Genomic DNA, 47,061 nt, shown 5'->3' with positions numbered 1-47,061 from the left:
GCACCGGAAGGTCGAGGTCGTGGTGCGGGCCGGCACCGAGCGCCAGCCCGTGATCGCCGCGGCCCTGGCCGCACTGGCCGAGCCGTAGGCCGGATCCCCTGCCGTGACAAGGGATCCGGCCGTCATCGCGTCAGGATCCGTAGACCTGGAACTCCGAGACCTGGCCGGCGGGCCAGCCGTCGTTGCCGGTGAAGTTGAGCCGCAGGTAACGCTGGCTCGTCGCCGGCACGGTGATCGTCACGGAGTTGCCGGTGGCCGGGTCGAACCGGTAGCCGGCCGAGCCGACGACCGTGCTGAACGAGCCGCCGTCGGCAGAACCCTGCACTGACAAGGTTTCCGTGCGGGCGCCCCACGCGGTGGAGGGCGGCAGGGTCAGCACGATGCGGCGCACCGACGTCGAGGAGCCGAGGTCGACCTGGAGCCACTGCGGGAAGGCGTTGTTGGCGCTTTCCCAGTAGCTGCCGGTGTTGTTGTCGTTGGCGTTGCCCGGGCCGTAGACCTGGGTGTAGCTGCTGGCCGACATCGCCTTGCCCAGCGCCAGGTTGCCGCTCGGCGGAGTGGTGGTCGTGGTCGTCGTTGTTGTCGTGGTGGTGGTTGTGGTGGTCGTCGTGGTCGGGCCGCCGTCGCCGGGGTAGGTGTAGACCGGCGCCGGCCACGGGCCGCAGTACGGAGTGGCGGTGTACCAACCGGAATTGCCGCTGCCCTGGGTGATGGTGAAGCTGCCGCCCAGGCAGCTGTAGATCGGGTTGGACGCTCCGACGTGCGCGGCCGTGACGTTGGCGAAGCTCGCGGAGCCGCCGGCTTGCAGTTGCAGCACAAAGGTTCCGGTGCCGTCGATGGTGATGTTGCTGAAGTGCACGTTGCTGACGGTCGAGCCCTCGACGGTCTGGATCGCCTCGTACGAGCTGTCGATCAGGTTGGAGTCGGTGACGTTGACCGTCCCGTCCAGGGCGCCCTGCTGCGCGTCGAACCAGATGGCGCCGACCCCGAACTGCCAGTTGGGATCGAGCACGCCGGCACGCAGGGTTGTGTTGCGGGCCAAGGTGGTCGTGCCGGCGACGTGCACCGAGTTGAACCGGTTGGCGACGTGGATGCCGCCGCCCTGGGTCTGGGTGTCGGTCACCACGTTGTCGGTGACGCTGTTGTCGTGCCCGCCGTAGATGGCGATGTTGTTGGCCAGCATCGGCAGCTCGACGGTGTTGAAGGAGAAGGTGTTGTCGTGGTCGGCGTTGATCTCCGACCACATGGCCAGCCCGTCGTCACCGAGGTTGCGCAGGAAGTTGTTGGTGACGGTGACGTGGCTGATGCCGTCGTGCAGGTTCAGGCCGTCGGCGGTGGTGTCGAGGATCCGGTTGTTGGACACGGTCAGCCCGTCGAACGGGCCGTCCAGCCAGAGCCCGACCTTCACGTGCTGAAGCCACAGGCCGGAGACCACGGAGCCGCCGCCGAGCGCGCCGCCGATGGCGTTGACCTGGTCGCAGTCGTTGCGCTCGGTGACCTCGCCCATGATCGCGAAGTCGTAGAGCTTGACGTTGCTGCTGACGCCGGAGTTGCCGCCCTGGCCGCAGCTGTTGGGCTCGCCCAGGCCGAACACGCCGACCCGGTTGCCGTGCAGCACGGTGTACCACTGGCCCGCGCCCTGGATCGTCACGTTGTTGACGGTCAGGTGCTGGTTGACCGTGTAGGTGCCCTGCGGCACGTACAGGACCTTGCCCTGCGAGGACGCGGCGGCGATGGCGGTGACGAAGGCGCTGCCGGAGTCGGCCCCGCCGCTGGGGTCGGCGCCGTAGGAGGTGACCGACAGGGAGTTGGCCGGCTGGCCGATCGGCGCGGCGACGTTCTCGAAGTCGGCGGTGTCCAGCGTGACCGCGACCGAGGCGGCGTCGAGCTGGAACTTCACCTTGGTGCCGGCGGCCAGCGTGCTGCCGAACATGGTCCGCACGTCGTCGTACAGGTGGTGCTGGTTGCCCGCGCCCGGGTCGTTGGTGAAGGGGTAGCCGCCGTAGTACCAGCTGTACTTGTTGGTCAGCGTCAGGTCGCGGTTCTTGGCCCCGTTGACGTAGACCGCGATCGGCGTCGTGTACGCGGCGCCGCCGCCGGCGTCGGGCACGGAGTAGTGCAGGGTCACGGCGTTGGCCGCCGCGGTGAGGGTGAACTCGACGTACCGGCCGTTGCCGGACAGGGTGACCGCCTTGCGGCCCGAGGCCTCGCCGGCCAGCGTGCCGGCGGCCCGGTTGGGGCCGATCACGGTGCCGTTGGTGCCGGCCGCTTCGGCCTCGTACTCGGTGAACGGGACGCTCGCCCCTCGGCCGCCGGTCGCGGCCGACGCCGACGGCGCCGCGTGCGGGGCCGCGAGGGCCAGGCCTACGAGCGTGGCGACGCCCAGGCCGGCCGCGCCCAGTCGTAGGAATAAGGAACGCAGGGATCGCTCAGACATCGTCGTCTCCACTTCGGCGGGCAGGGTGCCTTGGTGTGACGGCCACCATAAGAAGACGAGACGATAATCTGCAATATCTGTATCAGAAAGTCGCAAACTTTCCATAGTTTCATGCAAGTATGCGACGAACAACGCAAGCCACCCCCGCGAGTCACGCTCTGGGGCACACCGAAATACGGTTTCGGGCAGAATTGAGACTCAAGGCTCAGTTCTGCCCGAAGCCGTATTTCACCCTGCCGGAGAGCGTGACTCGCGGGGGTTCAGGACCAGGTGGGGTGGCGTTTTTCGAGGAAGGCGGCCATGCCTTCACGGGCGTCGTCGAGCTGGGAGGCGGCGGCCATGACCTCCAGGGCCAGGGCGTAGGCGTCGGCCTCGGGGCGGTCCAGCTGGGCGTACAGGGTCCGCTTGCCCAGGGCCTTCGACGCCCGGCTCCCCCGCGTCGCCCGGGCCAGCAGCTCCTCCACCGCGGCATCGAGCGAGTCGTCCGGCACGACGCGGTTGACCAGACCCCACTCCAACGCAGTGGCGGCGTCGACTGGGGTCGCCGGTGAGGGCCATCTCCATCAGCCGCTTGCGGCCGATGGCCCGAGCCACGGGCACCGACGGCGTGTGGCAGAACCAGCCGCCATGGCCGCCGGGCAGGGCGAAGGCCGCCGAAGAGGCCGCCACGGCCAGGTCGCACGAAGCGACGAGCTGGCAGCCGGCGGCGGTCGCCAAGCCGTGCACACGGGCGATCACGACCTGAGGAGCCGACTGGAGGGCCTGCATCAGCGAGGTGCAGACCGTCAGGAGATCGCGGACGCCGAGGAGGTCACGGGAGGCGACGTCGCCGAAGTCGTGGCCGGCCGAGAAGACGGGCCCGGCGGCGGCCAGCACGAGGCCGGTGGCGTCGGAGGCGGCCACCGACCGGACGGCGTCCAGCAGCTCGCGGAGGTGGTCTTCGGACAGCGAATTGCGCCGAGACGGGCGGTTCATGGTGATCCGTGCCGTCGCCCCGGCACGGTCGAGCAGGATGTGCTGGTAGGAGGCCATGACACCACGCTGCCACAGGCCCGGAAGCATTCACAGGCAGTCACCCGACGCGTGCGCAGCGCATTCCGGCGAAATCGCGCGAGTACCATTGGTGAGCGAATTCCGGAGTTCGTTCCGGGCAATGCGCGCCGTTCGGGGCGTCACGGCGACGGTCGTCACCCTCTGTCGACAAGTTGGACCGAGCACCAAAGCCTGTCCACCCAAATGGCCTAGCATTGCTTAGGCCATTCAGGTTACGTCGGCGGCCTCCTGGCCGCCATTTCAATCACAATCCCGCCACGGACGGGCGATGAATCTGGCGCCGTTCAGCCATAGGTAAGAGAGTCTGCTGAACTCGGGGGAACTGGTGAGTTCCCAACGGGAGCAATTGACGCACGTGCCGCCGAAGGCAGGGGTGAGACGATGACGGCGCCCATGGAAGTTCCGGGCGACGCGGTCCAGGCTGAGCCTGAGGCCGTGCTGGCCGGGATGGGCAAGGCGATCGAGGGCCGTTCGCTGCGGCAGATCGCCTGGTTGCGACTGAAGCGGGACCGAGTCGCGATGGCCGGCGGTGTGGTCGTCGTGATCCTGGTCGTCGCGGCCGCGGTGGCGTTCGTCCTCGACCGGGTCTTCGGCCTCATCCCGACCACCCAGTTCAACCAGCCGCTGATCGACCCCGACCTGCAGATCCCCAAGGGCGTCTTCGGCGGCCTGAGCGTCGACCACCCGCTGGGCGTCGAGCCGGTCAACGGCCGCGACCTGCTGGCCCGCATCTTCGCCGGGTCCTGGGTGTCGCTGCTGATCGCCTTCCTGTCCACGGTGGTGTCGGTGGTCATCGGCACCGTGCTCGGCGTGATCGCCGGCTTCTTCGGCGGCTGGGTCGACACGCTGATCAGCCGGCTGATGGACGTCTTCCTGGCGTTCCCGCTGCTGCTGTTCTCGCTGGCGCTGGCCGGTGTGGTGCCGGACAACGCGTTCGGTCTGTCCGGCGACGCGCTGCGCATCGCCCTGCTGATCTTCATCATCGGCTTCTTCAACTGGTCGTACATCGGCCGGATCATCCGCGGCCAGACGCTGTCGCTGCGCGAGCGTGAGTTCGTCGACGCCGCGCGCAGCCTCGGCGCGCGGGCTCCGCACATCCTGTTCCGGGAGCTGCTGCCCAACCTGGCCGCGCCGATCCTGGTGTACTCCACGCTGTTGATCCCGACCAACGTGCTGTTCGAGTCGGCGCTGTCCTACCTCGGCGTCGGCGTTCGCCCGCCCACCCCGACCTGGGGCGGCATGCTGTCCGACGCCACGCAGTACTACCAGATCGACCCGGAGTTCATGCTCGTGCCGGGTATCGCGATCTTCATCACCGTGTTGGCGTTCAACCTGTTCGGTGACGGTCTGCGCGACGCGCTCGACCCACGTGCCCGCTAGCGGGACACAGCCTTCCCACCAGTCTGGAAGCAGTTCGAGAAGAGGGGTTGACCAGATCATGAAGAGAAAGCGGGTCATGGCGGCGGTTGCCGTCGCCTCCGCGCTCGCCGTGGGCCTGACCGCGTGTGGCGGCGGTGGCGGTTCGAGTTCGAACAACACCGCGGGCGGCGCCTCCGGGTTCAACGCCGGGGCCGACAAGGTGGTCAACCCCTCGGACGCCAAGGGCGGCGTCATCAAGATGGCGAACTCCGGCGACTGGGACTCGCTGGACCCGGGCGACACGTACTACGCCTACTCCTGGAACTTCGTCCGCCTCTACGGCCGGTCCCTGGTGACGTTCCAGTCGGCGCCGGGCGCCGAGGGCGCGAAGCTCGTGCCGGACCTGGCGGAGTCGCTCGGCAAGCCCAGCGATGACAGCAAGACCTGGACCTACAAGCTCCGCAGCGGCGTCAAGTTCGAGGACGGCAAGACCGTCACGTCCAAGGACGTCAAGTACGCCGTCGAGCGCTCGCTGGACAAGACCGTCTTCCCCAACGGTCCGACGTACTTCAACGACTACCTGGACCTGGGCGACTACAAGACGCCCTACAGCGACCCGACGCCGGACAAGCTCGGCCTCAAGGCCATCGAGACGCCGGACGACTCGACCATCGTGTTCCACCTGAAGACGGCGTTCTCCGGCTTCGACTACTTCGCGATGCTGCCCTCGACCATCCCGGTCGAGCAGGCCAAGGACACCGGCTCCAAGTACAAGGAGCACGTGGTCTCCACCGGCCCGTACATGTTCAAGGAAAACAACCTCGGCAAGAACTTCACGCTGGTCCGCAACCCGCAGTGGGACCAGAAGACGGACCCGGTGCGCAAGGCGCTGCCGGACGAGTACGACGTGTCGCTCAACGTCAACGCCGACGACATCGACAACCGCCTGCTCTCGGGCGACCTCGACGTCGACATCGCGGGCTCCGGCGTGCAGGCGGCGGCCCAGGGCAAGATCCTGAGCGACCAGGCCAAGAAGGCCAACGCGGACGACCCGACGGTGGCTCGGCTCTGGTACACCTCGATCAACGGTGACGTGGCCCCGCTGGACAACGTCCACTGCCGCAAGGCGGTCGAGTACGCCGCGGACAAGACCGGCTACCTCGCCGCGTACGGCGGCCAGACCGGCGGCCAGGTCGCGACCAACATGATGCCCCCGATCATTCCGGGCGCCGAGTCGTTCAACACCTACGAGACGCCGAACAACGCCGGCGACCCGGCCAAGGCCAAGCAGGAGCTGCAGGCCTGCGGCAAGGCCGACGGCTTCGAGACCAACATCTCCTACCGGGCCGAGCGCCCGAAGGAGAAGGCGGCGGCCGAGGCGTTGCAGCAGTCGCTGTCCAAGGCCGGCATCAAGCTGACCATCAAGCCGTTCCCGACCGGCGACTACTACAAGCTGTACGCCGGCAAGCCGGACTACGCCAAGAGCAACAACCTCGGTCTGATGATCAACGGCTGGGGCGCCGACTGGCCGGACGGCTTCGGCTTCCTCAGCCAGATCGTCGACAGCCGGGTCATCCGGGCCTCGGGCGGCAACACCAACCTGTCGGTCAAGGACCCCGCCGTGGACGCGCTGATCGACAAGGCGCTGACCACGACCGACACCTCGGCCCGCGAGAAGGTCTGGGTCGACGTGGACAAGAAGGTCATGGACGACGCCTACACGCTGCCCGGCCTCTGGTCGAAGGGCCTGCTCTACCGGCCGCCGCACCTGACCAACGTGTTCGTCAGCAACGGCTACCAGATGTACGACTACCTCGCCCTCGGCGTCAAGAAGTAAGCGGGAAGGTAGGTGAAGGCGTAGGGCACCCGGCCGCCGCCGTCCGTTTCGACGGCGGCGGCCGGGCTGCTGTCAGCCGTCCCCGTGTTCGCATATCTGATTCGTCGCCTGCTCGGGGCGATCGTGATGCTGTTCATCGTCAGCATCGCGGTCTTCCTGATCTTCTTCCTGCTGCCCCGCATCGGTGGCGCGACCGCGGACGACCTGGCCTCGCGCTACGTCGGCAAGACCGCGGACGCGGCGCAGATCCACCTGATGGCGCAGAAGCTCGGGTTCACCGACCCGCTGTACGTCCAGTACGGGCGGTTCCTGGCCGGCATCTTCGCCGGCGCCGACTACAGCACCGGCCCGACGACCGTGCACTGCCCGGCTCCGTGCCTCGGCTACTCGTTCATCACGCAGAACCCGGTGCTGCCGGACCTGCTCGACCGCTTCCCGGTGACGCTGTCGCTGGCCGTCGGCGGCGCGATCGTGTGGCTGTCCTTCGGCGTCTCGGCCGGCGTGGTCTCCGCGCTGCGCAAGGGTTCGCTGTTCGACCGGACCGCGATGGGCATTGCGCTGGCCGGCGTGTCACTGCCGATCTTCTTCACCGGTCTGCTGGCGCTGAACATCTTCAGCTACAACCTCGGCTGGTTCCCGGCGGGCGGCAGCTACACCAACTTCACCGACAACCCGGCGCTGTGGGCCTACGACCTGATCCTGCCGTGGGTGACGCTGGCCTTCCTCAACGCCGCCGCGTACGCCCGGCTGACCCGGGCCGGCATGCTGGAGACGATGGGCGAGGACTTCATCCGCACCGCGCGGGCCAAGGGCCTGCCGGAGCGGACCGTGGTCGTCCGGCACGGCCTGCGGGCCGCCCTGACCCCGATCACCACCATCTTCGGCCTGGACATCGGCATCCTGCTGGGCAGCTCGATCCTGACCGAGCACACGTACTCGCTCAACGGCCTCGGCGCGTACGCGTTGCAGGCGATCACCAGCAACGACCTGCCGAAGGTGCTGGGCGTGACCATCCTGGCCGCCACCTTCGTCATCGTGGCCAACCTGGTGGTGGACATTCTGTACGTGGTCATCGACCCGAGGGTGCGTATCTAGTGACCGATCTGTACGAGGCGCCGACGCAGCGCAGCTTCCTGGAGGTCGACGACCTCCGGGTGCACTTCAACACCGACGACGGCGTGGTCAAGTCGGTGGACGGGCTGTCGTTCAAGCTGGAGCGCGGCAAGACGCTGGGCATCGTCGGCGAGTCCGGCTCCGGCAAGAGCGTGAGCAGCATGGCCCTGATGGGCCTGCAGCGCTACGCCAAGGCCAAGATGTCGGGCGAGATCTGGCTGGACGGCGAGGAACTGCTCTCGGCCGACGACGAGCACGTGCGCTCGTTGCGGGGCAAGAAGATGGCGATGATCTTCCAGGACCCGCTGTCGGCGATGCACCCGTTCTACACGGTCGGCGCGCAGATCATCGAGGCCTACCGGATCCACCACAAGGTGACCAAGGCGGTGGCCCGCAAGCACGCCATCGAGATGCTGGACCGGGTCGGCATCCCGCAGCCGAGCTCGCGCGTGGACGACTACCCGCACCAGTTCTCGGGCGGCATGCGGCAGCGCGCGATGATCGCCATGGCGCTGAGCTGCGACCCGGAGCTCTTGATCGCCGACGAGCCGACGACCGCGCTGGACGTCACCGTGCAGGCCCAGATCCTGGACCTGATCAAGGACCTCCAGCAGGAGTTCGGCTCGGCGGTCATCATCATCACGCACGACCTGGGCGTGGTGGCCGAGCTGGCCGACGACATCATGGTGATGTACGCCGGGCGCTCGGTGGAACAGGGCAGCGCGCGCGAGGTGTTCCACTCGCCGCAGCACCCGTACACCTGGGGCCTGCTGGGCTCGATGCCGCGGCTGGACCGGGACCGCTCCGAGCGGCTGCTGCCGATCAAGGGCACCCCGCCCAGCCTGATCAACGTGCCCAGCGGCTGCGCCTTCCACCCGCGCTGCGCGTTCAAGGACCTGCCCGGCGAGGCCACCACGTCGCAGGTGCCCGAACTGGTCGACATCGGCGGCGGCCACAAGGTGGCCTGCCACATGACCGTCGACCAGCGGCTGCGTATCTGGACCAACGAGATCCAGCCGAAACTCTAGGAATATGGAGACCACTGTGGACAGTCTGTTGTCGGTTTCGGGGCTGCGCAAGCACTTCCCGATCCGCCGGGGACTGCTGCGCCGGCAGGTCGGTGCGGTCAAGGCCGTCGACGGGCTCGAGTTCTCGGTGCGGGCCGGCGAGACGCTGTCCCTGGTCGGCGAGTCGGGCTGCGGCAAGACCACGACCGGCCGGCTGTTGACGCGGCTGCTCGAACCGACCGAGGGCAAGATCGTCTTCGAGGGACGGGACATCACGCACCTGTCCAACGCGGCGATGCGGCCGCTGCGCCGCGACGTGCAGATGATCTTCCAGGACCCGTACTCTTCGCTCAACCCGCGGCACAACGTCGGCACCATCATCGGCGCCCCGTTCCGGTTGCAGAAGGTGTCGACGCCGCAGGGCGTGAAGAAGGCCGTGCAGGAGCTGCTGGAGCTGGTCGGGCTCAACCCCGAGCACTACAACCGCTACCCGCACGAGTTCTCCGGCGGGCAGCGCCAGCGCATCGGCATCGCCCGGACGCTGGCCCTCAAGCCGAAGCTCATCGTGGCCGACGAGCCGGTGTCCGCGCTGGACGTGTCCATCCAGGCCCAGGTGATCAACCTGCTGGAGGACCTGCAGAGCGAGCTGGACCTGACGTACGTGATGATCGCGCACGACCTGTCGGTGGTGCGGCACGTGTCGGACCGGGTGGCGGTGATGTACCTCGGCAAGATCATGGAGATCGCCGACCGCAACGCCCTGTACGAGCGGCCGATGCACCCGTACACGGTGGCGCTGATGTCGGCCGTGCCGGTGCCGGACCCCGACAACAAGGGCAAGCGGGAGCGCATCCGCCTGTTCGGGGACGTGCCCAGCCCGATCAACCCGCCGCCGGCCTGCCGCTTCCACACCCGGTGCTGGAAGGCCCAGGACAAGTGCAAGACGGTCGAGCCCCCGCTGGTGGAGCTCGCCCCCGGCCAGCAGGTCGCCTGCCACTTCCCCGAGAACGTCGCCACCACCCCCGACAAGGCCACCGCCGCCGCCGAGTAGGCCCCGACACCCGCGAGTCCCGCTCTCGGGCAGCCGTACAACCAGTTCCGAACCCCCGCGAGTCCGCTCTCCGTCATACCGAAAGTCCGAATCCGTTTCGTGCTTTCGGTATGACGCTGGGCGGGCCTCGCGGGTTTTTGCTGTCCGGGTTGCCCGTTCGGACAGGGTGCGGGCATCGGCCGCACGATCCCTCTCACTCCCCTGTACCCGACCTGACCTGCGCTTATCGTGTGCCGCAACAGCATGATCCGGAGCTACCGTGACCGCAGTCACATCGTCTACAACTTGATTGTGCACGATGTAATCGCCTACGGTTCCTGACATCGAGAACGACCACGAAGGAGCCCCCGAGATGCGCATCAAGGCCACCATCGCCCGCACCCTGGCCGTCGGCGTCGCTGTCGCGTTGACCGCGACGCTGTCCCTGGCGCCGTCCTCCTCGGCCTCGCAGGCCACCCCGGACGCCGCCGAGCACCACGGCCCCAAGCCGACGGTGATCCTGGTGCACGGCGCCTTCGCGGACGCCTCCAGCTGGAACGGGGAGATCACCGAGCTGGAACGCCGCGGCTACCCGGTGATCGCGGCGGCCAACCCGCTGCGCGGCGTCGCCTCCGACGCGGCCTCCATCCGGGGCCTGATCGAGAGCGTCAAGGGCGACGTCATCGTCGTCGGCCACTCCTACGGCGGCCAGGTCATCACCAACGCCGCGCTCAACGAGCCCAACGTGAAGGCCCTGGTCTACGTGGCCGCGTTCCTGCCCGAGAAGGGCGAGTCCGCGCTCGACCTGACCAACAAGTTCCCCGGCAGCACGCTGGGCGCCACCATCCAGACGGTCGCGCTGCCCGACGGCAACACCGACCTGTACGTGAAGCAGGACCTGTTCCCGAAGCAGTTCGCCGCCGACGTCCCGCTGTCGCAGGCCAAGCTCATGGCCGCCACCCAGCGCCCGGTCACCCAGGCCGCGCTGACCGAGCCCTCGGGCGACGCCGCCTGGCACACCATCCCGTCCTGGTCGATCATCCCCACCGGCGACAAGAACATCCCGGTCAAGGCCCAGGAGTGGATGGCCCAGCGCGCCCACGCCCACACCGTCGAGATCAAGGGCGCCTCGCACGCCGTGCTGGTCTCCCAGCCCCACGCCGTCACCGACCAGATCATCGCCGCCGCCAACGCCACCACCCGCTGACCCCAGTTATGCAGGGAAGGACGCCTTACCCTCGTTCAACGCGGGTAAGGCGTCCTTCCCTGCATTGGGGGGTAGCTCAGAGGCCGTGGGCCTGGCGGATCACGGTGACGATCTCGTCCATGATCTGGGTGAGCTCGTAGTCCTTGGGGGTAAGACGCGCGCCACGCCCTGAGCGGCCAGGGCGGCGGCGTTTTCCTTGATAGGAGGCATATACCATAATACGTCAAATTAGTTATCGACGCCGGGTCGTCGCTCGTGGGCGAACCAGTAACCCAATTCCGGTTGACCGTATGAATCAGCAGGGTGGGCTTAGGTAGCCCACAGGAGTAAACGTTCCCTTAGTGAGGGTATACAGTAATCATGGGCTAGGTGAGCAATTATGACGGATTTATTGGCTCCCAATAGACTAATTGTACCCAAAAATGGCCTGGTTCACGCAGCTCTGGAATAATAATGGATGGCCCTCTCGTTTTATCGTCCAGCAGATCAGTGAAATGTAAGTACTTTGGATGGATCAGGAACTACTTTGTAAGAGGTCACCTAAATCACTCCAAGCTCCCCCCTCTCAACCGCCGCATCCGGTGGCTCGAGTCATGTAGAGAGTCAAGTCTCAGTGTGAGTGCAGATGCCGTCAGTAGCTTAATTTGGCGAAAGCTGACTCTGTTAGTGTGGTGCGCTCGCCTGTACGAGCCCAAAAGTTCCCCTGTAGAGTGCCCCGTCACTCCTCCGAATCCAAAAAGATCGATAGCTTGAGTCGCTACTTTCATCAATATATTTTCCGCTTTGACTTCCTCAACTCCTACGAAGATTCGAACAGCCGCTTAATACGCGGCTACAGCTGGCGGGGCAATCTGCTCCATGGCTCGACAGCGAGGGTTCGCTGGTGTCGAACTTGTTCACGCCGACGATCACGTCCTCGCCGGCCTCCAGCCGCCGACGGCGCTCGGCCAGCGAGCTCACGAGCGAGGACTTCATGTAGCCGCTCTCCACGGCGGCCACCGCGCCGCCCATGGCCTGCACGCGGTCGATCTCCTCGCGGGCCCCGGCCAGCAGCTCGTCCACCTTGGCCTGCACGACGTGCGAGCCGTCGAAGATGTCCTCGTACTCCAGCAGATCCGTCTCGTAGGCCAGCACCTGCTGCATGCGCAGCGCCCACTGCTGGTCCCACGGCCGCGGCAGCCCGAGCGCCTCGTTCCACGCCGGCAGCTGGATGGCCCGGGCGCGGGCGTCGCGGGACAGCGACACCGCCAGCATCTCCAGCACGATGCGCTGCACGTTGTTCTCCGGCTGCGCCTCGGTCAGCCCCAGCGAGTTGACCTGCACGCCGTAGCGGAACCGGCGCTGCTTGGGGTCCTCGATGCCGTAGCGGTCGCGGGTGATCTCGTCCCACAGCGCCGCGAACGCCCGCATCTTGCACATCTCCTCGACGAAACGCACGCCGGCGTTGACGAAGAAGGAGATGCGGGCGACCACGTCGCCCATGCGGTCGGGCGGCACCTGCCCGGAGCCGCGGACCGCGTCCAGCACCGCGATCGCCGTGCACATGGCGTAGGCGATCTCCTGCACGGGCGTGGCGCCGGCCTCCTGCAGGTGGTACGAGCAGACGTTGATCGGGTTCCACTTCGGCACGTTGGCCACGGTCCACGCGACCATGTCGGTGATCAGCCGCAGGCTCGGCCCGGGCGGGAACACGTAGGTGCCGCGGGACAAATACTCCTTGATGATGTCGTTCTGCGTGGTGCCGGCCAGCTTGGCCACATCGGCGCCGTCTTCACGGGCGACGCTCACGTACAGGGCCAGCAGCCACATCGCGGTGGCGTTGATGGTCATGGACGTGTTGGCGTCGGCCATGGGGATCTGGTCGAACAGCTGGCGCATGTCGCCGATGTGGGCGATGGGCACGCCGACCTTGCCGACCTCGCCCCGGGCCAGCTCGTGGTCGGAGTCGTAGCCGGTCTGGGTCGGCAGGTCGAACGCCACCGACAGGCCGGTCTGCCCCTTGGCCAGGTTGCGCCGGTAGAGCGCGTTGGACGCGGCGGCCGAGGAGTGGCCGGCATACGTCCGCATCACCCAGGGGCGATCGCGGTCACGATCGGTCGGGTACGGCACGGCCCACCTCCGGTCACGGCGTCGTGTCGACCCAGCGTACTGGTGAGTAACATCGTTTACCCGGTGGACTTCCTCACACGATCGATGAAGATGGTCACGCCGGCCGTGCAACCGAAACCGGTCACAGCGGGCGCGACAACCGGGCCGAAAACCACGGCGTCTCCCCTCACGTAATGATCATCGATCCGAGGGGGATCACCGTGTTTGTCCGCACTGCCGCCACCGTCGCCGCCGCGTTCGCCCTGCTCACCGTGCCCGCCGCGATGGCGTCGGCCGCGCCGGCCGGCCAGCCGACCTGGGACCAGCTCTACGCCCAGCAGACGCTCAACCGCGAGCACACCGCCGCCGTGTTCCCGAAGCTGGTTCCGGGCGCCCACGACGTCGACCTGTCCGACTTCGGCAACGACCGGGTCAGCCAGTTCGGCGGCCAGAGCTACCTGGGCGGCCAGGTCTGGTTCAGCGACGACAACGGCGGCGAGAACGTCTACATCCAGGTCTCCGGCCCGACCACGATCAGCACGCTCCAGCAGGGCTGCGACAAGGTGACCCGGTGCAGCCAGGTGCACGAGACCAACGGCTCGCACACGTACGTCCTGGAATACGACGAGCAGACCGCCGGCGGCACCGCCACCACCAGGTTCGTGGAGAACCTGCGCGCCGACGGCACGCTCGTCCTGGTGCAGGACCACAACTACCTGCCGTCGCGAGACGGCGGCGAGCCCGTGGGCGCGCTCCACAAGACCTTCCCGCTGACCGTGAACCAGCAGCTGGCCCTGGCCCGTGACAAGGCGTACCAGATCTGACCCGGCAGCCGTCGGCGTCGGGGCTTACTGCTCCGACGCCGCGGCCACCCGCTGCACGTTGCCGCCGAGGCGCTGCATGTTCTCCACGAACTGCGGGTAGCCGCGGTCGATGTGGAAGACGTCCCACACGTCGGTGACGCCGTCGGCGCACAGCGCGCCCAGCACCAGGCCCACGCCGGCGCGGATGTCCGAGGCCCACACCGGGGCGGCCGACAGCCGCTCCAGGCCGCGCACGACGGCGTGGTGGCCGTCGGTGCGGGCGTCCGCGCCCATGCGGACCATCTCCTCGATGAACCGGAACCGGGACTCGAACAGGTTCTCGGTGATCATCGAGGTGCCGTCGGCCACCGCGGCCATGGCGATGGCGAAGGGCTGGAGGTCGGTGGCGAAGCCCGGGTAGGGCAGGGTCACGAAGTCGACCGCCTTGGGCCGCTGGCCCATCACCACGCGGAAGCCGTTGTCGACCAGCGAGACGTCCGCGCCGGCCATGCGCAGCTTCTCCAGCACGAGGTCGAGGTGGTGCGGGTCGACGCCGCGTACGGTGATGTCGCCCCGGGTGACGGCGGCGGCGAACCCCCAGGTGGCGCCGACGATCCGGTCGCCGATGACCCGGTGCTCGGTCGGCTCCAGCTTGGTCACGCCGTGCACGGTCAGCGTCGAGGTGCCGGCGCCCTCGATCTTGGCCCCCATCTGCACCAGCATCGTGCAGAGGTCGATCATCTCCGGCTCGCGGGCGGCGTTGTCGATCACCGTGGTGCCGTTGGCCAGCACCGCCGCCATGAGGATGTTCTCGGTGGCTCCCACGCTCGGGAAGTCCAGCCAGATCTGGGCGCCGCGCAGGTCCTCGGCCTCGGCCACCACGTTGCCGTGCTCGATGGTGCTGGACGCGCCGAGCTGGCGCAGGCCGCTCTGGTGCATGTCCAGCGGCCGCTGGCCGATCGCGTCGCCGCCGGGCAGCGCCACCACCGCGCGCTTGCAGCGGCCCACCAGGGGCCCCAGGACGCACACGGAGGCCCGCAGCTTGCCCACCGACGGGGAGGTGGCCTCGTGGTTGAGCTGGGCCGGCGTGGTGATGGTGACGGTCGCGCCGTCCACCACGACCTCACAGCCCAGGTCCCGCAGCACGTCCGCCATCAGCGGCACGTCGAGGATCTCCGGGCAGTTGGTGAGCGTGGTCGTGCCCTCGGCCAGCAGGGCCGCGGCCATCAGCTTCAACACGCTGTTCTTGGCGCCGACGACGTCGACCGTGCCGACCAGCCGTGCCCCGCCCTGGACCCTGAAGTGCTCGCTCAACCTGTATCTCCTAGCGTCTTCGACCCGGCGAGAGCCGCCGACCATCGTACGGAAACGCGAAAGGGCCTAGGGTCCGGGTATGTCCGTGCACCTGACCCGCATCTACACCCGTGTCGGCGACGACGGCACCACCGCGCTCGGTGACTTCAGCCGCGTGCCGAAGACCTCGCCCCGGCTGGCCGCCTACGCCGATGTCGACGAGACCAACGCGGCCATCGGGGTGGCCATCGCACTCGGTCAGTTGTCCGAGGAGCTCCCCGGGTTGCTCCGCAAGATCCAGAATGACCTTTTCGACGTCGGAGCCGACCTCTGCACGCCCATCGTGCCCGATCCGCCGTACCCGCTGCAGCGCATCACGCAGTCGTACGTGGACCGGCTGGAGGGCTGGTGCGACCACTACAACGCCGACCTGCCCAAGCTGGACTCGTTCATCCTCAACGGCGGCACGCCCGGGGCGGCGCTGCTGCACCAGGCCCGCACCGTCACCCGGCGGGCCGAGCGGGCCACCTGGGCCCTGCTGGAGGACGAGCCGGAGGCGACCAACATCCTGGCCGCCAAGTACCTCAACCGCCTGTCCGACCTGCTCTTCATCCTCGCCCGCTACGCCAACCCCGACGGCGACGTGCTGTGGGTGCGAGGCGAGAACGCCTGACGGGCCTAGGTAAACCCCCGCGAGTCACGCTCTCAGGCAGCGCGAGTTACGCCCTCGGGACGTTGTGCGCGTGGTTGCGTCGCGCGGCGGTGTCCCGAGGACGTAACTCTCAAGCCTGAGAACGTGACTCGCTAGCTGGCCCAGGGGATGGCGCTGCCGGGTGGGCTGGACTCCAGCCAGGACAGGAAGCCGGTCATGGCGTCTATGCCCATGGCTATCTCTATGGTGCCGTCGGGGCCGTGGCAGCTGATCACCATGGAGCCCAGGGGCATCGAGTAGGTCTCCGGGCCGGTGGGCTCGCGGCGGGCGTCGATCTCCAGGCCGTCGCGGCGGATCACCTTGTCCGGGCCGCCGCGCACCGACAACACCCGGTACCAGACGAACTCGTCACCGCGATAGCGGCCGACACCCAGCTGCCATCCCCGGCCGCTGTCGTCCTTGCGGCCCCGCAGGGCCACGTGCACACCGCCGGCGCGCAACAGCCGCAGCCGGCGCCAGGCCAGCAGGCCCAGCCCCCCGGCCGTGACGACGAGGACCACTGCCACGATCCAAGTCATGTCCACGGCCCCGCCCCGTCAGCCCGGCTCAGACCGTCTGGCCTGCGGCGCGCAGCTGGGCGGCTGCTCTGGTCCGCTCCGACTCGTCGTCGCTGTCCAGTCCCGCTCGGGCCGCGTTGACGTCGATCTCGTCGGCCAGCTCCGCGGACTCGGCCAGAATGCTCACGCCGCGGTCGCTGATCGAGATGAAGCCACCGTGCACGGCGGCGCGCACTACCTCGCCCTCCGTGGTGCGGATCTCCACGGCGTGGCCGTCGACCAGCTGGCCCAGCAGCGGAATGTGGCGAGGCAGGATGCCGATCTCGCCCTCGATCGTCCGCGCGAGCACCATCGTGGCCTGGCCCGACCACAGACGACGCTCAACGGCGACCAACTCGACGGACATCTCGGCCACGTTCATCTCCTTCGTCGACCTCGAGGACCGATTCTACTGGTTACAGAATGCGTACGGGCCGCGCCTTCTCAGCGACCGCACGGGGAGCGCGGCGGGGGCGCCGGTCTCGCAACCCGACACCCCCGCCGCGGAAACTCACTTACCCGTGAGCTCCTTGTACTTCTTCTCCAGGTCCTCGAGGCCGCCGCACATGAAGAACGCCTGCTCGGGGTAGTGGTCGAAGTCGCCCTTGGCGATCCGGTCGAACGCCTCGATGCTCTCCTTGAGCGGCACGGTCGAGCCGGGCTGACCGGTGAACTGCTCGGCGGAGTACATGTTCTGCGACAGGAAGCGCTCGATGCGCCGGGCCCGCTGCACCGTCACCTTGTCCTCTTCCGACAGCTCGTCGATGCCGAGGATGGCGATGATGTCCTGCAGGTCCTTGTACTTCTGCAGCAACCGGACGACCTCGCGGGCGACGCGGTAGTGCTCCTCGCCGACGATGGCCGGGTTGAGGATGGTCGAGGTGGACACGAGCGGGTCCACCGCGGGGAAGATGCCCTTGGAGAACACCACACGCGAGAGCTCGGTGGTGGCGTCCAGGTGGGCGAAGGTGGTGGCCGGCGCCGGGTCGGTGTAGTCGTCGGCGGGCACGTAGATCGCCTGCATCGAGGTGATCGACCGGCCACGGGTCGAGGTGATGCGCTCCTGGAGCTCGCCCATCTCGTCGGCCAGCGTGGGCTGGTAACCCACGGCGGACGGCATGCGGCCGAGCAGCGTGGAGACCTCGGAGCCGGCCTGGGTGAACCGGAAGATGTTGTCGATGAACAGCAGCACGTCCTGGTTCTGCACATCGCGGAAGTACTCCGCCATGGTCAGCGCGGACAGGGCGACGCGCAGACGCGTGCCCGGCGGCTCGTCCATCTGGCCGAAGACCAGGGCGGTGTCGTTGATGACGCCGTCCTCGGTCATCTCCAGGATGAGGTCGTTGCCCTCACGGGTGCGCTCGCCGACACCGGCGAACACCGAGGTGCCACCGAAGTTCCGGGCGACACGGATGATCATCTCCTTGATGAGCACCGTCTTGCCCACGCCGGCGCCGCCGAACAGGCCGATCTTGCCGCCCTGCACGTACGGGGTGAGCAGGTCGATCACCTTGAGGCCGGTCTCCAGCATCTCGGTGCGGCCTTCGAGCTTGTCGAACGCCGGCGCCTTGCGGTGGATGCCCCAGTGCTCGGCGTCGTCCGCGTAGCCGGGCTGGTCGAGGCACTGGCCCAGCGCGTTGAAGATGTGGCCCTTGACGACGTCGCCGACCGGCACCGAGATCGGCTTGCCCAGGTCGGTCACGGCGTGGCCGCGGACCAGACCGTCGGTGGGCTGCATCGAGATGGTGCGGACCAGGTTGTCACCCAGGTGCTGGGCGACCTCCAGGGTCAGCAGGCGGTTGATGCCGGCGGTGTCGACCTGCACGGTCAGGGCGTTGAAGAGCTCGGGGACGGCGCCGCGGGGGAACTCGACGTCCACGACGGCGCCGAGGACGCGCGCGATGCGCCCGGTCGAGCTGGCGGTAGCGGTAGTCATCTCACTCATCACTTCCTGCGTCCGCCAGGGCGTTGGCGCCACCGACGATCTCGCTGATCTCCTGGGTGATCTGGGCCTGGCGGGCCGCGTTGGCCTGGCGGCTGTAGTCGCGGAGCAGGTCGTTCGCGTTGTCCGTGGCCGCCTTCATGGCCCGCTGGCGCGACGCCAGCTCGGACGCCGCCGCGTCCAACAGCGCCGAGAACAGGCGCGTGTTGATGTACTTCGGCAGCAACGCGCCGAGCAGCTGCTCGGCCTCCGGCTCGAACTCGTACGAGGTGCGCGACGTGGTCGGCTCCTCGTTGTACTCGACCTCGAGCGGCGCGACCTGCTTGGCCACCGGGGTCTGCGTCAGCATCGACTTGAACTCGGTGTACACCACGTGCACCTCGTCCACGCCCTCCTCGGACATGAACGACTCGACCAGCGCCTGGCCGGCCTCGGCCGCCGCGGCGTAGGTCGGCTGGTCGGACACGCCGTACCAGGACCCGGTCAACTCCCGGTTGCGGAAGTTGTAGTACGTCATGCCCTTGCGGCCGATCACGTACAGCACCGGCGTCTTGCCCTGCTCGCGCAGCAGCGACTGCAGTTCCTCGGCCCGCTTGAGCACCGAGGAGTTGTAGGCGCCGCACATGCCCTTGTCACTGGTCACCACGAGCACCGCGGCCCGCTTCGGCTCCGGCCGGGCCACCAGCAGCGGGTGGTCGAGCGTGGAGGCGGTGGCGAGTTCGGTCAGCGCGCGGGTGATCTCCTCGGCGTACGGCCGCGCCGCGGCCATCCGCTGCTGCGCCTTGGGCAGGCGCGAGGTGGCGATCAGCTCGTAGGCACGAGTGATCTTCTGGGTGGACTTGACCGCCTTGATCTTCTGCCGAAGGATCCGAATCTCAGCTGGCATGGGTCACGTCACTTCTTCGGCGCGGGCCGGTTGACGGTAACGGACTCGTGGCCGACCTCGTCCGCGTCCATGGCGTCCGCCGGGTGCTCGACGACCGAGGAGCCGTCGGAGGCGGTGAAGCCCTTCTTGAACGTGGCGATCGCCTTCACCAGGCGCTCCTCGTTGTCCGAGGAGAGGTCCCTGGTGTCGCGGATCTCGGAGAGGATGCCGGCCTCGTTGTGCCGCAGGTGCTCGAGGAAGTCGGCCTCGAAGCGGCGGACGTCCTCGATCGGCACCGAGTCCAGGTGGCCGCGGGTGCCGAGGAAGATCGACGCGACCTGCTCCTCGACCGGGAACGGGCTGTAGGCGGGCTGCTTGAGCAGCTCGTACAGCCGCGCGCCGCGGGCCAGCTGGGCCTTGGACACGTCGTCCAGGTCGGAGGCGAAGGCGGCGAACGCCTCCAGCTCCCGGTACTGGGACAGGTCCAGCCGCAGCGAGCCGGCCACCTTGCGCATGGCCTTGATCTGGGCCGAACCGCCGACCCGGGAGACCGACACACCGACGTTGACCGCCGGGCGCTGACCCTGGTTGAACAGGTCGGACTCCAGGAAGCACTGGCCGTCGGTGATCGAGATGACGTTGGTCGGGATGTAGGCCGAGATGTCGTTGGCCTTCGTCTCGATGATCGGCAGACCGGTCATCGAGCCCGCGCCCAGCTCGTCGGACAGCTTCGCGCAGCGCTCCAGCAGGCGGGAGTGCAAGTAGAAGACGTCGCCCGGGTAGGCCTCGCGGCCCGGCGGACGGCGCAGCAGCAGCGAGATGGCCCGGTAGGCCTCGGCCTGCTTGGTCAGGTCGTCGAACACGATCAGGACGTGCTTGCCCTGGTACATCCAGTGCTGGCCGATGGCCGAGCCGGTGTACGGGGCCAGCCACTTGAAGCCGGCCGGGTCGGACGCCGGGGCGGCGACGATGGTGGTGTACTCCAGCGCGCCCGCGTCCTCCAGCGCCGTCTTCACGGCGGCGATGGTGGAGCCCTTCTGGCCGATGGCGACGTACACGCAGCGAACCTGCTGCTTGGGGTCGCCCGACTCCCAGGCCTGCTTCTGGTTGATGATCGTGTCGATGCAGACCGTGGTCTTGCCGGTCTTGCGGTCGCCGATGATCAGCTGGCGCTGGCCGCGGCCGATCGGCGTCTGCGAGTCGATCGACTTGATGCCGGTCTGCAGCGGCTCCTTGACGGGCTGGCGCTCCATCACGGTCGCGGCCTGCAGTTCGAGCACGCGCTCGTCGTCGGCGACGATGTCGCCGAGGCCGTCGATCGGCTGGCCTAGCGGGTTCACCACGCGGCCGAGGAAGCCGTCGCCGACCGGCACCGAGAGAACCTTGCCGGTCCGCTTGACCTCCTGACCCTCCTCGATCGACTCGTAGCCGCCGAGGATGACCGTGCCGATCTCGCGCACGTCCAGGTTGAGCGCGACACCGAGGACGCCGCCCGGGAACTCCAGCAGCTCGTTGGTCACAGCGGAAGGCAGGCCCTCGACAAAGGCGATGCCATCACCCGTCGCGGTGACGGTGCCGACCTCTTCCCGGTTGACGTCCGGGGAGTAGCTGGAGACGTAGTTCTCGATCGCACTGCGGATCTCGTCCGACGAGATCGTCAGCTCCGCCATGTCGTTCCTGCTCTCACTTCGCTCTGGGCATCTAACGTTTGGAGCCGACTCAGCCGGCCAGATTGCGTCGCAGCAGGTCGAGCTGGCCGGCGACGCTGCCGTCGATGACCTCGTCCCCGACCCTGACCACCAGTCCGCCGCGCACCGTCGGATCGATCTCGACGTGCGGCATCACCTGGCGGCCGTAGATCCGCTGCAGTGCGGTCGCCAACCGGTCCACCTGCGCGGCGGTCAGCTCGACCGCCGACCGCACGTAGGCGACGGAGCGCTCGCGGCGCCGGGCGGCGACCGCGGTGAGCTCCTCGAGGCCGGCGACGATGTCGCGGCCGCGCGGCGTGGTCACCAGCTGGCGCACCAGGATTTCGGTGACCGGCTCGACCTTGCCGGCCAGCAGTGTGTCGACGAGCGCGGCCTTACCGGCCGAGCTGCCGCCGCTGCCGCCGAGGACCTGCGCCAGCGCCATCTGGCCGGCGATGATCCGGCCCAGCCGGAACAGCTCGTCCTCGACCGCGTCCAGCCGGTCGCCGCGCTCGGCACGCACCAGCAACGCGGTGCGGGCCAGCGACTCCAGGCCGTCCAACAGCTCGCGGGCGCTGGACCAGCGGGCCGTGACGGCCGCCGACAGCACCTTGAGCGCGCCCTCGCCGACCTTGCTGGCCAGCAGGCCGCGGACCAGGCCCTCACGGGCCGCCGGCTCGGACGCGGGGTCCGAGACGGCGCGGCGCAGCGCAGTGCTCGTCGATCAGCAGCCGGACGACCGCGACAGCTCCTCGCCCAGCGCCACCAGGCCCTGGTCGTCGGCGCCGTCGATGACGTCCAGCAGCCGCAGCTCGGCCGCCGCGAGCGCCTCACGACTTGCGGCGTGCATCAGCTCTCTCCCTTGCTCGCGACCAGCGACCGCTCGGCCGCCTCGTCACGGGCGGACATCGCGTCCAGCTCGTCCAGGAACCGGTCGACGGTGGCGCTGCGGGCGCCCGCGTCGGCCAGGTGCTCCCCGACCAGGCGGTCGGCCACCTCGACCGAACGCTGACCGAGGTAGGCGTGCAGCTCGCGCATGAGGTGCTGGCGGCGGTTGGCGAGTTCTTCCTCGCCGCGCACCCGGATGCGCTCGACCTCGCGGTCGGCCTGAACGCGCATCTCCTCGACGATCCGCTGCGCGTCGGCCCGCGCGTTGTCGCGGATCTTCGCCGCCTCCTGGCGGGCCTCGACCACCGCGTCGGCGTACTTCGCCTCGGCGACGGCCAGCCGCTTCTCGGTCTGCTCGGCCCGCTCGATCTGGGCCTTGATGGTCTCCTGCTGAGCCCGCATCGCCTTGCGCGCCGGCGGCACGATGTACCGCACGACGAAGAAGATGATGATCGCGAACGCGACGAGCTCAGCGATGTACGCGAGAACCTCGTCCATCAGCTGTTCCCCTCCAGCTCGCCGAGAATCCGGTCGACGTTGGCGTTGCCGCGCGTCGCGGGGGCGAGTTCGCCGCCGACGACCCGACCGGCCAACGACGTGGACAGCTCACCGACGTGGGTCCGCAACTCGGCGAGGACCTGAGCGCGCTGCGCGGCCAACTGCTCGTCGCCCCGCTGCACGATCTGGTCGGCCTCGGCCTGCGCCCGCTGCCGCATGTCGTCCAGGATGCGCTGGCCCTCGGCCCGCGCGTCGTCCCGGATCGACGCGGACTCGGCACGGGCCTCGGCCAACGCCTCGTTGTACTTCACCTGGGCCTGCTCGAAGCGCTCGGCAGCCGCACGCGACTGCTCCGCCTCCTTGCGGACCATGTCCTCGCGGTCCTTCAGCGCCTTCTGCACCGGCGGCAGCACGAAGCGCCAAATGACCAGCAGGACGATGGCGAAGATGACGAGCTCGCCGATGAAGGTGCCGTTGGGAATGAGGAAGTTGTCCCCAGCCGCGAGAACCTTGTCATGCATGGAGATCAGGCCCCCGGCTGGGAGAACACGATGAGGGCCATGAACGCCAGGTTGATGAAGTACGCGGCCTCGACCAGACCCACGGTGATGAAGAACGGGAGGAACAGGCGGCCCTGGGCCTCCGGCTGGCGGGCAACACCGGCGATGAACTGGCTACCAGCGATACCGTCACCGATACCGGCGCCGATCGCGCCACCACCGAGGATGAGACCGCCACCGATGTAGGCGCCAGCGGTGATGATGGCGCTGTTGAGGTCAGCCATGACTCTCCTAATCGAATATTTCTTTGATGCCTGTGGTGAATGTCGTACTAAGCCAAGCAGAGAGCTGTCGGGGGGATCAGTGGTGGTCCTCCTCCAGCTCCATGGACTGACTGAAGTAGAGAATAGTCAGCAGGGCGAAGATGAATGCCTGGATGAGTCCGACGAACAGGTCGAAGAGCTTCCAGACCACGTTGGGCGCCCACAGGATGTACGCCGGGAACATGCCCATGATCAGGGACACCATGATGGTGCCGCCGAAGACGTTGCCGAAAAGTCGCAGCGAGAGCGAGATCGGCTTGGACAGCTCCTCGACGAGGTTCAACGGGGCGAGCGCGCTGACGTGACCCTTGGCCAGCTGCACCAGGTGCTTGCCGGCGCCGCGGCGCCGGGCGCCGGCGACGTGGTACCAGACGAAGACCAGCAGCGCGAGGGCGTAGGTGAAGTTGGTGTCCGACGCCGGCGGCGGGATGATGTCGTGCCCGCCGATCTGCACCGGCAGCACGGCCAGCCAGTTGGCGATCAGGATGTACAGGAACAGCGCCATCGACAGCGGCAGCACGAAGGGCGCGACCTTCAGCCCGATCAGGTTCTCGACCTGTGTGCGCGCGGCGCCGGTGACGGTCTCGAAGAACAGCTGCACACCACCGGGCACGCCGGAGGTGATCTTCGCCCGCAACACGAACGCGAGCACGATCAGCACCGCGGCGGCGACCGCGCTGGCCAGCAACGTGTCCCCGTTGAACGTCATGCCGAACAGCTCGAAGCGGAACAGGTGCTGTCCGACCTCGATCTGCGACGCGGCCAGATTCTGCGTCGTCATTGCTGGCGAAGCCCCTTCACTGCCGATGCCGAGGTACTGGCGATCATGATGAGCTGGAAGACCGCGAGGCCGAGGAAGATCCCGATGCCGTCCGGCCGCACCAGGAAGTAGATCCCGATGGCGATCGCGGTGATGATGGCGAGCCGGCCCAACGCGGAGAAGGCCAGCGCCTTCTTGTTCGGGTTCTCGGTGACCGTCACCTTGCCGACGGAACGCTGGACAAGGCGGGTGTTGAGCAGGCCGAGCGCGAGGCCGACGACGCCGAAGACACCCATCAGGATGTGGCCCAGCAGGCCCGACGCGACGAGCGCCAGCACCGCCATCGCGGCCGCCATCAACAGCGGACGCTTCAGATCGATGATCCGCTGGACGTGGATGGGAGTGGGCGACGCAGCTTCCCCGGCTGACATGCTTTTCCCCTCGAACCTCATTGTTTCAGGAACTTGCGGAGCTTGGCGTAGGCGAATACCCAGGCACTGACCATGCCGACGGCCAAGCCGATGAACACGAACAGCGGAACGGTGTGAAGGACGGAATCCAGCCACCATCCGAGTCCGACCCCGCCGACGACAAGACCCACGACACCGGAGCCCATTCCGATCAGGCTCCACATGCTCGGCCGTCCGGCTTCCGGTCGGCCGTCACTGGGCTCGTTGGCGGACATGACAGGACGGCTGTCGCTATCCGGCAGAGCGCGCGGAGAGATGACGTGCAGTCAAGGGCAGCTCCTCGTCGTAGCGGCGCCGTCCGAGCTTTGTGTCGGCCGTGACCTCGGAGTTCCGGGCGGTCACTGGGTCGGCAGGTCCCCGTCGTTCGGAGACACGGCGAACGCTACCACAGCGTACGGACGCCACTGCCACGGGCCCTAAGAGACGGGCTCGTGGTGCGTCCAGCGAGTCTGCAACCCCAAGGACTATACGCGCGAGGGCAAGCTCGGGTTCGTTAATTCCCCCGCCAGTATTGACAATTCGCCCGATATGGACCTAGTTGCCGCGTGCGGCGGCGCGGGCCGCCTTGAACCGCGGCACCGCGGAGACCCCGAGCGCGAGCAGCAGACCAGCGGCGACGCCGAAGATCACCACCTCGACCGGGGCGAAGGCCAGCGCCACCGCGCCGAAGGCGATCAGCCCGGCCCACAGGTAGATCAGCAGCACCGCGCGGCGCTGCGAGTGGCCGATCTCCAGGAAACGGTGGTGCAGGTGCATCTTGTCGGCGCTGCCGATGCTCAGGCCCTTACGGGTGCGCCGGATGATGGCCATGATCAGGTCCAGCAGCGGCACGAACAGCACGGCCGCCACCACGATCAGCGGGGTCAGCAGCGCGATCAGGTCGCGCGGGTCGGCCACCGAGTAGTTCAGGTCGCCGGCCTGCGAGGTGCTGGCCGCGGCCAGCATCAGGCCGATCAGCATGGAGCCCGAGTCGCCCATGAATATCTTGGCCGGGTTGAAGTTGTGCGGCAGGAAGCCCAGACAGGCGCCGGCCAGCGCGGCCGAGATGAGCGCCGGCGGGTACAGGTGCGCGTCGCCGTTGCGCTGGCTGAGCAGGCCGAGCGAGAAGGCGCAGGTGGCCGCCGCGGCGATGAAGCCGATGCCGGCGGCAAGGCCGTCCAGGCCGTCGACGAAGTTCATCGCGTTGATCATCGTGACGGTCAGCAGCATGGTCAGCAGCGCGCCCTGGCTGGGGCCGAGCACCAGCACCGAGCCGTAGCTGCCGTTCAACCCGTCCCACGGCACCCAGAACGCCAGCCACTGCACGCCGAACAGCACCAGCACACCGGCCGCGGTCACCTGGCCGGACAGCTTGGTCAGCGAGTCCAGCTCGAAGCGGTCGTCGATGGCGCCGACCAGCGTGATGAGCAGGCCGGCCAGCACCACACCCCACGGCGCCAGCGAATACGTGTAGGCGACGCGCAGCACCGGCAGCTGGTGCGCCAGCAGCATCGCCGCCAGCACACCCGCGTACATCGCCATGCCGCCCAGCTTCGGGATCGGCGTGACGTGGACGTCGCGGGCGCGCGGTGCGTGCGCGGCGCCGACACGGATCGCGATGACGCGAACGAGCCCGGTGAGCAGGAACGTCACCGCCGCGGCGGTGAGCCCGACGAGGAGGTACTCCCGGACGGGCAGCAGGCCGGCGGCCGGGGTCTGCAGCAGGTTGCCCACGGCGTGCTGTCGCTCCTTGTTTGCTCGCGGCGAAAGGAAAAGAGACGACTACAACGCTACCGCCATCCGGGTCGCCCCCGGTCCGGGGGCTAGTTGATCACGCGGTGGTGACGACGTCCTCGCCGAGCACCTCGTTCAGCTCCGCCACCGTGACCGCGCCTTCGCGCAGCACCAGCGGCTTCGCGCCGGTGAGGTCCAGGATCGTCGAGGCGACGCCCTTGTCCGCCACGCCGCCGTCCAGGTACACCGCCACCGAGTCGGCCAGCTGCGCCTGCGCGTCCGCCGCCGTCGTCGCCGGCGCGTGGCCGCTGCGGTTGGCGCTGGACACCGCCATCGGGCCCACCTCGCGCAGCAGCTCGATCGCCACCGGGTGCAGCGGCATGCGCAGCATCACCGTGCCGCGGGTCTCGCCCAGGTCCCAGTTCAGCGAGGGGGCGTGGTTGAGCACGAGCGACAGGCCGCCCGGCCAGAACGCCTCGATCAGCTGCCGGGCCTGGGTCGGGACGGAGAAGACCAGGCCGTCGATCGTCTGCCAGGAGCCGACCAGCACCGGGATCGGCATGTCCGGCCCCCGCCCCTTGGCCTCCAGCAGCGACCGCACCGCCGCCGCGTCGAACGCGTCGCAGCCGATGCCGTACAGCGTGTCCGTGGGCAGCACCACCAGACGGCCCGAGCGGACCGCGCCGGCCGCCGCCGCCAGTCCCGCCTCGCGGCTGTCCTGCCGGGAACAGTCATAAACAGTGCTCACGGTCGAGGATCGTCGCAGAGTCGTTGCCGCCCCCGTCCCGCACCCCCACCCCGACGCCACATGTGCGCCACATTCGACTCCCAGCGCCACATGCGGTCCACATGTGGGCCGGCGGCGCCACATGTGCGCCACATTCGACTCCCAGCGGCACATGTGCGCCACATGTGACAAAAGTGGGGGTGCCCCATCAACAGAGGAGGCGGTGGGGGTGCCTCATCCATGGGGAGGCGGTGGGGGTGTCCGCGATGGGGTCAGCGGCTCAGGGCGCGGAGTTGCCAGCGTTGGCGGCGGTACTGGTACACGGCGTAGAAGACGGCGGCGGCGCCGATGAGCAGGCCGGCCAGCACCAGGGGCCAGCTGTCGAGCAGGCCGCCGGTGATGATGGGGGCCACGCCGAAGACCCCGGCGACGCCGCCGAGGAAGCCGGCGTTGCGGGGGGCGGTCCAGATCCACTCGCGGCCGGACCGGGTCTCGTCCAGCAGGGCCCGGGCGGCGGACAGCAGCTCGGGGTCGTCGGTGCCGGAGAGGGCTACCCGCTGAGCCAGGTCCTCGCACTGCTCCAGCTGCTTGGCGTCGCCGATGAGCAGGCGGCCGTCGCCGGTCTCGGTCCGCACCTCGACGGTGCGGGCCAGCAGGGCCACGGCCAGGTAGTAGCCGATGACGGGATCGCCCTTGCGGGTGCGGGCCAGCACGTCCAGCTCGGCGACGGCGGTCTCGCCCTGGCCGGTGGCCGCGCGGACCAGGGCCAGCCCGAGCACGGCGAGAATGGACAGGGGGGCTACGACCAGGGCCCGCTGGAACTGGGCTTCGGCGGCGGCCCACTGCCGACGGGCCACGTGGACGTCACCGAGGGCGACGTAGTCGTTGCCGTCGCCGCGGACCCGGCACGCCTCCTCGAACAGCGGCTGGGCCCGCTGGAGGTCGCCGGTCTCCAGGGCCAGCCAGCCCTGCGCGAACGGATCTTCCGGACGCGACGAACGCAGCCCCGCCGGCACCAGCCGCCACTTGGTGGAGATGTCCTTCCACTCCCGGCCGGCCTGCCACTCGTTGCCCATCCGCGGCCCTCGCTCAGTAGGCTTTGCTCGGCTCGCATTCTTCCGGACGGGGAGGGCCGTGCGCACTCCACTACAGCTGGCGCTGGTCGCGGCGGTCGGCTACCTGGTCGCGGGCGGCCTGATCGGCGTGACGCTGCTGGCCGCGCACGGCAGCACCGCGGTCGCCGGCACGCCGGCCGCCGCCCCGGTCCCGTCGACCACCGCCCCGGCCGGCCCGCCGGCGGGGTTTCAGCAGGTCAGCGGCCCATCGGGGCTGGTCACGGTGATCCCCGACGGGTGGACGGTCAGCCCCATCCGCAACGGTTTCCAGGCCGACGACCCCCAGCACGGCGGGGCCAGCGGCCGCTTCGTGCGCTACCAGGGCGTGGCCGGCGAGGCCGACCTCTACACCTGGCTGACCGCCTACGAGAAGCAGTCGTGGTCCACCCAACCGGGTTACCAGCGGGTCCAGATGAGCCAGCAGAAGCTCCAGGACAGCCCGGCCGTGCTGTGGGAGTTCACCTACGCCCTCAACGGCCAGCCGCGGCACGTGAAGATCCTGTACTGGAACGCCAAGGGCACCCAGTACGACGTCTACGCCTCGGCCCCGGCGGCCACCTGGGCGCAGACGTCGCCCCTGTTCGACAAGATGGTCGCTAGCTCCGCCGTGCGGTAGCGAACCGGGGCGTGCCCGGCAGATCCAGGTGGTCCACCACGTCGGTCAGCACGCGCCGCTGGGCCAGCAGGGCCGGCACGGATTCGCCCTGGGTGTCGTCGTGCTCGATGGCCACGCCGCCGCCGGGCTTCAAGAGCCGGGCGGCCAGCGCCACGACGTGCCGGATGACGTCGAGACCGTCACCGCCGGAGAACACGGCCTGCACAGGATCGTGGTCGGCGACCTCCGGCGGCACCGCGGTTCCCATTGGCACGTAAGGGGGATTGCACAGCACGAGGTCGACCGCACCGTCCAGTTCGGACAGTACGCCGGGCGTGGTCACGTCGGCGGCGTGCAGCCGGATCGGAGTGTCGCCGGCGGCGACCTGTTTGTCGGCGTTGCGACGGGCCCAGGCCAGCGCCGAGCGGTCCATCTCCACCGCGTGCACGACGGCGTCGGGCCGGGAATGCGCCACGGCCAAAGCCAAAGCGGCCGATCCGGTGCACAGGTCGATCACCACCGGGTTGGACTTTCCTTGCAGCGCAGCCAATCCCCATTCCCACAGCAACTCGGTCTCCGGCCGCGGGATGAACACGCCCGGCCCGACGTCCACTGTGATCGGTCCCAGCGGGGCCCAACCCAGCAGGTGCTGCAAGGGAATCCGCTTGGCCCGCTGGTGCACGAGCTTGCCGATGCCGTCGATCACCTGCGGGTCGACCAGCGGCACCAGCGGCAGCTTCATCCGCTCCACGCCGACCACGTGGGCGGCGATCTCCTCGGCGTCCCAGCGCGCGCTGTCGATGCCGGCCGCGGACAGGATGCGCTCCGCGTCGAGAATGGCCAGCCGCAGGGGCTGGCGGTGGCGCACGTCAGCCATTGCTGCCCACTGAGGCCAGCCGCTCGGCCCGGTCGGCCACGGCCAGCGCGTCCAGCAGCGGGTCAAGCTCGCCGGCGAGCACCAGGTCCAGGTTGTGCGCCTTGTAGTTGATGCGGTGGTCGGAGATCCGGTTCTCCGGGTAGTTGTACGTCCGGATCCGCTCCGAGCGGTCCACCGTGCGGACCTGGCTGCGACGGTTGGCCGACGCGTCCTGCTGGGCCTTCTCCTCGGCCAGCGCCTGCAGCCGGGACATCAATACCTCCATGGCCCGGGCCTTGTTCTGCAGCTGCGACCGCTCGTTCTGGCAGGACACCACGATGCCGGTCGGGATGTGGGTGATGCGGACCGCCGAGTCGGTGGTGTTGACGCTCTGGCCGCCGTGCCCGGACGAGCGGAACACGTCCACCCGCAGGTCCTTCTCGTCGATCTCGATCTCGACGTCCTCGACCTCCGGGTACACCAGCACGCCGGCCGCCGAGGTGTGGATGCGGCCCTGCGACTCGGTCACCGGCACGCGCTGCACGCGGTGCACGCCGCCCTCGAACTTCAGCCGCGACCACACGCCGTCGAGGTCGTTGGCCTTCGACTTGATCACGAGCGTGGCGTCCTTGTAGCCGCCCAGGTCCGAGTCGGTGGTGTCGAGCATCTCGGCCTTCCAGCCGTGCCGCTCGGCGTAGCGCAGGTACATGCGCACCAGCTCGGAGGCGAACAGCGCGGACTCCTCGCCGCCCTCCCCCGACTTGACCTCCATCACGACGTCGGAGCCGTCGTGCGGGTCGCGGGGCAGCAGCAGCTCGGTCAGCCGGTTCTCCAGCTGCGGGATCCGCTCGCGCAGCTCCTCGGCCTCGGCGGCGAACGTCGAGTCCTCGCCCGCCAGCTCCTCGGCCGCGCTGATGTCGTTGCGCACCTGCTCCAGCTCGCGGATGGTGCGCACCACCGGCGTCAGCTCGGAGTAACGACGTCCGAGCTTGCGTGCCGTCGCCTGATCGGCGTGCACCGAGGGGTCGGCGAGCCGCACCTCCAGCTCGACGTACTCGGTCAGCAGCGCCTCAAGGGCCTCAGGGACGGGTCTGGTCACACTCCCTAGTCTGCCTAACGACCGGAGCTGCCACCCGATCGGGCCAGCGCGACGGCCTCCAGCTGCGAGCCGACCTCCAGCTTGGCCAGGATCGACCGGATCTGGCTGCGCACCGTGGCCACCGACACGACGAACTCCTCGGCCACCTTGGCGGCGCGCTGACCTGCGGCAAGACGGTCGAGGACCTCGCGCTCGCGGGCCGTCAGCCGGTCGAGCAGGCGGGTCCGGTCGTGGTCGCCGCGGTTGAGTTCGTGCAGCTCGCGGCGTTCCTGATCGGTCAGCATCGAGCGGCCGTTGACCGCGGCCGCCGCGGCCTGGACGAGCTGCTCGAACGGCGCGGCCTTGGACACCCAGCCGATCGCGCCGGCCACCACCGCGGCGGCGATGCGGTTGCGGCTGGACGACCCGGTCACCACCAGCACCTTCCAGCCCGCGGCCCGCAGCGGCATCACCAGGTCGGCGCCGTCGACGTCGAGGCCGAGGTCCATGTCCAGCAGCGCGAGGCCGGGCTCGCCGGTCTCCGCCTCGGCGATGATCGCCGCCTCGGAGGTCACCGGGCACCGTCGGGCCGGAATGCCCTGTCCCCGCAACGCCAACACCAGTGAGGTGGCCACGATCGCGTGATCGTCGATCACCAGGACGGGTGGCTTCACGGGCGGCCCGCAGGCACGGCCAGCGCCGCGACGGTGCCGTGGCCGTCGTCGGCGGGCCGCAGGGACAGCGATCCGCCGGACGCGCCGACGAGCTGCTGGCTCAGGTGCAGCCCGAGCCCGCTGCCGCCGCGGGCCTCGTCGTGCACGCCGCGCCGGAACAGCCTGCCGCGGACCTCCGGAGCGAGGCCGCTACTTGGCTCGACCGTTCCCCGCTTAAGCTTATAAGGGTCACCCGTCCAGGCAACAACGCACCTCCCTAAAACCCTAGCAATCCTGCTTTATAGGCTTATTATACCACTCCAAGCACGTACAACGGGCGGCCGAGTCGACTCCTTGTAATCCTCGCTAGCGTTAACTCTTGGATCTCCACACGTGAACAGTGGGGGTCTGAGAACCATGAAGCTCTTCAAATGGCCAAGTGTCGTTATGGTGCACGTCAACATTGCAGCTCAGTGCGGCACAGGCAAACAAGCTCGACGTGCACGCTCCGGCCGTTGGCCCGGCCTTGACCTGCACCTTCGCCCCGGGCGCGTGCCGCTCGCAGTTGGCCAGCAGGTTGGTCACGACCTGGGCGAACGCGTCGGCCGGCATGGTCGTGCGCAGGCCGGGCTCGATGTCCAGCTCGACGTCGAGGCCGTTGGTCCGGCGCAGCGTCACGATCCGCGTGAGCACGGGATCGACGGCGCAGCCGGCCGGCTCGGCCCGCTGGTCGAGCAGGTTGCGCAGGCGGCCGATCTCCTCGCGGACGGCCTCGCTGAGCAGCTCCCGGTCGTCCTTGCCGGCGTGGCTGAGCACGTGGGTCATGCCGTCCAGCCCGGCCAGCACGTTGTGCAGCTCGTGGTCCAGCTCGGCGATGCGGTCCACCCGCAGCTGCGAGGTCTGGAACCGCTCGCGCAGCCGGCGGGCCAGCGCCGCGCACATGATGACCGCGCCGCAGACCCGCAGGCTGGCGCCACCGAGGCCCATGTTGCCGGTCTCGCGCATGATCTGCGCGATCGCCACCACCACCATGCCGGCGCCGATGCCGTAGGCCATGGGGACGCGGTTGCGGATGCCGTACGCGATGTAGGTCAGCGTGACCGCGCTCCAGGCCACGATGAGGAACCGGCCCAGCACGCCGGTGGTCGCGAGGTCGTCGAGCGCCGGGGTGGAGTCGATCACCAGGGCCACGGCCACGCTCAGCACCACGCCGAGCAGGCCGCCCCGCCAGCCGGTGGTCAGCCCCGGCTGGCCCGGCGTCAGGGCGAAGGCCATCAGCACGAGGAAGAAGAAGCCGCCGGTGGTGCGCAGCAACGCCATCAGGTGCTGGGCGTCGACGCTGGTGAAGGCGATGACGGTGGCCGGGAGGGCAACCAGGGCGTAGACCGTTACGGCGGCGGCCAGTCCGGCGATACCTCTCCTGTCGTCCATGCCCGCCAGGAAATAGGCCATCACGACACCGCACGCGGTGACACCGGCCACGGCGATGACCAGCATGAGCTGGCCGGCCTGGTCCGGAATCAGCGTGCGGGCCGGAGACAGGTTGACACCGATCGTCGCGAGCACGACGACCACCACCGGGATGCGGACCGCCGGTATTCGTGTCAACCAAGCCTGCCCTGTCATGCGCAGCCCCCTGCCCACAACGTCGACGCGGTCGTGGGAGATCGACCGCTTGATGATGCTTCAACCAACCGGCCTATCGACCGGGCGGCCGGACGCGTTATCTGGTATCCGGGTACGAATGTCGGCAACCGAGACATCATGCATCCCGTGAGCCGGTTACCGGCCGGTCGGCGGATACCCAATTTTGACGATGAGCCGGACGGGGCGCCGGGTGCAGTCTTGTGGAGTCAACTTCGCCGGGGTCCGGGAGAGCCCCCGACGGGGCGATGCGAGACCGTGGCGGCGTCGGTAGCCCCCAGCCGGCGCCGTCCCGGCGTATCCAGCACCACGCACCAAACACATTCCCAGCTCGAACGCGCCCGAGTCCAGGCGGGTAGGGCCCGGGCACACCCACATCCGGGCCATGTCTTCACGCGAGAGGGCCCCGCAGCCTCTGGCTACGGGGCCCTCTAGACGTTGTCACCCACGCTTGCGCGGCGAAGCCGCGCCTCGGGGGTCTGGGGGTCGCCCCCCAGATATCACGAGCGGGCGATCAGGTTCGCGCAGTCCGCGGACACACGTCCCCTGGAGCCGGCCCTACCTACTTGGCGCGCTTGCCGTAGCGGGCCTCGAAGCGGGCGACGCGGCCGCCGGTGTCCAGGATCTTCTGCTTGCCCGTGTAGAACGGGTGGCAGTTGGAGCAGACCTCGACGTGGATGTCGCCGTTGCGCTTGGTGCTGTGGGTCGTGAAGGTGTTGCCGCAACCGCAGGTCACGGTGGTCTCCACGTACTCCGGGTGAATGCCGGCCCTCATGTGCTGTTTCCTCTCATCGGCGGCCGCCGGGTCCCCGTGGGGTGAACCGGAGCCTTACTCGACCATCCATTCTGCCAGATGGCCCGACACCTGCTGAAACAGGCCGGTGGGTCGGTTTGTTCCCCGTCGACCACTCGCCGCTCGGCGCGGCCCGCTGACCGCCCCCGACGGGCCATACACCGACCTCACCCGCCCGCCGAATGGCCCATTCGCCACACTGTGCCCCGTGTCGTGCGCACTCGAAGCCTGCTCGCCGGCGCGACCGCTCCCGGTCGCGCTGTGGCTCGTCGTGCCCGTGCTCTTCACGGCCACGGTCCTGGGCCTGCAGGGCGCCGCCTTGCTGGCGCTGGAGGTGGGCGACGGCACGCAGCCGTTGTCCGCGCCGGTGTTCGGGGCGGCGGCCGCGGTGACGGCGACGCTGCACTCGGGCGTGACCTGGGGTCGACGCCAGCGGCTGCGGCGCATCGCGCTGTTCTATCCGGTGCTGGTGCTGGCCGTGGGCATCGGGCTGAGCTGGCTGTCCCTGTCCGACCTGCTGGCCATGGCCATCGGGGCACCGGCCGCGGTCGCGGCGGTGGCGGTCTGCCTGTGGGTGCGCGCCGACTACCAACTTTCGTCTGACCACGAGGCGTGACCGACCGCTCACGTTTCCGGTCACGGCAATCGCCGATGACGTGTCCTCGGTCACGCCCATAGCGTCGCTCCCAGCTCGTCAGGAACTCACCTGTTGATGGGACACGACGTGAAGAGTTTTCTGCAGACCGTGGCCAAGGCCGCGTTAGCCGTCACCCTGTCCGTCACCGCGATCGGCGCCGTCCCGCTGGCCGTGGCCTCGGCCGCGCCGGCGGTCGTCGCCGCGCCCATGTCGTCCGGCGACGGCACCGCCGCCGGGGCGGTCGCCTGGTACCAGGCGCACAACGGCAGCACCGCCTACCAGGGCTACTGCGAGAAGGCCGCGGAGAACGCCTACGGCACCACCGGCGTGTGGGCGTCGGCCAACGCGCACTGGAACGGCGCCTCCCCCAAGCACGCCGGCGACAAGAACCCGCCGCTGGGGGCGTTCGTCTACTGGAACATCAGCGCCTACGGCCACGTGGGCATCTCCGACGGCGCCGGCGGCTTCTGGGCCTCCAGCGTCAACGGCCGGATCGGCCACGTCACCAAGGCCATGGGCGGCGTGAACTACTTCAACGCCTACCGCGGCTGGACCCCGGCGGCCCGCCCGCACCAGTAAGCCACCTGTCCGGGGACCCGCAGCTCCCCCGCAAGGGGTCCCCATCATGCAGGGAAGGACGCCTTACCCGCGTTCAACGAGGGTAAAACGCGAGCGGTCCATTCTAGCGTCTTGTAAAAGGCATTCCGAGTACGGATACCTTAGCAGGAGAGTACTCGCCAACCGTCCTTTGGTCTTTCTGCGCCTAGGCTGCCAAACCAAAGGATGTTTTCCCGGATCGAACGCCGGGTGTAACAATTTTGAATGGACTGGATACAGTTCCGCGTCGTCCGTCGTTATCACTACTCCCGGGTGGGAAGGGCCCCTCTCAGCGTTGGGCGATCAGTTGTCGTCGCCGTTGCCGCCTGGCGTGGTCTTCGCCACCTGCATCAGGAACTCGATGTTGGTGCGGGACTTGCGCAGCCGGTCCAGCAGCAGGTCGATGGCCTGCTGGCTGTCCAGGGCGTGCAGCACGCGGCGCAGCTTGTGCATGACGGCCAGCTCGTCCGCCGGGAGCAGCAACTCCTCCTTGCGGGTGCCGGACGGGTCGACGTCGACGGCGGGGAAGACCCGCTTGTCGGCGATGCGCCGGTCCAGCTTGAGCTCGGCGTTGCCGGTGCCCTTGAACTCCTCGAAGATGACCGTGTCCATCGTCGACCCGGTCTCGACCAGCGCGGTCGCGAAGATGGTCAGCGAGCCGCCACCCTCGATGTTGCGCGCGGCGCCGAGGAAGCGCTTGGGCGGGTACAGCGCCGTGGAGTCGACACCACCGGACAGGATGCGGCCCGACGCCGGCGCGGCCAGGTTGTAGGCCCGGCCGAGGCGGGTGATCGAGTCCAGCAGCACGACCACGTCGTGGCCCATCTCGACCAGGCGCTTGGCCCGCTCGATGGACAGCTCGGCCACGGAGGTGTGGTCGCCCGGCGGGCGGTCGAAGGTGGAGGCGATGACCTCGCCCTTCACCGACCGCTGCATGTCGGTGACCTCTTCCGGACGCTCGTCGACCAGCACCACCATCAGGTGGCACTCCGGGTTGTTGGTCGTGATCGCGTTGGCGATCGACTGCAACACCGAGGTCTTGCCGGCCTTGGGCGGCGACACGATGAGCGCGCGCTGCCCCTTGCCGACCGGCATCACCAGGTCGATGACGCGGGTGGTGAGGATGTGCGACTCGGTCTCCAGGCGCAGGCGCTCGTTCGGGTAGAGCGGCGTGAGCTTGGTGAACTCGGGCCGGTTGCGCACCTGGTCGGGCTCGAGGCCGTTGATGGTGTCCACGCGCACCAGCGGGTTGAACTTCTGCCGCTGCTGCTCGCCGTCGCGGGGCTGACGCACCGCGCCGGTGATGTTGTCGCCGCGGCGCAGGCCGTGCTTGCGCACCAGCGACAGCGAGACGTAGACGTCGTTCGGGCCGGCGAGGTAGCCGGAGGTGCGCACGAAGGCGTAGTTCTCCAGCACGTCCAGGATGCCGGCGACGGGCAGCAGCACGTCGTCGTCGCGCACCTCGGTGTCGCCACCGCCACCGCCGGCCTGGCCGCGCTCGTCGCCGTCACGGCCACGCCTGCGGTCACGGAACCGACGGCCGCGACGGCCGCCGCGCTCGTCGTCGTCCTGCTGCTGGCGGTTGTCCGGCCGGTTGTTCTGCTGCCGGTCGCCACGGTCGTTGTTGCGGTCGCCGCGGTCGTTGCGGTCGCCACGCTGGCGGTCGCCCCGGTCGCTGCGCTCGCCACGGTCGCGCTGCTCGCCGCGGTCACGCTGCGGGCGCTCGCCGTCCTGCTGACGATCCTGTTGGCGGTCCTGACGCTCCGGGCGCTCGTTCTGCTGGCGCTCCTGGCGCTCGGCCTGCGGCTGGCGCTCGGCCCGGTCGGCCTGCGGCTGCTCGGCGCCGCCCTCGGGGGAGCCCGCGGGACGGCTGGCGGCGCGGCGGCGGCGGTTGTTGCGACGGCCGCCCTCCTCGTCGCTCTGCCTCGGCGCCGGGGTCTCCGCCGGCGCCTCAGCGGCGACGGGAGCGGCCTCGACGGGCGCGGCCACGGCCTTCTCGACCTTGGGGGCGTCGGCCTTCTTGGGCTCGCGGGACTTCTCAGCGGTGCGGCGGGCCGGCTTGGGACGCGGTGACACCCGGTCAGCGGCAGCTCGGCGGTCTCGGCGCGGCCGCCGGAAGACCCCTGGCGCTCCTTGATGGCGGCGATCAGGTCGCCCTTGCGCATGCCCGCGGTGCCGCTGATGTTGAGTTGGCCGGCGAGCTCGCGCAGTTCCGCGAGCACCATGCCGGACAGTCCTGCGCGGCGCTTCGTGGTGGTCAGCGGGGTCTCCTTGGATTCGGTACGGGGGGCAGGAGCCGAGTCCTGCGGGGAACCCGGCGCGGCGGACACCGCGTCGCTGCCCAAGAGATCGGTGTTGCTCACACATGTCCTTCCTGACCGGTCCGAGCCTCCTACTCGGACCAGCTGCGCCGTCCCCAGAGAGCAGAACGGCGCGGTTGCCCGTGAGCGGGCCGGAAACCCGCGAACTCGGGACTTGTCGGTCACCACAGCGGCCGGGTATCCCGCCAGACGTCGACTACAGACGTTCCGATCGGGAGATGCGTACCGGGACGAGTGCCCGGGCACGACACCGGCGCCCGTGCGCTCGGTGACTGATCTACCCTGAGGGTAGACGGCAGGCCGGCATGGTGCAACAACCGGTCCCCGGCGTGGCGCAACCTCGTGCAACCGCCCCCACCAGCATTTTGTTCCAGAATCAACCGATCGGCCGAACCTGTACGCCGTCCCGGTCAATTTTCAGGGCCCGCGCGTCGAAACCGGTCAGATCGAGCCCCGCCGGAACCACTCGATCGCCACTGACCAGCGTGAACACCGTCGGGCCGGCGCCGGACACGGTGGCCGGGAAGCCGGCCGCGCGCAGCGCTTCGACAACACGGATCGTGTCCGGCCAGGCCGGTTCGCGATACCCCTGGTGCAGCCGATCCTCCGTCGCGGGCATCAGCAGCTCGGGCGCGGTCGTCACGGCGTGCACCGCCAACGCTGCCCGTCCGGCCGCGAAGGCCGCGTCGGCGTGCGGCACCTGCGCCGGCAGCAGGCCGCGGGTGGTCTTGGTGGACGACTCCGTGGACGGGATGAACACCAGAGCCCGCAGGTCGGCGTGGGGTTCCAGGCGCACGGCCCGGTAACGCTGCCCCTTGTCACCCTCGCCCCAGGCCAGCACGAGGCCGCCGAGCAGGCTGGCCGCCGCGTTGTCGGCGTGGCCCTCGAACTCCGCGGCCAGCTGCAACGCCCGGTCATCCAACGTCCTGCCGGCCAGCGCGTAGCCGGCGGCGACGCCGGCGACCACCGCGGCCGCCGACGAGCCGAGGCCCCGGGAGTGCGGGATCGCGTTGTCGCACCGGATAATCAGGCCATCGGGCACTCCGTCGACGGCCCGGATCGCCCGTACCAGCAGATGGTCGGAGTCCAGTGGCACCTGCCCCGCGCCCTCGCCCTTCACCCGCACGTCGAGCCCCGAGGCGGCGGCTTCCACCGTCACCTCGTCGTACAGGCCCAACGCGATGCCCAGGGCGTCGAAGCCGGAGCCCAGGTTGGCGGTGGAGGCGGGAACCCGGACGTGAACCGCCCTCACACCAGCTCCAGGGCGTGCGCGACCGCACCGGGCTCCACCGGCAGCACCTCGACCTCCGGCAGGCCCTTGAGCGCGGTGTCCGGGTCCTTCAGCCCGTGACCGGTCACGGTGCAGACGACCGTGGATCCCTTGGGCAGCCTGCCATCCCCGGCCGTCATCAGCAGCCCGGCGATGCTGGCCGCGGAGCCGGGCTCCACGAACACGCCCTCGCGGGAGGCCAGCAACCGGTACGCGGCAAGGATCTGCTCGTCGGTGACAGCGTCGATCAGGCCGCCCGAGTCGTTACGGGCCGCCACGGCCCCGTCCCACGAGGCCGGGTTGCCGATGCGGATCGCGGTGGCCACGGTCTCCGGGTGCCTCACCGGCTCGCCCCGCACGATCGGCGCCGCGCCGGCCGCCTGGAAGCCGAACATCCTTGGCGGGGCGGCAATCACGCCGTCCTTCGCGTACTCGGTGTAACCCTTCCAGTACGCGGTGATGTTGCCGGCGTTGCCGACCGGCAGCAGGTGGATGTCAGGCGCCTGCCCGAGCACGTCGCACACCTCGAAGGCCGCGGTCTTCTGGCCGTCGATGCGGATCGGGTTGACCGAGTTCACCAGGGTGATCGGGTACTCGACGGCGGTCTTGCGGGCCAGTTCCAGGCAGTCGTCGAAGTTGCCGTCCACCTGGAGGATGCGGCAGCCGTGCATGACCGCCTGGGCCAGCTTGCCCAGCGCGATCTTGCCGCTGGGCACCAGCACCGCGCACGTGAGCCCGGCCTTGGCGGCGTAGGCGGCGGCCGAGGCAGAAGTATTGCCCGTGGAGGCACAGATGACGGCCTTCGAGCCCTGCGCGACCGCGAGCGTGATAGCGGCCGTCATGCCGCGGTCCTTGAAGGAGCCGGTCGGGTTCGCGCCCTCCACCTTCAGGAAGACGCGGCTGCCGGTCAGCTCGGACAGGTGCCTGGCCTCGATGAGCGGCGTGCCGCCCTCGTGCAGGGTGACGATCTCGGCGTCCGCCGGCACCGGGATCCGGTCCCGGTACGCGGCGATGATTCCCGGCCAACCAGCCCTGGTGGCTGTGGTCATGACTCTTCCCCTTCGACCCGCATGACGCTGACGACCTCACGGACCACCGGCAGGCCGGCGATCTTCTCAACGGTTCCGCGCAGCGCTGCGTCGGAGGCGGCGTGCGTGACCACCACGAGGCTCGCGTCCACGGGACGGCCCTCCTGGCGCACCACGGCGATGCTGACGTCGTGCTCGGCGAACACGGCGGCGACCTGGGACAGCACGCCCGGACGGTCGGCCACGTCCAGGCTGATGTGGTAGCGGGTGCTGGCCTGGCCCATGGGCCGGACCGGCAGCTCCGCGTAGGCCGACTCGCGCGGCCCACGGCCGCCGGCGACGAGATTGCGCGCCACGGCGACGAGGTCACCCAGCACCGCGCTCGCGGTCGGGGCACCGCCCGCGCCCTGGCCGTAGAACATCAACTGGCCGGCCGCGTCCGCTTCCACGAACACCGCGTTGAACGCGCCGCCGACCGAGGCCAGCGGGTGGCTGTTGGGGATCATCGCCGGGTGCACGCGGACGGCGACGGACTCCACGCCGTCGGCGTCGGTGACCCGCTCGCAGATCGCCAGCAGCTTCACCGTACGGCCGAGGCCGCGCGCCGCCGTGATGTCGGCGGAGGTGACCGAGGAGATGCCCTCACGGTGCACGTCCCCGGCGGTGACCCGGGTGTGGAAGGCCAGCGAGGCCAGGATCGCCGCCTTGGACGCGGCGTCGAAGCCGTCCACGTCCGCGGTCGGGTCCGCCTCGGCGTAACCCAGCCGGCTGGCCTCCTCCAGCGTCTCGGCATAGCCGGCGCCCGTGGCCGACATCGCCGACAAGATGAAGTTGGTGGTGCCGTTGACGATGCCCATGACGCGGTTGATCCGGTCCCCGGCAAGGGATTCCCGCAGCGGCCGCAGCAGCGGGATGGCGCCGGCCACGGCCGCCTCGAAGTAGATGTCCGCGCCCGAGGCGTCGGCCGCCGCATACAGCTCGGGGCCGTGCTCGGCCAGCAGCGCCTTGTTGGCCGTGACCACGGACTTGCCGGCGTTGAGGGCCTTGAGCAGCAGCGAGCGCACCGGTTCGATACCGCCGATGACCTCGATGACGACGTCCACATCGGACTCGACCAGCGAGTCGGCGTCGGTGGTGAGCAGCTCGGCCGGCACCTCGCGGTGCTTGTTGGGCCGGCGCACCGCGATGCCGGTCAACCGCACCGGCGCGCCGATCCGGGCCGCGAAGTCCTCCGCCTGGTCGGTGAGCAGCCGCGCCACCTCGGTGCCGACGGTGCCGCAGCCGAGCATCGCGACCTTGATGGGTTTCACGACTATGCCTCCAGGCGGAACAGGTCGTCCTCGGTCTCCCTGCGCAGCAGCAACCGACTCGCACCGTCCTTGACGGCGACGACCGCCGGACGGGGCAGCCGGTTGTAGCCGTTGGCCATGGCGTAGCAGTACGCGCCCGTCGCGGCCAGGGCGAGCAGGTCGCCCGGCGCGATGTCGGCCGGCAGCCAGCAGTCGCGCACCACGACGTCGCCGGACTCGCAGTGCTTGCCCACCACGCGGGACATCGCCGCCGGCACGTCCTCGTCGACGCGGCGGGACACCAGCCGGCAGTCGTAGGCCGCGTCGTACAGGGCGGTGCGGATGTTGTCGCTCATGCCGCCGTCGACGCTGACGTAGCGGCGGACGGCGCCGCCGCCGAGCACCACGTCCTTGGTCGTGCCGACCTCGTACACCGTGACGGTGCCGGGGCCGGCGATGGCGCGGCCGGGCTCGACCGCCACCCGCGGCACCGGCAGGCCCTCGTTCTCGCACTCCTTGCGGACGATCTGCCGCAGCTGCTCCGCGAGCTGCGCGGGCGGCGGCGGGTCGTCGTCGGGCATGTAGGCGATGCCGAGGCCGCCGCCGAGGTCCACAGTGGACAGGTCGCTGAGCGCGTCGTCCCCGTGTTCCTTGTGCAGCGCGGCAAGCAGGCCGATCACACGGTGGGCGGCGATCTCGAAGCCGTCGGCGTCGTAGATCTGCGAGCCGATGTGGCTGTGCAGGCCGACCAGCGTCAGCCCCTCGGCCTTGAGCACGCGGCGGGCCGCCTCGGCGGCGTCGCCACCGGCCAGCGAGAAGCCGAACTTCTGGTCCTCGTGCGCGGTGGCGATGAACTCGTGCGTGTGCGCCTCGACGCCGACCGTCACACGGATCATCACGGCCTGCCGGACGCCGCGCCTGCGCGCGATCTCGTCGAGCCGGGCGATCTCCAGGAACGAGTCCAGCACCACGACGCCGACACCGGCCCCGACTGCCATGTCGAGCTCGGCCGAGGACTTGTTGTTGCCGTGCAAGGCGATCCGCTCCGGCGGGAACTCCGCGCGCAGCGCGATGGCCAGCTCGCCGCCACTGCACACGTCCAGCCCGAGGCCCTCCTGCGCGACCCAGCGGGCAATCTCCACGGACAGGAAGGCCTTGGACGCGTAGTGCACCGCCGTCGGGTCGCCGAAGGCGTCGGCATAGGTGCGGCAGCGCGTGCGGAAGTCGTTCTCGTCGACGACGAACAGCGGCGTGCCGTACTGCTCCGCGAGGTCGCGGACGTCCACGTCGGCCAGCGTGACGACGCCGTCCTCGCGGCGGCGGGCGCCCAGCGGCCAGACGTTGGCCGGCAACGCGTCCAGTTCGTCCGAAGTGGACGGTCGGGTTCCCGCGGTGTTCGCCGGCACCAACACGTCGGCGTGACGTGGGCCGGCGGGGTGTGCGCGCATCGCAGCTACATCCGTTCCGGTGCAGTGACACCCAGCAGGGCCAGCCCGTTGCGCAACACCTGTTGCGTGGCGAGGTAGAGGTGCAGCTGCGGAACCGCCCGCGGCGACACCTCCTCGTCGCCCTTGGGCAGCACCTTGGCCAGGGGGTCCTTGTCGTCGTAGTACTTGTGGAAGGTGCCGGCCAGCTCTTCCAGGTACCGCGCCACCCGGTGGGGCTCGCGCAGCTCGGCCGCCGAGGCGACGGCCTTCGGGAACTCGCCGAGGGTGCGGATCAGCGCACCCTCCTTGTCCAGGGTCAGCAGGCTCAGGTCGGCGTCGGCGGCGTCGCCCAGGTCGATCTTCAGGTCCGCGGCGTTGCGCAGCACGCTGCACACCCGGGCGTGCGCGTACTGCACGTAGTAGACCGGGTTCTCGGCGGTGGTCTTGCGCAGCAGGTCCAGGTCGATGTCCACGGCCGAGTCCACCGACGACCGGATCAGCGAGTACCGGGCCGCGTCCACGCCGACGGCGTCGACCAGGTCCTCCAGCGTGATCACGGTGCCGGCGCGCTTGCTCATCCGCACCGGCTTGCCGCCCGAGACCAGGTTGACCATCTGGCCGATCAGCACCTCGACGGTGTCCGGGTCGTCGCCCAGCGCCGCCGCGGCCGCCTTGAGCCGGCCGATGTAGCCGTGGTGGTCCGCGCCCAGCATGTAGATGCACAGGTCGAAGCCGCGGTCCCGCTTGTCCTTGAAGTACGCGATGTCACCGGCGATGTAGGCCGGCGCGCCGTCGCTCTTGATGACGACCCGGTCCTTGTCGTCGCCGAAGTCCTTGGACCGGATCCACCAGGCGCCGTCCTGCTCGTACAGGTCGCCGGAGGCCTTGAGCCGCTCGACGGCCCGCTCGACCGCGCCCGAGGAGTGCAGCGAGTTCTCGTGGAAGTACACGTCGAAGTCGGTGCCGAAGTCGTGCAGGGTCTGCTTGATCTCGTCGAACATCAGGTCGACGCCGATCCGCCGGAACGTCTCGTCCCGCTCGGCGTCGGGCAGCGAGAGCACGCTCGGCTCGCGCTTGACCACCTCGGCCGCGACGTCGTTGATGTAGCCGCCGGCGTAGCCGTCCTCGGGGGCGGGCTCGCCCTTGGACGCGGCGACCAGGGACCGGACGAACCGGTCGATCTGCGCGCCGGCGTCGTTGAAGTAGTACTCCCGCGTCACCTCGCCGCCCTCGGCCTCCAGCACGCGGCCCAGCGCGTCGCCGACCGCGGCCCACCGGGTGCCGCCCAGGTGCACCGGGCCGGTCGGGTTGGCCGAGACGAACTCGAGGTTGATCTTCTTGCCGGCCAGCAGCGTGTTGTGGCCGTAGCCCGCGCCGGCCGTGAGCACCTCGCGCACGAGGCTGCCCTGCGCGTCGGCGTCCAGCCGCAGGTTGAGGAAGCCAGGGCCGGCGACCTCGGCCGCGGCCACGCCGTCCTGCTTGGCCAGGGCCTCGGCCAGCCAGCCGGCGAAGTCCCGGGACTGGATGCCCAGCTTCTTGGACACCTGCAGCGCCAGGTTGGTGGCGTAGTCGCCGTGCTCCGGATTGCGGGGCCGCTCCACCGTCACCTCGGCCGGAAGCACGGCGATGTCCAGTCCTCGGGACGTGAGCACATCGACGGCGGTGGTGCGGACGAGGTCGGCAAGAGCGGCTGGAGTCACCGCAGCAGTCTAGGAGAGCGTATCCGCACGTCGCGATGGGGTTACTCACGTCCCGGGGGGTGGAACGCGCCTGGTCTGCGGTGTTCGCCCGTCCGGGTCTGACGGAATTCTCATGCCCGGTCCCTACACTGGCCGCCGAAGGTCTGGACCGGTGTGGTCCAGCTCACTACGCCAAGGGCGGGGAGATGGCCGGCGGTAAGAAGAAGGGCGGCGGCGGCAAGAGCGCCGTCAACGCGGCACGCGGACAGATGCCGGGCAAGGGCAAGCCCTGGGGCACCATCATCGCGGTCGTCGTCGTGCTGGTGCTCGCCGTCGGCGTGTTCGGCTACGCCTACTCGAGGATCAGCGACCAGAACGCCGCGCAGGCCGCGCTGGCGCAGTGGCAGCCCAGCGACAGCAACAAGGACCCGTCGACCAAGATCCAGGGCGTCGTGATCAAGGACTACAAGTCCGGCCAGCACGTGCAGCCCACCCAGCGGGTGGCCTACGACCAGTCGCCGCCCTTCGGCGGCCCGCACGACGGCTTCTGGGCCGACTGCCAGGGCATCGTGTACCCGAACGCCGTGCGCAGCGAGAACATGGTGCACGCGCTGGAGCACGGCAGCGTGTGGATCGCCTACAACCCGGACAAGATCAAGGGCGGCGACCTCACCACGCTCAAGAACAAGGTGCAGGGCAAGCAGTTCATGATGCTCTCGCCGTACCCGGGCCTGGACAAGGCGGTGTCCCTGCAGTCCTGGGGCCACCAGCTGAAGGTGGACAGCGTCACGGACCCGCGGATCGACGAGTTCATCTCCGCGCTGCGCACCAACCAGTACGAGTACCCCGAGGTCGGCGCCAGCTGTGACGCCCTGGGCCCGGGCCAGTTCGACCCGGCCAACCCGCCGCCGTTCGACCCGTCCAAGCCGGGCCCGGACGCCGTGCCGATGACCGGCACCGGCGCGCAGGACGCCGCCAACGAGCAGGGCGGCACCCCGCCGCCTTCCGGTTCGGGCGCCGCCCCGACCAGCACGACCGCGTCCAAGTAATGGCCGAAACCGAGGAGCTCGACGAGGTCGCGGAGGAGAACCTGCCCACGGGGCCGGTATCCGCGACCACGCGGGTGCTCGTGCTCACCGCCGCCGCCGTGGCGATCCTGCTGCTCGGCGCCGCCGTCGGGCTGCTGATCAAGCTGCCCGGCAGCGGCGACGCGGCCGCAGGCAACCCCGGCCCCGGCTCCATCGAGGTCGGCTTCGCGCAGGACATGGGCGTGCACCATCTCCAGGCCGTGACCATGGCCAACTGGGCCCGTGACCACACCCAGGTGCCCGAGATCCGGCAGCTGGCCTTCGACATCCAGTCCACGCAGTTGGACCAGGAGGGGCGGATGCGCGGCTGGCTCATGTTGTGGGGCCAGCCCGAGCAGACGCCCACCGGGCGCTACATGGCGTGGATGGCCGGGCCCAGTGACGGCATGGCCGGCATGCCCGGGATGAACGGCAACCAGATGCCGGCCAACGGTGTCGACCACATGCCCGGCTACGCCACCAACGCGGAGATCTCCAAGCTCCAGTCGTTGACCGGGCCGGACATGGACACCTACTTCCTGCAGCTGATGCTCCGCCACCACCTCGGCGGCGCCCCCATGGCACAGTTCGTCGCCGACCACTCGTCCATTCCGGCGGTGCGTGTGCTGGCGGAGAACATCCTGAAGTCCCAGAGCGCCGAGGTCGACCTGATCAAGCAGATGCTGGCCGCCCGCAACGCCCAGCCCCTGCCCATGAACTGACCCGGCTTCATGCAGGGAAGGACGCCTTACCCTCGTTGAACGCGGGTAAGGCGTCCTTCCCCGCATGAGCATGACAAAAGGGGCTGTCCCTTGCGGGACAGCCCCTTTGTGTCGTTCGGGAAGAGGCGAAAACGGCGCGGCGGCCCGCTTCCCGAACTGAGGTGGACCTGACCCCCGTCTCGGCCTGCCTCGATGATCCCCTGTGCGACCCTTTTTCCCTCCGAGGAGGTGTTGCTCACGCTATGCCACCAAAGACGGGCATGGGTTCCGCCAAACGAGTGAAACGTTCAAATCAAGCGTTCACGCCGCTGCGCTGAGTCACCAAATTCTCGCCCCGGCGGTCGAAGACGATGTCCTGCGCGGCCCGCAGCGCCGTGGCAATGGCGCCGGTCAGCACCGCGTCCTCACCCAGCTCGCCGGGGGCGATCCGGGGCGACAGCGGGCTGATCTCGCGCACCGCCTTCTCCAGCGGGTCGATCAGCAGGTCCGTGTTCGAGCCGATGCCGCCGACCAGCAGCACCAGCTCCGGGTCGATCACCGCCGACACCGAGGCCACCAGGAAGGCCAGCTTCGTCGCCTCCTGCTCGACCACGGCCCGCGCGCACGCGTCACCCTGACGGGCCAACTGGAACACCTCGCGGGCCGAGCTCGCGTTGCGCACGCCGTGCTCCTTGGCCAGCTTCACCACCGAGTTCGCCGCGGCCGCCTGCTCCAGAATGCCTGGCGTGGACGGGGTCCAGCCCTCCGAGTCGGTGTCCGTCCAGCCGTACGGCAGATAGCCCACCTCGCCCGCGGCCCCGTGCGCGCCGCGGAACAGCTGCCCGTCGACCACGATGCCCATGCCGATGCCGGTGCCCACGTTCACGCAGACGAAAACGTCCACGCCACGGGCCGCCCCCTGGTCCCGCTCGCCCACCGCGGCCAGGTTGGCGTCGTTCTCCACCAACAGGCCCGGCCCGAGCACCGCCTCCAGCTCGTCCAGCAGGCCGCGACGGCCCCAGCCGGGCAGGTTCGGCGCCAGGTGCAGCATGCGGCCGCCGCGGTCGGGCACGCCGGGGCTGCCCACCACCGTCTTGACCACATCGGACAGTGTCATGCCGGCCTGCGCCACCACACCCGTTGCCAGGTCGTGCACCGTGCGGACCAGCGCGCTGGCCGAACGGCAGCGGTTGGGTTCGTCCACTTTGGCCACGACGGTGCCGGCCAGGTCGGCCACCGCCAGCCGCAGCCGGCCGCGGCCGATGTCGATGCCCAGCACGTGCCCGGCCGCCGGATCGGCCTCGTACAGCACCGCCGTCCGGCCTGGGCCGGACGAGGTGCGGCCCGCCGGGCGGACCAGGCCGTCCTGCTCAAGATCGAGCAGCGCCTGCCCCACCGTGGGCTTGGACAGTCCGGTGTCGCGCGCGAGGCTCGGCCGGGTCGCGGCGCCGCCCCGTCGCAG

General features: G+C 69.3%; 42 protein-coding genes and 4 pseudogenes. 13 read left to right on the top strand and 33 right to left on the bottom strand.

The window, feature by feature from the left end; all coding sequences use genetic code 11:
• Positions 1–130: 130 nt before the first annotated feature.
• Positions 131–2,437 carry a discoidin domain-containing protein gene (locus KUTG_RS33055; protein ID WP_043731454.1) on the bottom strand — a complete coding sequence of 769 codons (2,307 nt, stop codon included), beginning with the start codon at positions 2,435–2,437 and terminating at the stop codon, positions 131–133.
• A gap of 260 nt (positions 2,438–2,697) precedes the next feature.
• Positions 2,698–3,469: pseudogene (locus KUTG_RS33050) on the bottom strand (enoyl-CoA hydratase-related protein).
• Between the two features lie 402 nt (positions 3,470–3,871).
• Here KUTG_RS33050 and KUTG_RS33045 point away from each other — a divergent pair.
• From KUTG_RS33045 to KUTG_RS33020, 6 genes are all read left to right on the top strand, one after another.
• Positions 3,872–4,870 (top strand): ABC transporter permease, encoded by a 999-nt coding sequence (locus tag KUTG_RS33045; protein ID WP_043722383.1) that lies wholly within the window; start codon positions 3,872–3,874, stop codon positions 4,868–4,870.
• Between the two features lie 58 nt (positions 4,871–4,928).
• Positions 4,929–6,686, top strand: a complete 1,758-nt coding sequence (locus KUTG_RS33040) for an ABC transporter substrate-binding protein (RefSeq protein WP_043722381.1) — start codon at positions 4,929–4,931, stop codon at positions 6,684–6,686.
• Positions 6,687–6,770: 84 nt separating this feature from the next.
• Positions 6,771–7,781, top strand: a complete 1,011-nt coding sequence (locus KUTG_RS33035; protein WP_043722378.1) for an ABC transporter permease — start codon at positions 6,771–6,773, stop codon at positions 7,779–7,781.
• Complete coding sequence (locus KUTG_RS33030; RefSeq protein WP_043722376.1) at positions 7,781–8,827, top strand: ABC transporter ATP-binding protein; 1,047 nt, start codon at positions 7,781–7,783, stop codon at positions 8,825–8,827. The genes KUTG_RS33035 and KUTG_RS33030 overlap by 1 nt, the downstream gene beginning before the upstream one ends.
• Before the next feature lie 4 nt (positions 8,828–8,831).
• Positions 8,832–9,857 (top strand): ABC transporter ATP-binding protein, encoded by a 1,026-nt coding sequence (locus tag KUTG_RS33025; RefSeq protein WP_043722374.1) that lies wholly within the window; start codon positions 8,832–8,834, stop codon positions 9,855–9,857.
• Between the two features lie 352 nt (positions 9,858–10,209).
• Positions 10,210–11,043 (top strand): alpha/beta fold hydrolase, encoded by an 834-nt coding sequence (locus KUTG_RS33020; RefSeq protein WP_043722372.1) that lies wholly within the window; start codon positions 10,210–10,212, stop codon positions 11,041–11,043.
• A gap of 852 nt (positions 11,044–11,895) precedes the next feature.
• Here the strand turns inward: KUTG_RS33020 and KUTG_RS33015 are convergent.
• Positions 11,896–13,110, bottom strand: a pseudogene (locus KUTG_RS33015) (methylmalonyl-CoA mutase family protein); the annotation flags it as partial.
• 215 nt (positions 13,111–13,325) lie between these two features.
• On the opposite strand from KUTG_RS33015, the gene KUTG_RS33010 reads away from it, so the two are divergent.
• Entirely contained in the window at positions 13,326–13,955 is a 630-nt protein-coding gene (locus KUTG_RS33010) for a hypothetical protein (RefSeq protein ID WP_043722369.1), read from the top strand.
• A 24-nt stretch (positions 13,956–13,979) separates the two neighbouring features.
• Here KUTG_RS33010 and murA read toward each other — a convergent pair whose 3' ends face one another.
• A complete protein-coding gene (murA, locus tag KUTG_RS33005) occupies positions 13,980–15,248 on the bottom strand; it encodes a UDP-N-acetylglucosamine 1-carboxyvinyltransferase (protein ID WP_043722367.1) in 1,269 nt (422 codons plus the stop codon).
• A gap of 79 nt (positions 15,249–15,327) precedes the next feature.
• Here murA and KUTG_RS33000 point away from each other — a divergent pair, with 79 nt between their 5' ends.
• A complete protein-coding gene (locus tag KUTG_RS33000; protein ID WP_043722364.1) occupies positions 15,328–15,900 on the top strand; it encodes a cob(I)yrinic acid a,c-diamide adenosyltransferase in 573 nt (190 codons plus the stop codon).
• 131 nt (positions 15,901–16,031) lie between these two features.
• Here the strand turns inward: KUTG_RS33000 and KUTG_RS32995 are convergent, their stop codons facing one another.
• The 15 genes and pseudogenes from KUTG_RS32995 to KUTG_RS32930 all read right to left on the bottom strand — a co-directional run bounded on the left by KUTG_RS32995 (position 16,032) and on the right by KUTG_RS32930 (position 27,925).
• On the bottom strand, positions 16,032–16,457 hold the full coding sequence (locus tag KUTG_RS32995; protein ID WP_043731451.1) for a DUF2550 domain-containing protein: 426 nt from the start codon (positions 16,455–16,457) through the stop codon (positions 16,032–16,034).
• A gap of 28 nt (positions 16,458–16,485) precedes the next feature.
• A complete protein-coding gene (locus KUTG_RS32990; RefSeq protein WP_043731449.1) occupies positions 16,486–16,842 on the bottom strand; it encodes a F0F1 ATP synthase subunit epsilon in 357 nt (118 codons plus the stop codon).
• A gap of 144 nt (positions 16,843–16,986) precedes the next feature.
• A complete protein-coding gene (atpD, locus tag KUTG_RS32985) occupies positions 16,987–18,411 on the bottom strand; it encodes a F0F1 ATP synthase subunit beta (RefSeq protein ID WP_043722359.1) in 1,425 nt (474 codons plus the stop codon).
• Position 18,412: 1 nt separating this feature from the next.
• On the bottom strand, positions 18,413–19,303 hold the full coding sequence (locus KUTG_RS32980) for a F0F1 ATP synthase subunit gamma (protein ID WP_043722356.1): 891 nt from the start codon (positions 19,301–19,303) through the stop codon (positions 18,413–18,415).
• A gap of 8 nt (positions 19,304–19,311) precedes the next feature.
• Positions 19,312–20,952 carry a F0F1 ATP synthase subunit alpha gene (gene atpA / locus KUTG_RS32975; RefSeq protein ID WP_043722353.1) on the bottom strand — a complete coding sequence of 547 codons (1,641 nt, stop codon included), beginning with the start codon at positions 20,950–20,952 and terminating at the stop codon, positions 19,312–19,314.
• 49 nt (positions 20,953–21,001) lie between these two features.
• Positions 21,002–21,820: pseudogene (locus KUTG_RS32970) on the bottom strand (F0F1 ATP synthase subunit delta).
• Entirely contained in the window at positions 21,820–22,356 is a 537-nt protein-coding gene (gene atpF, locus KUTG_RS32965) for a F0F1 ATP synthase subunit B (RefSeq protein WP_052395683.1), read from the bottom strand. The pseudogene KUTG_RS32970 and the gene atpF overlap by 1 nt, the downstream one beginning before the upstream one ends.
• Positions 22,356–22,877: a F0F1 ATP synthase subunit B gene (locus tag KUTG_RS32960; protein WP_043722351.1), complete on the bottom strand. Its 522-nt coding sequence runs from the start codon at positions 22,875–22,877 to the stop codon at positions 22,356–22,358. Before KUTG_RS32960 ends, atpF begins: the two co-directional genes overlap by 1 nt.
• Before the next feature lie 5 nt (positions 22,878–22,882).
• Entirely contained in the window at positions 22,883–23,140 is a 258-nt protein-coding gene (locus KUTG_RS32955) for a F0F1 ATP synthase subunit C (RefSeq protein ID WP_043722349.1), read from the bottom strand.
• Between the two features lie 76 nt (positions 23,141–23,216).
• A complete protein-coding gene (gene atpB, locus KUTG_RS32950) occupies positions 23,217–23,960 on the bottom strand; it encodes a F0F1 ATP synthase subunit A (RefSeq protein WP_043722348.1) in 744 nt (247 codons plus the stop codon).
• Entirely contained in the window at positions 23,957–24,370 is a 414-nt protein-coding gene (locus tag KUTG_RS32945; protein ID WP_052395682.1) for an ATP synthase subunit I, read from the bottom strand. The genes atpB and KUTG_RS32945 overlap by 4 nt, the downstream gene beginning before the upstream one ends.
• A 17-nt stretch (positions 24,371–24,387) precedes the next feature.
• Positions 24,388–24,555, bottom strand: coding sequence for an AtpZ/AtpI family protein (locus KUTG_RS56850; RefSeq protein ID WP_157495658.1), 168 nt, complete (start codon positions 24,553–24,555; stop codon positions 24,388–24,390).
• A 388-nt stretch (positions 24,556–24,943) separates the two neighbouring features.
• Entirely contained in the window at positions 24,944–26,122 is a 1,179-nt protein-coding gene (locus tag KUTG_RS32940) for a glycosyltransferase family 4 protein (RefSeq protein ID WP_084580051.1), read from the bottom strand.
• A 97-nt stretch (positions 26,123–26,219) separates the two neighbouring features.
• Positions 26,220–26,870, bottom strand: a complete 651-nt coding sequence (locus KUTG_RS32935) for an L-threonylcarbamoyladenylate synthase (protein ID WP_043722345.1) — start codon at positions 26,868–26,870, stop codon at positions 26,220–26,222.
• A gap of 251 nt (positions 26,871–27,121) precedes the next feature.
• Entirely contained in the window at positions 27,122–27,925 is an 804-nt protein-coding gene (locus KUTG_RS32930; RefSeq protein ID WP_043722343.1) for a tetratricopeptide repeat protein, read from the bottom strand.
• A 58-nt stretch (positions 27,926–27,983) separates the two neighbouring features.
• Between KUTG_RS32930 and KUTG_RS32925 the strand changes: the two genes are divergently transcribed.
• Positions 27,984–28,580, top strand: a complete 597-nt coding sequence (locus tag KUTG_RS32925) for a hypothetical protein (RefSeq protein ID WP_043722340.1) — start codon at positions 27,984–27,986, stop codon at positions 28,578–28,580.
• Here the strand turns inward: KUTG_RS32925 and prmC are convergent.
• The 6 genes from prmC to rpmE form a co-directional block, all read right to left on the bottom strand.
• Positions 28,561–29,436, bottom strand: a complete 876-nt coding sequence (prmC, locus tag KUTG_RS32920; RefSeq protein ID WP_043722337.1) for a peptide chain release factor N(5)-glutamine methyltransferase — start codon at positions 29,434–29,436, stop codon at positions 28,561–28,563. The two genes, KUTG_RS32925 and prmC, sit on opposite strands and share 20 nt — an antisense overlap.
• Entirely contained in the window at positions 29,429–30,514 is a 1,086-nt protein-coding gene (prfA, locus tag KUTG_RS32915) for a peptide chain release factor 1 (protein ID WP_043722336.1), read from the bottom strand. The genes prmC and prfA overlap by 8 nt, the downstream gene beginning before the upstream one ends.
• Positions 30,515–30,528: 14 nt before the next feature.
• Positions 30,529–31,167 carry a response regulator gene (locus tag KUTG_RS32910; protein ID WP_043722334.1) on the bottom strand — a complete coding sequence of 213 codons (639 nt, stop codon included), beginning with the start codon at positions 31,165–31,167 and terminating at the stop codon, positions 30,529–30,531.
• Positions 31,164–31,313 (bottom strand): hypothetical protein, encoded by a 150-nt coding sequence (locus KUTG_RS59225; RefSeq protein WP_157494909.1) that lies wholly within the window; start codon positions 31,311–31,313, stop codon positions 31,164–31,166. Before KUTG_RS59225 ends, KUTG_RS32910 begins: the two co-directional genes overlap by 4 nt.
• Positions 31,314–31,518: 205 nt before the next feature.
• Positions 31,519–32,772, bottom strand: a complete 1,254-nt coding sequence (locus KUTG_RS32905; RefSeq protein WP_157494908.1) for a histidine kinase — start codon at positions 32,770–32,772, stop codon at positions 31,519–31,521.
• 580 nt (positions 32,773–33,352) lie between these two features.
• Positions 33,353–33,565 carry a 50S ribosomal protein L31 gene (gene rpmE, locus KUTG_RS32900; RefSeq protein ID WP_043722329.1) on the bottom strand — a complete coding sequence of 71 codons (213 nt, stop codon included), beginning with the start codon at positions 33,563–33,565 and terminating at the stop codon, positions 33,353–33,355.
• 226 nt (positions 33,566–33,791) lie between these two features.
• Here rpmE and KUTG_RS54150 point away from each other — a divergent pair, with 226 nt between their 5' ends.
• Together KUTG_RS54150 and KUTG_RS32890 are read left to right on the top strand one after the other, a co-directional pair.
• A complete protein-coding gene (locus KUTG_RS54150; RefSeq protein WP_052395681.1) occupies positions 33,792–34,199 on the top strand; it encodes a hypothetical protein in 408 nt (135 codons plus the stop codon).
• A gap of 108 nt (positions 34,200–34,307) precedes the next feature.
• Entirely contained in the window at positions 34,308–34,799 is a 492-nt protein-coding gene (locus KUTG_RS32890; RefSeq protein WP_043731437.1) for a hypothetical protein, read from the top strand.
• 321 nt (positions 34,800–35,120) lie between these two features.
• Here KUTG_RS32890 and rho read toward each other — a convergent pair whose 3' ends face one another.
• The 7 genes and pseudogenes from rho to argS all read right to left on the bottom strand — a co-directional run bounded on the left by rho (position 35,121) and on the right by argS (position 43,852).
• A complete protein-coding gene (gene rho / locus KUTG_RS32885) occupies positions 35,121–36,893 on the bottom strand; it encodes a transcription termination factor Rho (RefSeq protein WP_369794541.1) in 1,773 nt (590 codons plus the stop codon).
• A gap of 92 nt (positions 36,894–36,985) precedes the next feature.
• A pseudogene (locus tag KUTG_RS66500) lies at positions 36,986–37,042 on the bottom strand (hypothetical protein); the annotation flags it as partial.
• Between the two features lie 472 nt (positions 37,043–37,514).
• A complete protein-coding gene (gene thrB / locus KUTG_RS32880) occupies positions 37,515–38,390 on the bottom strand; it encodes a homoserine kinase (RefSeq protein ID WP_043722327.1) in 876 nt (291 codons plus the stop codon).
• The gene (gene thrC / locus KUTG_RS32875; RefSeq protein ID WP_043722325.1) at positions 38,387–39,457 is read right to left on the bottom strand and encodes a threonine synthase; all 1,071 of its coding nucleotides are present in this window, start codon (positions 39,455–39,457) and stop codon (positions 38,387–38,389) included. Before thrC ends, thrB begins: the two co-directional genes overlap by 4 nt.
• Entirely contained in the window at positions 39,454–40,746 is a 1,293-nt protein-coding gene (locus KUTG_RS32870) for a homoserine dehydrogenase (RefSeq protein ID WP_255360950.1), read from the bottom strand. The genes thrC and KUTG_RS32870 overlap by 4 nt, the downstream gene beginning before the upstream one ends.
• A 2-nt stretch (positions 40,747–40,748) precedes the next feature.
• Positions 40,749–42,173, bottom strand: a complete 1,425-nt coding sequence (gene lysA / locus KUTG_RS32865) for a diaminopimelate decarboxylase (RefSeq protein ID WP_043722323.1) — start codon at positions 42,171–42,173, stop codon at positions 40,749–40,751.
• A 5-nt stretch (positions 42,174–42,178) separates the two neighbouring features.
• Complete coding sequence (argS, locus tag KUTG_RS32860; protein WP_043722320.1) at positions 42,179–43,852, bottom strand: arginine--tRNA ligase; 1,674 nt, start codon at positions 43,850–43,852, stop codon at positions 42,179–42,181.
• A 185-nt stretch (positions 43,853–44,037) separates the two neighbouring features.
• Here argS and KUTG_RS32855 point away from each other — a divergent pair, with 185 nt between their 5' ends.
• Both KUTG_RS32855 and KUTG_RS32850 read left to right on the top strand, forming a co-directional pair.
• Positions 44,038–44,880: a DUF3105 domain-containing protein gene (locus tag KUTG_RS32855; RefSeq protein ID WP_043722318.1), complete on the top strand. Its 843-nt coding sequence runs from the start codon at positions 44,038–44,040 to the stop codon at positions 44,878–44,880.
• A complete protein-coding gene (locus tag KUTG_RS32850) occupies positions 44,880–45,620 on the top strand; it encodes a DUF305 domain-containing protein (RefSeq protein ID WP_043722316.1) in 741 nt (246 codons plus the stop codon). The genes KUTG_RS32855 and KUTG_RS32850 overlap by 1 nt, the downstream gene beginning before the upstream one ends.
• A gap of 292 nt (positions 45,621–45,912) precedes the next feature.
• Here the strand turns inward: KUTG_RS32850 and KUTG_RS32845 are convergent.
• The coding region (locus KUTG_RS32845) for an ROK family transcriptional regulator (RefSeq protein WP_063753591.1) at positions 45,913–47,061 on the bottom strand (1,149 nt) is incomplete at its 5' end.

This window comes from Kutzneria sp. 744 (genome assembly GCF_000568255.1).
GTDB lineage: Bacteria > Actinomycetota > Actinomycetes > Mycobacteriales > Pseudonocardiaceae > Kutzneria.
This window is presented reverse-complemented; position numbering and strand designations above follow the sequence as displayed.

Coding starts and splice junctions, on each gene's coding strand:
- KUTG_RS33020 (WP_043722372.1), top strand. CDS start 10,210: ATGCGCATCAAGGCCACCATCGCCCGCACCCTGGCCGTCGGCGTCGCT.
- KUTG_RS32930 (WP_043722343.1), bottom strand. CDS start 27,925: ATGGGCAACGAGTGGCAGGCCGGCCGGGAGTGGAAGGACATCTCCACC.
- KUTG_RS32905 (WP_157494908.1), bottom strand. CDS start 32,772: ATGACAGGGCAGGCTTGGTTGACACGAATACCGGCGGTCCGCATCCCG.
- KUTG_RS32850 (WP_043722316.1), top strand. CDS start 44,880: ATGGCCGAAACCGAGGAGCTCGACGAGGTCGCGGAGGAGAACCTGCCC.
- atpD (WP_043722359.1), bottom strand. CDS start 18,411: ATGACTACCGCTACCGCCAGCTCGACCGGGCGCATCGCGCGCGTCCTC.
- KUTG_RS32945 (WP_052395682.1), bottom strand. CDS start 24,370: ATGTCAGCCGGGGAAGCTGCGTCGCCCACTCCCATCCACGTCCAGCGG.
- KUTG_RS32980 (WP_043722356.1), bottom strand. CDS start 19,303: ATGCCAGCTGAGATTCGGATCCTTCGGCAGAAGATCAAGGCGGTCAAG.
- KUTG_RS33040 (WP_043722381.1), top strand. CDS start 4,929: ATGAAGAGAAAGCGGGTCATGGCGGCGGTTGCCGTCGCCTCCGCGCTC.
- KUTG_RS33055 (WP_043731454.1), bottom strand. CDS start 2,437: ATGTCTGAGCGATCCCTGCGTTCCTTATTCCTACGACTGGGCGCGGCC.
- atpF (WP_052395683.1), bottom strand. CDS start 22,356: ATGGACGAGGTTCTCGCGTACATCGCTGAGCTCGTCGCGTTCGCGATC.
- KUTG_RS32995 (WP_043731451.1), bottom strand. CDS start 16,457: ATGACTTGGATCGTGGCAGTGGTCCTCGTCGTCACGGCCGGGGGGCTG.
- KUTG_RS56850 (WP_157495658.1), bottom strand. CDS start 24,555: ATGGGCTCCGGTGTCGTGGGTCTTGTCGTCGGCGGGGTCGGACTCGGA.
- prmC (WP_043722337.1), bottom strand. CDS start 29,436: ATGGCTGACGTGCGCCACCGCCAGCCCCTGCGGCTGGCCATTCTCGAC.
- lysA (WP_043722323.1), bottom strand. CDS start 42,173: ATGCGCGCACACCCCGCCGGCCCACGTCACGCCGACGTGTTGGTGCCG.
- thrC (WP_043722325.1), bottom strand. CDS start 39,457: ATGACCACAGCCACCAGGGCTGGTTGGCCGGGAATCATCGCCGCGTAC.
- KUTG_RS33000 (WP_043722364.1), top strand. CDS start 15,328: ATGTCCGTGCACCTGACCCGCATCTACACCCGTGTCGGCGACGACGGC.
- atpA (WP_043722353.1), bottom strand. CDS start 20,952: ATGGCGGAGCTGACGATCTCGTCGGACGAGATCCGCAGTGCGATCGAG.
- rpmE (WP_043722329.1), bottom strand. CDS start 33,565: ATGAGGGCCGGCATTCACCCGGAGTACGTGGAGACCACCGTGACCTGC.
- atpB (WP_043722348.1), bottom strand. CDS start 23,960: ATGACGACGCAGAATCTGGCCGCGTCGCAGATCGAGGTCGGACAGCAC.
- KUTG_RS32955 (WP_043722349.1), bottom strand. CDS start 23,140: ATGGCTGACCTCAACAGCGCCATCATCACCGCTGGCGCCTACATCGGT.
- KUTG_RS32960 (WP_043722351.1), bottom strand. CDS start 22,877: ATGCATGACAAGGTTCTCGCGGCTGGGGACAACTTCCTCATTCCCAAC.
- KUTG_RS32990 (WP_043731449.1), bottom strand. CDS start 16,842: ATGTCCGTCGAGTTGGTCGCCGTTGAGCGTCGTCTGTGGTCGGGCCAG.
- KUTG_RS33025 (WP_043722374.1), top strand. CDS start 8,832: ATGGAGACCACTGTGGACAGTCTGTTGTCGGTTTCGGGGCTGCGCAAG.
- KUTG_RS32855 (WP_043722318.1), top strand. CDS start 44,038: ATGGCCGGCGGTAAGAAGAAGGGCGGCGGCGGCAAGAGCGCCGTCAAC.
- KUTG_RS33045 (WP_043722383.1), top strand. CDS start 3,872: ATGACGGCGCCCATGGAAGTTCCGGGCGACGCGGTCCAGGCTGAGCCT.
- KUTG_RS33010 (WP_043722369.1), top strand. CDS start 13,326: ATGATCATCGATCCGAGGGGGATCACCGTGTTTGTCCGCACTGCCGCC.